Consider the following 53128-nt stretch of genomic DNA (forward strand, 5'->3'; position numbering starts at 1 on the left):
GGTAAAGCTCCTCGCCAACGATGCGTTCCGCGATGGGGCGAGCCGCGGCCTCGATGCGGTGGCCTTTTTCGAGCACGTTCTTCTGGAACCACGCACTGAACTCCTGCTCTGAGCCGGTAGCCTTCATGTGAAGCAGCTCGTTGCGCTTCACGTTCTTCGAGCAGGCCATCATGATCGAGGCCTCGCTGGCAGTGAAATAGCGGGAGCGGTAGGCGCACCACTCGTCGCTGCCCTGAACCAAGTCGATGATCTTCATGCCGCCACCTCCAAGATCTGCTGTTTCTGTTCTTCGCTCAGCTCGGCTTTGCTGCTGACCATGTTGATGATCTGCTCAGGCGTGCGCTTGCCGGCTTCGATGGCGTCTCGCCACTTGGGGAAGTTCGCGTTAAAGGAGTCGGCGGGATAATGCTCAAGCGCTGGTCGTGCCGGCTCGCTGCCTGCTGGATAGATTTCCCGCTCGGTAGGAATGTCCTGAGCCTCCTCGACGGTGATCAGGCCGCCCAGGGCGTCGGCGAACTTGTCTCGCAACGCATAGCCGCGGGCGCGCCACATGAGCATCCGCTTGGGGTAGGTCTGCCAGGGACCGGCTTTACCCCACAGCTTGGCGCGCTCGGCGTCTGCCTGGCTGAAGGTGACCGTGTGCGGCTTGGCGTCACCCTTGCGCCAAACGGTGCAGGTGGCGGCCATGCTGGCATCGTCGAATGACTCCTCGTGCCCACCGAAAGCTGGATGGCTCTGAACCAGAGCGAGCAGTGCGTCCCCGTAGATCGCCGGCTTGCCGTTGATGACTGCGATGTTCTGCAGCGCCTGAATCGGGTTTAGGCCCAACTCCGACCCCATCATCATGGCCACCAAAGTGTCCTGCGGCTTCTGCTGGTAGGGCTGCGGGACCATCTGGCTGCTAGCCAGCATCTGAGCCATCTCCATGGCCTCGCTCATACTGTTTGGCTGCAGGGCAAAGCCGCCGCCCTTGGGTCGTGTAATTGCATTCATGCTGCTACCCTCTCCTCGATACTGTTGGTATCCGCCCCAGTCCGACCGCCATCGGCTGGGGCTTCTCGTCAGTCAACCCCGTGATGGATCGTTCCGGTGGACTGGATCATCGACCGCATGGCGTCGTAGCCGTGGCGATGTCCGAATTCCCGGTCGATCGGCTGGCTGCTACAGCCGGCCAAGGCCAGGGCGGTGATCAAGATCAGTGCTCGCATGCTTTCCTCCTCATGCCGCCCAGGCGCCCCGCTCTCTGCGGTGCTGCTCGAGCAGCCGGTCGTAGTCGTCGTCGGTCAATTTCCGCTCGAGCCATGCCGCCGGAAAACCGCGGCGGTCGAGGATGTCGAACTCGAACTCCTCCGACTCGTCGGGATCGCAATCGCCGTATCCCCAGCCGGTGGTGCGCATCGGCGCCCCAGGGCTGTAGAACGTCACCCGGCACCGGCACGGAATACCGGCAACTGTGGTCATGAACGTCATGCCGCCGCCCTCCTCCGGTAGTGCTGGTCCAGGGCGATCTCGATCGCTCTATTGACCTCCGAGCCGCCCCGATAACCGTTGCTAAGAAACACCTCGGCAACGGCCATGATCAAACCGTCCATCGATAGCTGGTCAGCCATCAGAGCCTCTTTGATCGCGTCATCGACCGGGTACGCTCCAGGCTCTTTGCCAGCTTCCCGCAAGGCTTCGATGTCGCGGCTGTGCTTGCTCCATCCGCTCGTGCACATACCTACCTCCTGCTGCTTATCACAGCGCCGATGAATGCCAGGGAGTAGAGAAGGGCCGCCACCGCGACCCAGCAGTGATCAGGGCTCATACCGCCCTCCAAATCTCGATCGGCGGCGTCACACTCTGGGCCGCCATGGCCTTGCGACGCTGCCAGCGCTCTTTGCGCAACCACCGCTTGCGGTGCTCGCTCGTGATGATCTTGTCGGCCCATTGCTCGCCGATGAGAGGCCGCAGCCCGAGGCGACGGCGTGCTGTGTCTGCGGTCATGCGACCTCCTGGAATTAAAAAGCCCGCACGGTGGCGGGCAAATGCAGGGAACAGATGGTGATGCGGGTGCATCGAGCTGGCGGCTGCCCTTTCAGGGACGGCTGGGCGCTCCCGGCCTTCTCAACCGCCACTTCGATGGCCCCGTACTCTGGCCCGGGGCGGGGCGCTGGGCCTCTCTATCGCGGTGGATCGCGGCATGATGGCCTCATGCGGGGCTGGTTCTCATTCGGTGTAGATCACCCTTACTCCTCTCCTTAGCGCATCTATCTCCTGATCCTTCCTTTCCAGCACTAGGCGCACAAGTTCGGCGGGCGGAGTTCCCAGTGGGCCGTGCTTCTCAATCATGCTGTCAGATAGATCAAGCTCGTTTACGACATCCTCGAGCATGTTTTCCAACTCAGGTTTCGACCAGCAACTCATCACTCCCCCTCGCCCGTAGGCTCCGTTGTCACGCCCTGCGGCGCAGCTCGCTGTAGATGTCCTGCATGAACTCCCGGCCCTGCATTCCAGCCAGCGTCTCGACGCCCGCCTTCCTGTCTTCCTTATGGGCATCCAGCGCTTCGAAGGCCTTGCACGCCATGTGCTCGACGACCCGCTGCGCCTCTTGCGCCACTTCCCGACCCATCCGGGCCATTTCCGCATCGGTCTCCGGCATGCCGTTCTCGCTGATCCAGCGCTCGGCGGCGAGCAGGTGGTGCGGGGTGATCATGTCTTCGGTGATGTGCATCTCGACTCTCCCGTTGTCATCCGTCAGCCCTCTCGGCGAGAAGGCTGGTGGATAACCCTTTAGGGTCGCGGCTCGCCCTCTGTTGGGGCCTCGCCTCGCCAGCTCCGACTTCGCTGGGTCTCCGGGTCGGCTACATCCGGTAGCTCGGGTGGTGGGCTGCTGCCCTGTCCACGCCTCCCAATTTAAGCATGCTGAAATGAATCGTCAAGCAGAATGCTTAAAGAAATTTCAGTTTACTGAAACACAAGGCGCAAAAAAGCCCGCTCAGGGCGGGCAATTTTTCAGTGCTGTTAAAGGTTTATGCGAAGACTTCCCACCAGAAGACCCGGCCAATGATTTTTGGCGCGTCGGGGTCGCTGATGCTGTACGTCTCTTCTGGATACTCGATCTGGTTGTCGCTCACCACGCGCATTCGGTTGAGCGGCGCGCGGTACAGTCGCTTCACTCGCAGCATACCCCCGTGATCCAGGGCGTATATCTGGCCATCAACAATGTGTGTGGTGCCTTTATCGATGCCGATGGGCGAGCCATCCATGATCACCGGTTCCATTGACGTGCCGGTAAGCGTGGCGCAGGCCGCATTATGGGGCTGGACACCGGCTCGAGCCAGGCGCGCCAGACTGAACTTCATGTACTGCCCATGGTTTTCAATGACCTGGGTGCGGCCGTCTCCGGCAGCCATCTCCACCTCCCTGAAGAACGGGATCTCGATCTCGTCGGACGCCAAGGGCGCATCGTCCTCGACGATCTCGGTTTCATGGAACTCCAGCTCATCCTTCGGGCGCCCATGCATCAGCCCCTTCCCCTCGACGAGCCAGGTATAGGACACGCCCGTAGCGCGAGCGAGCTTCAGCAGCTTCTCGGCTTTTGGCGCCTTGGTTTCGCCGCTCAGCCACTGGGTGACGGCGGACGGGCTGACCTGGCATCGCTTGGCAATCGCGCTCTTGGATTGCCCGCTGTGCTCGATGGCCTGACGGATTCGGTCGCTGATGTTCATTTTAGCGAGCTTAAACCCATCGCCTTTCAGTATGCTTGCGGAAAGCACTTCAGCATGCTTAAATTGCTGCATACAGGAGGTCCCCATGACTACCGCAGACGCAATCAAGTATTTCGGCGGCAAGAAGATCGACCTGGCTCGAGCCATCGGAGTTTCCCCCTCAGCGATCACCCAGTGGGGTGAGGACGTTCCTACTCTCCGCCAGTACCAGATTGAGCGGTTGAGCAAGGGGAAGTTGAAGGCCCGGCCCAGTGCCGCTTAACCACACCCATAGATTAACCCCGCCCTGTCACCGCCGACAGGATCGAGAACAGAGCAGAGTTCAACACATGGATAAATTCACAGCATCGATTCAGGAAGTGGCCAAGGAATACGGGCTGGAGCGCCTCGCTGGGGATTTAGGCATGACCTACAACTGCCTGTCCGCACAGCTCAACCCAAACAACGGGCGCCCGCTGTCACTGAGCAAGTACTTCCAGCTGATCCGCTTTGCTCGCGATGCACGCCTGGTGCAGCCGCTTCTCGATCAGATGGGGATGGTGGCGATTCAGAAAGGCGCTCGCGACGACGACGCCACCCTGTTCGATCTGGTGATCAACCATCAGGTCGCAGCCGGCACAGTGGCGCAAACAGTGCGTGACGCGCTGGCAGACAGCCGAATCAGTGCTCAGGAGCGCAAGGAGATCCGCAAGGCGGTGCGCGCTGAGATTGACGCTCTGACCTCGCTTGAGGCGGAGCTGGAGGAAATGGCCGAGCCGAGACTGGCGAAGGCCTGATGCAACGAAGCCCCGCCGGCGACCAACCAGAACGGGGCTTCATCACTGACTCAAGGTGATAGGTGAATCATGACAGATACCGCTCAGATATTCCAGTTCCCAAGCGCGCCCGAGGCGCCCAGGGAAAAGCGAGGTGCGCAGTTGGAAGACGGATATGTCCGCACTGCCAACGCTATCGTCGAGGCGCTTTGCAAGGCGCCATTGACGAGCAGAGAGGCCCGCGTCGTTCGTGCAGTAGAGCGCGCCACCTTCGGGTGGGACCGCTCCTCTACGCGTCTCTCGCAAAGCGTACTGGCCAAGATGACCGGCCTGACGACCAAGCGTTGCAGCGAAACCGTGAACGGCCTGTTGGTCAAGAAGGTTCTTCGTCGCGATGGCGGCTCGCAGGCACCGATCGGTATCAATACCCGCACCAGCGAGTGGGATTTCTCGGCTCAAAAGTCCCGGGTGTCCCCAAAACGGAAGCCTGATCCAACTTGGGGACTCCGACCCCAAAATGGGGACGAAAAACGTCCCCAAGATGGGGACACAAATACAGACACTACAGACACTCTAGAACCTAAAGGTTCTAGAAAGTCCTCGAAGAAATCCTCGCCGAAGAAATGGGGTGACCCCGTTGACCACGAGATGGCCGAGCAAATGTTCGCCGCCATCAGTGCCGACCTGACCAACCCCAAGCGTCCGAACATGAGCTCCTGGGCAAACGAGTTTCGCCTGATGCGAACCCGTGACGAGCGCACCGTCGAACAAATCCGTTTCCTGATCACCTGGACTGCCCAACACCAGTTCTGGTCAGGCGTCATCCTCAGCCCCGCCAAGCTGCGCGCCAAGTGGGACCAGCTCGAAATCCAGGTCAAGAAGCTCAAGGAGTCTCGTCATGAAAACCGCATCTCAGCTGGCAACCGTCGCGCAGAGCAGGATCGTGTCGCAGCGAGCCTCGCAGACCCCTACGACACCTCCTGGGCGGAAGGCCTGTTCGACGAAGGAGAAGCGCAAGGAGGAGATTCAGGCGTTGGTGAATCGGGCGTTTACTCGGCTGGAGGCGATTTTTCCGAGGACCTGGCGGATGTCGTTCTCGACGAACGAGATGCTTCAACTGGCCAAGCGGGAGCTCGGATTTTCAATGGCGAGGTGGTCATCACTGCCGACGATGGAATCGCTCGACATGGCTATTGAAGAAATCAAGCTCGAGGGCGGGAACTGGCCGCCATCCATCGCTGAGCTCTGCCGAATCTTCAAACCGAGCCTGAAAGACTTCGGGCTGCCGGAACCCGAGATCGCCTTCCGCGAGGCTTGCACCTATGCAGGCCGGATTATGGAGCACCACTGGAGCCACCAGGCCGTCATGGACGCCACCACTGCCACCGGCTCGTGGGATCTTCGCCACTGCTCCAGCGAAGGCGAGCGATACCGGCTGCGCAAGGTGTTCTTTGCCGAGTACGAGGCGCTGTGCAATCGACTCCTCGAAGGCGGCGAGCTGGATGACCGGGTAGCCCTTCTCGAAAGCGATGAGATGAAAAGCGATATCCGCAAGGCCCAAGAGGCCAGTGAGCGAAAGGCTCAGCAGGAGGCGGAGGATTTCTGGCGAACCCGTGGCGAAGAGCCGCCGAAGAGCACCGAAGAAACCATCGCTCGAATCAAAGGGATTCTCGCCGAAGGGGGTGATGCATGAGCGGACGCATCTGGACCGAGGCCGAGTTGACCACCCTTCGCCAGCGCCTGGCCGAAGGCGTTACCCACCGAGCCATCGCCGAGGAGCTTGGCCGGACCAAGAGCTCTGTCAACCACAAGGCGTGGGACTTGGGCCTGACTCGCCAGGCCGGCCCCCGCCAACCCTGGACACGCCAGGAGCTGGACAGGCTCGAGCAGATCATTGCCAGCGGTGCCACCTACCAACAGGCAGCCGACAAACTGGGGCGCTCCCGCATTTCGGTGCGGGGCAAGGCCGCCGACATGGGGCTGTGCAACCCAGAGCGGGTCGGGGCCTTTCGCCGGAAAGACGCAGCCCTGGTGGCCGAGATCCACGACATCCTGGGCGACTGCATCGACTTCAAGGGCATGAACTGCTCGGAGTGCACCGCCTACCTCAATGCCATCGGCTACGAGGTCAGCAATTCGTGGGTCCACAAGCAGATCGGCGTGCTGGGCCCTAACTACCGCCGTTGGGCCAGGGAGAACACCAAGCGTCGCCGCTCCCTGATCATGAGCATGCGCAGGAGGGCCGCCGCATGAACGCCGCCATCAAGTGCAACTACCGATCAACCATGACTGACTGCCCAGCGCACGCCGTGCACATGGCTGTGAACCGTGCCGAGATCAGCGGGAGGCGATACGGCGTTTTCTCATGCGGAGAGGGCAAGTTTCGCGTCCGCCGCGTCAAGGGCCGCCCTCAAAGCGCCCTGGAGATCATCACGCCCTCCTGGAGCTACGACAAAGCGTACCGCGAGGAGGTGGTATGAGCAGCAAAGAGCTGACCTACCAGATCGCCACCCTGCGGGACCTGGGCGGCGTCATCCAGATGGCGGCCCGAATGGCTGGCCGGGGCCTGGAAGCAGGCCCTGTCGAGCTGGTGCTTCGCCGGCCCAAAAACCAGCGCAGCCTCGACCAGAACCGCCGTCTGTGGGCCGTGCTGTCCGACGTCAGCCGGCAGGTTGAGTGGTATGGCCGGTACCTTTCCAAGGATGCCTGGAAGGACATCTTCAGCGCTGCCCTGGAGCGCCAGGACGTGGTGCCGGGACTGGAAGGCGGCTTCGTCATGATCGGCGGCCGCACCTCGAAGATGACCAAGCAGCGTTTCGCCGACCTGCTGACCCTGATCGACGCCTTCGGGGCCGATCACGGCGTCCAGTGGAGCGATCCCGCCCTGCGTGTGCTCGATGAATACCGGGAGGCCGCCGCATGACCCCGACATTCGCCCTATTCGCCTTCGCCATCGTGTCCTGCCTCGGCGCCTGCGCAGCCCTGGCTTGGGCGCAGCGTGAGGAGAACCGCCGGGCCCGCGAGGAGATGCGCAGCTTTCTCGAGCAGATCGACAGGAGGGATTCATGAAGCGCTCAGCCCTCCAGCGGAAGACACCGATCCGCAACCGGGCGCCGATGGCCCGCAAGCCCATGCAGAAAGCCCGCAGAAAGCCGCAGAAGGCGTCGAGCGACACCCGGTGGCGTAGTGAGCGTTACCTGGCGTTCGTCCGGTCCCTGCCCTGCTGTGCGTGCGGCGGGGCTGCCACGGACGCCCATCACTGTATCGGGCTGCACTGGGGCCTGTCTGGCATGGGCACCACAGCGCCGGACAGCTTCGCCATGCCCGTCTGCCGGGAGTGCCATCAAGCGATCCATGCCAGCCCCGAGATGCAGGCCCGACAGCCAGGGTGGCTGATCGACACCATAAACCGTGGCCTCGACCACTTCACTGACGAGCCCATCGTCGGCGCCCTGGCCGACGCCCTCGAGTTCATCGCCGCCAAGGAGGATGCCCATGGCTGACCACATCGACAACGCCCTGCTCCGTCATGAGGAATCGGTCTCCGATCGCGTGCGCATCTTCGTGCCGTACCTCGCCAGCAGCACCAATGTGGCTCTGCGCCAGAACCGGTTCGCCCGCAGCCGGGAAGTCAAAGACGCAGCCTGGGCGGCCAAAGCAGCTTGCGCGGGCATAAAGCCGATCAACGGCATGGTCGACCTGGTGTTCCAGCCGCGACTAGGAAAGGGGCAGCGCACGAGGGATACATCCAACTATTCCGCCAACGTGAAGCACGTGGAGGATGCCCTGGTGGCTGCGGGCGTTCTGCCCGACGACCGGGGCGAGTACGTCCGCCGCATCATCATGGAGCCGCCAGAGATCGACCGTAAGAGCGAGACCGGCACCTGGGTAGAGATCATCCCAGTGGAGGCGGTATGAGCGACAAGCAGAGCGAGCGTCCGCCAGATCGGCGCTACCACAACGACCCGAGGCGCCGGTCGTGAAGTGGTCACGGAAAAGCGCCTACTCGATCCAAAGCGGCGAATTCGTGATCTGCAAGACGACTCACAGCGGCGTCGACCGCTACACCCTCTGGCGAGGGTTTCAAAGCATCAGCGAACACAGCACGGCGAACGAAGCCAAGGCACGAGCAAAACGGGAGAGCGCGGCATGATTACGACTGATCCGAAACTGGCATGGGCCATGGCACTCGACACCGGTGTTCGCTCTCAGATGGGCCCCATCCTCGAGGAACTGGAAAGCGGTGGCGGCGTGCAGTTCACCAAGAAGGGCGGTACCGGCGCTGCCCACGGCATTGAGTACGGGCCGGTCTACGCCCGCATCTGCCGTCTGGAGCGTGAGCAGCCCACCCTGGCTGCAATCGGGCATGTGCTGTGCCATCCCTCGACCGAGCAGGCAAACGCCTATCTGGATGACGCTGTAGAAGCCGTCGAGGGCAAGGTGATCGCCAGCATTCCGAACTGGGGCGATGGTCGAGCCTGGCGCCCCGCGAAGAAAGAGCGCGTGCACTACCTGATCCACGTCGCCCTACTGGAGCGGCAGCGCAATCTGTCGAACGAGCAGCCGGCATGGGGCCCTGAGCGCATCGGCGCCACGATGGCCGAGTGGTACGGCGTGGCGATCACCACCAGGAAGTGGCACCAAGACTGGATGCCGGTGTGGTCCGTGATCCAGGCGTCGATCAACCACTGGGAGGGCGAAGCCATGGAGCCAATCAGCGAGACGATCGGCGATATGGTGAGAAATATCAGGAAGGCTGCATAAAGTGCTGGATTTCTTAGCCCCGATGCTGTACGTTATCTGTAAGCTGGACGGCGTACGACCAAACAGCTAGCACATATCAAAGCCTCGCCCTCTCCGGCGGGGTTTTTTCGTATTTCACTAAGCTGCACGATAGCTTAGCTATTCAGGCCGCTCAAACAACGACATACTTCTGCCTCATACCGAAGGCCACGGGAATTGTACTCTTGGCCAATACACCAGCTCGACACTATTCTGCATTCTTCACGAAAATCTAATACGAATGTTAAGAAAGTTGTACAATATAGACAGAAGTCAAAGAGACTGATGCCGGGATGAGCCATGCGGGAATCTGCAAAAAACGAAGATCAGCTCAGCGAGAACGAGATACGCTGCATTTTCCAGAGTCTTGATGCGCTCATTTACGTCAGCGATCTAGATACCCACGAACTTATCTTCGTCAACAAAGCACTCCAAAGTAAATTTGGAGAGCCTTTAGGTAAAAAGTGTTGGCAATATTTACAACAAGACCAAGTCGGTCCGTGCAATTTCTGCACAAATTCTCTGATAGCGCCAGGGAACAAACCCTCGCTAGATCCAGTTGTGTGGGAGTTTAGAAACACTAGAGATAACCGGTGGTATCAATGCCGAGATATTGCAACCGTGTGGCCTGACGGCCGACTGGTTCGCATCGAAATAGCCATCGACATTACTGCGCAGAAGGACCTTGAGGAGAAGCTTCGTGTATCTAAAAAGGCTGCACAAAGGCTCGCATTACAGGATGAGTTGACCCATCTTCCTAATCGCCGATCCTTTCTAGCTGAGTGCGACAACGTACTTACATCCAGTGGTGATAATGCCCCGTTTTCTCTAGTAATGATTGATCTGGATAGCTTCAAGGCTGTTAATGATACCTATGGTCACCTAGCAGGAGACCATGTCTTGCATGCTGCTGCTCAACGCCTAAAAAGTCTAACGCGATCGTCAGACATCATTTGTCGTTTTGGAGGCGAAGAATTTTCCCTTGCGGTGCCTGGGGCGTCTACAGACGAAGCTTTATTATTGGCTGACAGGTTACGAAAAAATCTCAAAAGCTCACCTATTAATTACAAAGATTTTTCCATTACTGTCACTGCAAGCTTTGGAATTTCTGGCACGAATGGACAGGAAGCTTCGAGCCTCTCCCGACTATTAAGAGAAGCTGATATTGCTATGTATCAAGCTAAAAGAAACGGGCGAGATCGCGTGGAGGTCTACTCCTCGAATGAGGTGTGATTCTAAACTCTTCATTCGGCGCAGCAGGCTGTTGCACGACTCAATGATCCCTCGAAGTTAGTAACCGCATACCGTCCTTGATACTCGATCCGTTAGTTCAGGCAGACTTGTTCTTTCCTGCGCCCTGGCCTCCCGCCGGGGCGTAGTTCGTTATGCCGCCCTGCGAGCCTTCCCTCGCCCTGGTCGGGCGGCACCCTTTCCCGTGATGACGCCGCCACCTGGTGTCTTTGCCCGTTCCTGCGGGCTGTTTTATTCCCCGAGGTGCCGCCATGAAGACCAGCCAGCGCGGACTGAACCTGGTCGCCGAGTTCGAGGGCCTCGAGCTTGAGGCGTACCCCGACCCCGGTACCGGCGGCCATCCCTGGACCATCGGCCTGGGCACGACCCGGTACCCCGATGGTTCCCGCGTACAGCCCGGCGACACTATCACCGAGGATGAGGCGTTCGCCCTACTCCGCTATGACGTTGCCCGGTTCGAGGACGACGTCGAGCGCCTGGTGGCCGTGCCGCTCAACCAGAACCAGTTCGACGCTCTGGTCTCGTTCACCTACAACGTCGGCCCCGGTGCCCTGGGGCGCTCTACCCTGCGGCGCAAGCTGAATACCAGCGACTACCGTGGAGCCGCTGACGAGCTGCCGCGCTGGAACAAGGCCGGCGGCCTCATACTGGCTGGCCTCACCCGGCGCCGCAAGGCTGAGCGCGATCTTTTCCTGACGCCTGAAAGCGTCCAGTTTCACTGGCTTGATGAGACCGTAAGAGTCTCGAAGCCGTAAACCCGTATTGTTTACGCAGGCCCACCCAGGAGGCGGGATGTCTGAAACGAGTCCCGATACTGCCTTGAAGGCCAAGCCTATTCTCGAGAGGCACGTGCAAACCGTGCTCTTAGCCCTCGTCGTCGGCCTACTCGCCTGGTCAGGCAACACCACCCTGACCCTGATCGAGACATCAGCTCGCCAGGACGAGCGCATCAGTCAACTGATCGCCCTGACGGAACAGCTTCGTGCTGATCTGCGAGAGGTCGGCAACGACTACATGACGATCAACGACGCGGCCATGTACCGCGATCAGATCAACAGCCGCATCGATGCCCTGGGTGCCCGGGTGTCGCGCCTGGAGAACCGGTGATGAACTGGAGATCTGCCGTTGAAGAAGTCGCCAAGTACGCGCCGGCTGTCGCTACTGCGCTTGGCGGTCCTGCTGTGGGTGGTGCTGCAACTGGTGCCGCCCTTATGGTCACTTCTGCGCTGGGTATCGAGAACGATCCTGCTGCACTGGTGGCAGCGACTCAGGACCCTGCCAAGCGTGCTGAGCTGGTCCGCCTCAACAACGAGCATCGTCAGGCACTGGAGGCTATGCGCCTCGAGGCTGAGAAGGCCGCTGCCGCCGAGCAGACGGCTCGACTGACCGAGACACAGCGCACCATGCGCGCCGAGCTGGAGCACGAGGGCTGGTTCAAGAGCGGTTGGCGCCCTGCCCTGGGCTGGGTGTTCGCTTTCTCCTTGGGCACCCTGTCCGCCGTTATGGCCTACACCATAGTGATCGACCCCGCGGTCGTGGGTGATCCCGAGTTCACTGGCATGCTGATCTGGCTATTCGTGACCATGGGTGCCGCCCTGGGCATCAACGTCCGCCAGCGCACCGTAAACAAGGCGCTCGAGCGTGGGCAGCAGCCCCGCACGTTCATGGATGCAATCAGAACAAAGTGAGCCCGACAGCTATTCAGTCAGCCTCGCTATCGCGGTTGAGTTTTTCGGCTTCTCGTTCAGCTGCTTCGCAGTCGTGGTAAGAAGCAATGACGTCGTCGTTTAAGTGCGTATCGACCACCTGCCAGTAATCGACCTTAGTGCTGTCGGGGTCAGTGAGCACTGAGCGAACCTGAAATCTAGCAGGCATTGTGGAGCTACCTCGCAATCAAAGGGGGGCAGCCACAAGGATAGCCTAGGTGACAGGCTGCAAATCGAACGATAGAGCTGCTGCTTCGGCACGGGCTTCTGCCTCATCCACATGCCGCGAAACAACCTCGCGGGACTCCTCATTGTAGTGTCGAGATAGCTTCACCACCGCCCACCTCACTTGACGGCGCGTAGGGGTTAAGTAGCTCTCGACTAAATACTTGTTCACCGCGACCGCTCCTGATGGTGGACTAAAGCGGCAACAGAGTAGTCGCTGAACGATCCGGTGGCAAGACGCCTATCATCGATCTATCAACGCTTTCTACTTTACGACCGCGGCTAAGAGCAAGTCACTATCGTTCGAGATCGGTGAGGATCCCGCAGGTTCACACGTGATCAAGATGAGGTGATGGATGCAATGCCCTGAATGCCCGAGAGGACGAGACGACTGCATGCCGCTGTCGAACCAGATTTCCGACTGTGGTGGCTCATTCCTCTGCGTGGGCTACAACCGACCGCAGGATCGGGCGGTGCCTGGTGATCGATTCACCCACTGCTGGAAGAACGACGCTGTGGACGAGCGAGGCCACTGGGATCGCCGCGACCTGCTCGACACAGTGATGGTCATGACGCATGCCCTTAGCCAGGACGAGAACATCCGTGTAGCCGAAGGCATGACTGACGAGCAGATGAACGAAGTCGTGTTCACGCCTGACTGAACACCCTGCAGCACCCGGAGGTCGTCCCCACCTACCAAGGGCGGACGCTGTGAAGCACTGCACTCCGTAGCCGCCGACGACTCTCAGGCGGCCTCTATGCGATGGTGACGAAATCGGAGCATCGCTCTTCATCTCGTTCGAAACACAAGGTATGGAACTCCTTCTCGCCCGAAGTAAAAAGAGCCCATCAACTCTTCACCGACCATAGATGCTTTGCTATCTGCCCGTCTCACGACGAAGGAATAAAGCTGTTTAGCCGAATCATCGATGTACCGGTAGTGGATATAGCCAGCTGTAGAACCTTCGTCGTATGTGAAGCCGAGTATCTCAGCAACGGGGAGAGAAAAATTTTGCGGAATATCAGGCGCTTGTTCGTTTGGCAATTTTATTTGCTTAAAAGCTAACTGGGCCATTTTGCCTCCTGCCTAATAAAATTTTGGATATCAATAATGGCCAGACCCACCAAGTACAAAGCGGAGTTCGCCGAGCAGGCCCGCAAGCTGTGCTTGCTGGGCGCCACGGACGCAGAACTCGCTGACTTTTTCGGAGTGGCAGAATCCACTATCAATAAGTGGAAGCTCAATCACAAGGGGTTTTCGGAGTCCATAAAAAGCGGAAAGGTGATGGCAGATGCGGAGGTAGCCACTCGCCTCTATGAGAGAGCTCTCGGATACAGCCACCCCGAGGAGAAAGTGTTCAACAACCAGGGCGAGATCGTCACCCACCAGACGACTAAGCACTACCCGCCTGACACTACCGCCGCCGCCATATGGCTGAACAACCGCAAGCCAGACAGGTGGCGCAACAAACCCGAACCAGACGGACAGGACGACGCGCCTCAACCGGTCAACGTCGTCTTCAAGGTGCAGGATGCCAGCGACCCCGATCGAAACCGAGGCGACGCTTAATCGCCCGCAAGGTCAGTTCCTGGCGATGCAGCAGAAGTTCCGGGCCTATGTTGCCGGCTTTGGCTCTGGAAAGACCTGGGTCGGCTGTAGCGGGATCGGCGCCCATGCTTGGCAGCACCCGCGCATCAACATGGGGTACTTCGCCCCGACCTATCCTCAGATCCGGGACATCTTCTACCCGACCATCGAGGAGGTCGCACACTCGCTTGCCTTGCGCGCGGAGGTGCGAGAGGCAAACCGCGAGGTCCACCTGTATAGCGGCCGGCAGTACCGCTCCACAGTGATATGCCGCTCGATGGATAAGCCGGGCAGCATCGTCGGCTTTAAGATCGGGCATGCCCTGGTTGACGAACTCGACCTGATGGCTACTGCCAAGGCCGAAATGGCCTGGCGTAAGATCATGGCGCGGATGCGCTACAAGGTCGACGGGCTCAAGAACGGCATCGACGTGACGACGACGCCCGAGGGGTTCAAGTTCGTCCACCAGCAGTTCGTCAAAGCGTTGCGTGATAAGCCGTCTATGGCCCAACGCTACGGTCTGGTTCAGGCATCTACCTATGACAACGAGGCGAACCTGCCAGATGACTACATCGACGCTCTGCTGGAGGCCTATCCGCCGCAGCTGATCGATGCCTACCTGCGTGGCCTATTCGTCAACCTGACCACTGGCACGGTCTACCGTCAGTTCGATCGGGCGCTGAATGCTTGCATGGACACCGTGCAGCAGGGCGAACCGCTGTTTATCGGCATGGACTTCAACGTCGGCAAGATGGCGGCGGTGACCCATGTGAAACGTGACGGCGATCCTCGTGCGGTGGACGAAATCATAGGGGGGCACGACACCCCCGACATGATCCGCCGCATCAAAGAGCGCTATTGGCGCTATGACGGCGACGATTACATCAAGACCTGCGAAATCCACGTATACCCCGACGCCTCGGGCGACTCGCGCCGGTCAGTGAATGCGTCGACAACGGACATTGCTCAATTGCGTGACGCCGGCTTTCGGGTGGTGGTGAACGCCAGCAACCCACCGGTCAAGGACCGCGTCAATTCGATGAATGCGGCGTTTTGCAACGCCAAGGGCGAGCGCCGCTACAAGGTAAACCCCTATGCATGCCCAGCTTATACCGACGCGTTAGAGCAGCAGGCATGGAACAAACAAGGCGAACCTGACAAAGAGAACGACAAGGATCACCCCAACGACGCTGCCGGGTACTTCATTGTGAAGGATTACTTGGTCAACAAGCCGAAGGTCGGCATGAAACGCATTCGAGGACTCGCCTGATATGCCTGTCACCACGACACACCCCCAATACGACGACAAGCTCACCGATTGGGAGCTGATGCGCGACAGCATCGAAGGGGAAGGCGCTATCAAGGGTGCTGGCATCGGCTACCTGCCGAAGACCAGCGGTCAGCTGGCCCTCGAGCACCAGGCGAAAACCGACAAAAGCGCGATGCTGTCGCTCGACGAGGCCCGGGAGATCTACCAGTCCTATAAGCGGCGCGCCCAATACCCGCTGTGGGTGAAGGACTCACTGCGCACGATGATGGGGCTTGTGTCTCGCCAGGAACCCGAGATAAACCTACCGACCTCCCTAGCCTCCCTTCAGGACGAGGCCACGGCCGACGGCTTCCCGCTCAAGACACTGTTCCTGCGCGCCGTGCGGGACTTGCTGGCCTACGGCCGGCAGCCGCTGCTCGCAGACTGGGATGGCGGCGGCCGCCCCTACGTAGCCGCCTACGGCGCTCTCGACGCCATCAACTGGCGCGAGGCTGATGTCGACGGACGCCGCGACCTGGTGCTGAGCGTGCTGCGCGAGGCCGTGCATCAGGGTGACGAGTTCAGTCACGACAGTGAGGCCCGCTACCGAGTGCTCGACCTCAACGAGGGTCGATACCGGGTGCGTCTGCTGGATGAGCATGGCGAAGCAGTCGGCGAGGAAGACATGCCGGGCACTAACCAGGCGCCGCTCGACTTCATCCCCCTGGTCTTCTTGGGCAGCACCGACAACAACGCCGACACCGACGAGATTCCTCTGCTGACCATGGCGAAGGCGGCGCTCAAGAGCTACCAACTCTCGGCAGACTACTACACTAGCCTCCACTACACCTCGCATCCCCAACCCTGGATCGCCGCGGACCTGGGCGAGGACGAGCAATTCAGTGTCAGCGGCCCCATGGCCGCCTGGAATGTGGGCAAGGACGGCAAGGTCGGGTATCTGGAATTCCAGGGTGCTGGCATCGAGGCCAACCGCACAGCGATGCAGGACCAGCGAAACACCGCGTTGGAGGCTGGGGCCAGAGTGATTGATGCAGGGGCCGACGAGTCCGGCGAGGCCCGCAAGGCCCGCCAGAGCGATCAACACACCAGCCTGTACAGCGTCGTGGTTACCGCGGCCGAGGGCATTGAGCAGCTGCTTCGCTACTTCGGCCGCTGGCTGAACCTGCCGCAGGCCGACATCGATGCCATCGCGTTCAAGGTCGAGCCCGAATTCACCAAGGCCGAGATCGATGCCGCAATGATGGGCATCGTTCGCGATCTGCGCCTGGCCGACGAGGTGCCGCAGGCGGTGCTGTTCGAGTCGTTGCGCAAGGCCGGGGTCACCAATCTCGCCGACCAGGACCTGTTGGCCCTGCTCGATGGTCAGGTAACCGACGATGAGTGATCGTGAGGACGCACAGCGCCGGATCGTCACCGCTCTGGCGCAGCATGTCTCATACCTGCACCGCACCGGCACAGCGCACGTCAATAAGGCGCTGGCGATCATCGACGAAATGAGCGCCGAGCTTCCCCGGGAGATCGGCGAGCGCCTCGACAACCTGACGCCTGCCGAGCTCCAGGCGTTCGCCCGGGGCCGCTACCACACGACTCGGCTCAAGGGGTTGCGCGACGCAATCGACCGCTGGGTCTCGACGCTTGGCGAGCGCATCAAGTCCATGAGTCTCAAGGAGCTGGCGGCCCTAGCCGATCAGGAGGCGGGATACGTCCGCGACCTCATCGCCCAGGCGGTAGAGGGCGAGATCCCGCCGGCTCCTGCTGTGGCATCGGCCGCTCTCTCCCGACCGGTGATGGGGGAGTTCGTCGAGGACATGCTGGCCGACATCGGGCCAGCCACCCGCAACCGGGTCTACAGCACCATCCGCCAAGGCGTCAGCGAGGGCCAGAGCAACAGCCAAATCATCCGGGCCCTGCGCGGGACACCGGCGCTCAAGTACCGCGACGGCGTGCTGCAGACGACACGCAACAACGTCGACAACGTGGTTCGCACGGCCCGGCAGCACATGAGCAACGAGGCCTACCGGGAGACCTACATCGCCCTAGGCGTCACGCATGTGGTATGGGTGGCTCAGCTTGAGGGCCGGACCTGTCGCCGCTGCGCCCCGCTAGACGGTCGGCGCTGGAAGATCGACGAGCCACACCCGGAACCGCCGCTTCATCACCGATGCCGATGCAGCCTGGCGCCCTCCCTCGACGGCGACATCATGGGCCAGCGGCCCTACGTGCGCGCCCTTAAGGTCAAGGGGCGCGACGACCAGGCCAAGTTCCGCAGCATCGGCAACATGACCAAGAAGCAGCGCGAAGCTGCCGGCCTTGAGGTTGGTCAGGTTAGCGCAGGCACCACATACGCCGACTGGTTCGCGAGCCAGAGCGCCCGGTATCAGCGCGAATGGCTGGGAGACCGGCGCTACCGCCTCTACAAAGAGGGCGGCTACAGCCTGGACCGATTCACCGATCCTCGGCAACGCGAGTACACGCTGGACGAGTTGAGAGCACGCGACCGCGAGACATTCGCCGAGGTGTTTGGCGAGGCGGCATGAGGTAGGCTGACAGCATGACCCCAGCCGATCCCGATTTCATCACCTGGTGGCGACTGTGGCGCCTGCTGCAGTCCGGCAGCGGAACGCTCGCCGACCAACTCCAGGCCCGCCTCTGCTGGAACCTCTCTTTCGAGGTTCGACGCCGCCTAGGCGATTTCGAAGACTGACCAACAATTTTATTCAAAGCCCCGCCATTGAGCGGGGTTTTTTAATGGCTGCTCGCCAGGCGGGCGGCCTCAACGCGCTCAAGGAGCACAACACCATGCCACTGGAAATCGACTTCTCTGAACTCGGCATCGAGCTGGAAGAAGACAAGGCCAAGGCTCTCAAGGAGGCGCTGGACGCCAAACATGAGGAAGCGCTCAACAGCGAGGTCAGCGGCCTCAAGTCAAAGCGCGACCAACTGCTCGAATCACAGAAAACGCTCAAGTCTCAGCTCAAGCAATTCGAGGGGCTGGACCCCGAGCGGGCCCGCAGGCTCGAGCAGCAGCTGGCCGAGAACGAGGAGGCCCAGCTGATCGCCGACGGCAAGCTCGACGAGGTGCTGAACAAGCGCACAGAGCGGATGCGGGAAGGCTATGACCGCCAGCTGAGCGAGGCTCAGCAGACCGCAGAGAGCGCCAAGGCGTTCGCCGACAAGTTCCGCGGCCGGGTCATGAGCGACGAGATCCGAACTGCGGCCGCCGAAGTCGGCATCGTGGACTCGGCTGTTCAAGACGCAGTCTACCGCGCAAGTTCGCTGTTCGAAGTCGATGACGAGGGCAACGTTGTGCCCCGAGAGGAGGCCGGTCTGGATGCAGACGGCAAGCCTCTCACCCCTTCCGCATGGCTTGAGTCCATGCGAGAGAAAGCTCCGCACTGGTTCCCGCAGCCCAAGGGGTCAGGGGCGCCGGGTGGCGGAGGTGGTTCCTCAGCGCCAAGGGCGTGGAAGGACGCGAAGTCTACCGCCGAAAAGGTGGAAATCCTGAAACGCAAGCAAAACCAATGAGGTAGCGCCCTATGGCACTCTCTGATATGAAAGTCTTCAACGACTTCCTGTACTCGGCAGCCACCGAGACCATCCGCCAGCAGATCGAACTGTTCAACGCCGCCACCGGCGGTGCTCTGCAGCTCCAGCAGGCGGGCAACGTGGGCGATTTCGCTCACGAGGCCTCCTACAAGGCCATCGCCAACCTGATGCGTCGTCGCAACGCCTACGGCACCGGCGCCGTCACCCCGACCACTCTGGCCCAGATGGACCATGTGGCGGTGAAGATCGCCGGCGGCACCTCCCCGGTGGAGTTCCAGCCGCAGCAGTTTCAGTGGATCCAGCGTCAGCCCGAAGAGGCCGGTGTGGTGATCGGCGAGCAGGTCGCTCGAGGCGTCATCGCCGATGAGGTGAACACCGCTATTCTGGCCCTGCAGACCGCGATGATCGGCAACTCCGCCGTGGCGCACGACGCCACCGCTGGCACTCTGAATCTGAACGCCCTCAACAAGGGCGCCGGCAAGTTCGGCGATCGCATGATGGACATCATGGTCTGGGTGCTCCACTCCAAGCCGATGACCGACCTGTTCGACGGCGCCCTGACCAACGGCAATCAGCTGTTCGAATTCGGCACCGTGCGCGTCACCCAGGATGGGTTCGGCCGCCGGTTCGTGATGACCGACTCTCCTGCGCTGTACGAGGCCGATGGTGGCGGTGCTGGCACCGACCACTACCACACCCTTGGTCTGGCCGAAGGCGCCGCGGTTGTCGAGGACAACAACGACTACTACGCCACCGTCGAGGAGAAGACCGGCGACGAGAACATCCGCCGGATCTTCCAGGCCGAGTACACCTACAACCTCGGCCTCAAGGGTTACTCCTATGGCGGCACCAAGTCGCCCGACGACGCCACCATCGGCACCGGCGGGAACTGGTCGCAGATCGCCAGCGACGTGAAGGATACCGCAGGCGTCGTAGTAACTAGCCTGTAATGCCTGGCGGGCGGCCTGCGGGTCGCCCGCTGACCTGCTGATAGGAGTCAGCCATGCACCTGATCTACACCACGCGCCGCCGCGGCTTCGAGCCCGGGCGGCAGTACCGCAATCCCCGCTTCTTCGCCGGCGCCGACAAGGCCGCCACCAGCGTCACCGTCGAGGGCCATCACCCCGACGTGGTCGCCGCCTACGAGGCCGCCGGCATCGAGGTCGAGGTGATCGGCGCCGAAGAACCGCGTCCGGACGATGCCGAGTCCGACGAGCGGGCCCGCCGCGCCGAACTGATGGACGCCATCGAGCACGCCACTGGCAAGCGCCCCGGCGCCAACACCAAGACCGAGACCCTGGAGCAGCGGATGGCCGAGATCGAGTCCGGCAGCCAGGACGAAGACGGGCAGGAGTAACCCATGGCCACCTACGTCACCGTTGACGATGTCGACACCAAACTGGGCGCCGGCTGGGAAGGCTCGGGCGACAAGACGCGCGCCGTGCTGGAGGCCAACACCTGGCTCACCGCCAAGCGGGCCCGGCTCGCCGATCCTGTCGACGATGACGTGGTCATGGCCGGCGCCCTGCTGGCCCAGGAGGCGGCGAATGGCCGGCTCTACGCCGACATCGACGGCGCCCTGAAGCGCGAGCGGGTCAGGGCCGACACCGTCGAGGTGGAGACCGAGTACCAGGACGGCGCCCAGGCGCAGACCGGCGCGCTGTCGATGATCTCCGACCTGCTGGCCCCGTACCTTCCGAAGACCAACGGGGTCACCATCCTCAAGAGGTTGTGATGGGCTACATCCAGGATAAGATCAACGCCAAGGTGCCCAAGGCGTTCGACGGCAAGCTGAGTGACGCCGTGCGGCCCTTCACTGGCTCCCGCACTGTCGTTTCGGGCGAGTTCGACCCTATCGAGGGAACCTATCCCGAGACGAGCGTGACCTACACCGGGCGCGGCGTGTTCGGCGACTACTCCACCGCCGAGATCGACAATCAGCACATTCTGCGCACTGACGTAGAGCTATCTGGCGTGCTCCAGAATGAGCTGATCATGGACGCTGACCATGCCCCGGCCACACCCAAGATCAATGACACCATCAACGGCATGCTGGTGGTCAACGTTGGGCAGGACCCCGCCAAGGCCACCTGGACGATTCAACTCAGGAGACCGTAAACTGAATTGGAACAATCAGCTACAATAGCTGCACCACCTCTACCTGGCGGTTACAGAATGAGCGATGACAACGAGTTGCTGGATCAATTTGCCGTTGAGGCGATGAAGTCTCTGGTCACGGCCGAGGGCGTAGAGCTTCTCAGCTCCGACACCCGGCATCGGGCAGCGATTGCAAGAACCGCGTACAGCATCGCGGCGGAGATGTTGAAAGAGCGGGAGTTGGCTCACAAAGAGCAGGAATGGTCCGCTATCAACGTTCACGATCTCGTCAAGCGCGCAAAGACCAAGTCTTTCCTCCGTCACTTTGGCATATCCACCGTTGCTCAAGCCGTGAAGCTATCCCACCAGGAGCTACGCAGAACGGAGGGAGTTGGCGTGGCCCTCATTGAGGACTTACAGCAAGCTTTGGAACCTTACGGTGGCTTACGATCACGCTAGGGCCTGCCGCTACTTGCCCAGCCGACGTGCTGGGTTTTTTACGCCTGGAGAAAAAATGACGACGCGCAAGGGATGGTCCAAATCACTTTCCGGTTTCGCTCGGCAGGTAGAGCGCGACCTGACCGACATGCAGAAGCGCGTGGCTACCGAAGCCTTGCAGATGGTAATCCTTGGCTCTCCCGTTGACTCTGGCGCTTTTCGAGGCAATCACCGGGTCTCTGTGGGCAGCCCTGACACCAGCTTCGACGAATCTGCGGGCGCCTCGCAGCCGCCCAAAGGCGGCATGGATAACGAGACCTTCAATCGCGAGGCCGCGAAGATCGCGCCCATGCACGTCCCGTTCACGGTGATCTATATCCAGAACAACCTCCCATATGCCGAGCGCATCGAAGTCGGCAGTTCTGACCAGGCCGGCGAAGGTGTCTATGCCGTGGCGGCCAACACTCTGCGCGAAAAGTATGGGGGCTGATCATGGGATTCGACGAGATCCGCATCGCTATCGAGTCGCGCATGGTGGCGTGGGATGGCGTGCCCGTGGCCTATGACGGCGCCCCCAGCGGACCGAACGTAGATGCGGCCATCGCCAACCAGGAGCCCTGGGTGCGGCTGACCATCCAGCACGGCGACAGCTTCGTCGCTGGTCTCGGCTCCGAACCCTGCGTTCGCCGCCCCGGGCTGATCATGTGCCAGGTGTTCACCAAGGACAATCAGGGCAGCCGGCAGGCGTACCAGATCGCCGACGCCCTGGCTGCGCACCTGCAGTTCTGGCGTACCGGGCACCTTGAGACGCTCGCCTCGTCAGTGCAGCGCGCGGGCCCCTCTGACGGCTGGTATCAACTGAACGTATCGACGCCCTTCCGCGTCGGCTAAACCGCCCCACCGCCCACCTCCGAGCCGCCTTGAGCGGCTTTTTTCATGCCTGGAGAAAATCATGAGCTCAGGTTCTCAGATCGCAACCTACCTCGCTCCCGAGTCCACGCCCGGGGAAACGCCCGATCCGGCGACCTGGGACACTCTGCGCCTCGCCGGCAATACCCTGACGCCCAACGTCTCCACCGAGGTCTCTGCCGAGAAACGTGAGACGCGCATGCAGGGCGGCAGCATCATCACCAGCCTCGACTACTCCGGCGACCTGGCTGGCGAGATGAGCGCGGGCACGTTCGACAAGCTGCTCGAGGCAGCCTTCTACGGCACCTGGGCCACTGATGTGCTGGAGATTGGTGCTGACCGCCACACCTTCACCATCGTGAAGGCGTTCAAAGACATCGGCGTCTACTCAACCTTCAAGGGCGTGCACATCGGTGCCATGCAGCTCGACATCCCCGAAGAAGGCAAGGTGACCTGCAGCTTCACCGGCATGGGCCTCGGCTATGAGGACGGCGAGACCGACCCGACCGCTGCTGGCACCGTGAATCCTCAGACAACCACCGTGGCGATGGGCTCCGCCACCAGTGTTGGCGACATTCTGGTCGACGGCTCCACCTTGGCCGGCGAGGCCTGTATCAGCGCCCTGTCCATGTCCATCGACAACACGTTGCAAACCCAACGCTGCCTCGGCAAGGCCGGTCCCGGCGCCCTGATTGCCACATCGGCCAACGTCTCCGGCTCGCTCACCATGGCCTGGAGCAAGGCGGCCTGGAAGCAATGGAAGAAGATGCTGACCCGCGAGGCTATCGGCGTGTACTTCCCTCTGACCGATGCCGCCGGCAACAGCTACACCTTCGACTTGCCAGAAATCGAGATCGACGGCGAGCTGCCGGACGGTGGCAATGAGGACATCGTCCAGGTGTCGCTCAACTACACCGCCAAGAACACTCCCATCAAAGTCACCCGCGTGCTGGTATAAGGAATCCCCGATGGCTTTCAATGCAAAACGATACTCACCTGACGCCTTCACTCAAGGCGTTTGGCTAGCAATCATGGGCGGCCAGTTCAAGGTCGCCCGAGCTGGCAACCCCATCTACGAGCAGGCGCTGGAGGAGTCCGGTTATCGGAAGAAGATCGAGCCAGCTGAGAAAGAGCGCGCCCTGTACACGGCCATCGCCACCGGCGTTCTGCGAGACTGGAGCGGCGTCGAAGACGATAGCGGCGAACCGATCCCTTACAGCATCGAAAATGCCGTTGAGGTGATGCTGGACAACCCTGATCTGGTGGCGCGCATTCTCAGTCAGGCCAACGACCTGTCCAACTTTCGTCGTGAGGACATTGAGGACCAAGGAAAAAAGCCGCGGCAGCGCTCAAGTACCGCCTGACAACAGCCGGGCGAGAAACCAAGCTCGCCACGATCGCAAAGGCGCTCAATCTCTCAAAGCAGGTTGAGCCGCCAGAGATCGACGAGCGCTGTGCCTTCTGGCTGCACCTGTTCGACCTCCTCTCCCCATCAAGACCTGCCGGCTTCGGCGCCATTCAGCCCATACCTTTGTCTGAGATGGCTGCTTTGCGCCAGATGATGGTGCTACCCTGCTCAGCAGATGAGTACATTAACGTTATGCGTGAGATGGACTGGGTATACATGGAAAGCAGAACCTAGCCTCGCCCTGCCCTATTCGCTACGCTGGGGAAAACACGCACGGAGGCATCATGAAAAAGAAGCATGCGCCCTACTACCGCGACTACAGCGAAGCTCACCGAACTTTCCATGACGTTACCTCGGAAACCGCCGGATTGCGGATCAAAGACAAGCTGAATGGTTTCGTGCCCGAAGACCTTGTTGAGAAACTAGAGGAGGAGCGCAAACTGCTCGCTGAGATAAAGAGCCTAACGCCCAGTGACGGTGAGGCCTTGATCGAGAAGATCATCTCTGCGGCTGAGGAAAATGGTGCAGTTGTCGAAAAGAAGATAGAGAACGAAATCCCCCGCGACGGTCAGCCAGCGCGCCGCTACATCATTGCAAAGTTTTTTGACTCAAGCACGTTGATGGCCCGCATGTCTCTATGGCTCGGAGATCAGTACGCACGTATATACTTCGAGGCAGTGCGAAAAAATACCCGTGCTGGCGAGGATGGCGAGGGCTGGTCATGAAAGGGTGTATTGTCGCCGCAGTAGTCGCGATGGCTCTAACAGGTTGTGGTGGGGACTCGATTAGCGAGGAAGAGGCCGCATCTATTGCGGCTTTGTCACAAGACGCAGAGAAGTACAAAGATGCTTTTACCGAAGCAATCGTCGAACTAAGCGGAAGAGATGACTGTGATGCTGAGGTGATGCGGAATAATGGCGGATTCTCCCGAGTAGCCGGGGAGCCATATTACTTCATGTTCTGTGGCGAACCTCAGAACATTGCGCGCAGATGGTATCTTGACCCGTCGTCAGGCGAGTTAACCCGGTTTAAGGCGGAACTCTAGCCATCCTCCCGAAAAACCATAAGGCCCGCTCATAGCGGGCTTTTTTTATGCTTGGAGATTGTGATGCCTTATTCCAGCCGCCTTGAGCTGGTGATCGATAGCCGTAGCGGTGAGCGGTCGTTAAAGCGCGTGGAGCGTGGGCTCGTCGATGTCGATCGGGCTGGAGATCGAGCTGCCGGGAGCCTCGGCGGAGTGGCGGCGGAGACGTCCCGGCTTCGCGGCGTTGCACTTGCGGCATCCGGGGCGCTGGCCGGTCTCGTTGGCGCTGCCAGTGCCGGCGAGGTGATCCGATATGCCGATGCTTGGTCCAACACCACAAATCAGATTCGCCAGGTGACCAGCTCTAGCGACGAGCTTGCCAAGACACAGCGCGAGCTACTCCAGATCGCTAACGACTCGCGCTCTACCTACGAGTCAACCGTCGATCTGTATACCCGCCTAGAGAAATCAACCCAAGAGCTGGGCATTTCCAGCGAGCGCCTGCTCGGAATTACCGACTCCATCAACAAGTCGTTCGCGCTGTCCGGCGCTACTGCGGACGAGTCTGCCGGCGCTATCACTCAGCTTGCTCAGGGCCTGGCTGCTGGGGCGCTTCGCGGTGATGAATTTAACTCAGTGGCTGAGCAAGCGCCGGAGATCATGAGGGCCATCTCTAACTCTCTCGACATGACCACTGGTGAGCTGAAAGACTTTGCCGCTGAGGGCGGCATCACTGCCCAGGTCATCATCGACGCCATGGAGGGCGCAGCGGTCAGTATCGACCAGGCGTTTGGCCAGTCGATTGCAACGTTTGGCCAGAAAATGGCTGTGTCACGAAACAAAATTCTCGAATGGGTGGGAGCGAGCGAAGGGCTGAACGACGCTGTCGGGCTCGCAGGTGATGCCATTGTTGGCCTATCGGACAACATAGACACGCTGGTGGATGGTGCGCAGTTTTTGGCCGTGCTGATGGCGGGCCGCTTGTCCGGGGCATTGGCAACTGCTACCGCCGCCAAGCTGGCCGCCCTGGGACAGACCCTCGCCTACCAGGCTGCTCTCGCCCGCCTGGCAGGAGTCAGTGGTACAGCGGCTACTGCACAGCTTGCGATGGGCGCTGCGGTAAGGACCGCATCAGGTGCGATGGCACTGCTTGGCGGCCCCGTAGGCGCAGCTGTTGTGGCGGCCGGAGGCATCTACTACTTCCGAGAAGAACTGGGCCTAGTGCAGCCTAAAATTGAGTCAGTTACCTCCACTGTTGACGCGCTGACAGACTCAATCAACATGAACAGCGAGGCAGCGCTCAAGAACGGCATATCCAAGCTCTCGGCTGATATCGCGGACCTACAGCGAGCTGCGCAGACCGCGCGAGCGGAGCGAGATGCCATCCAGATGCAAGGCCCTGGGCCGGGCTATGTCGGCATCGGCCCAGGCGCTGGCTCGGGGCGAAATCAGGCAGTGGAAGCCGTGCGGCAAATCGAAACAGAGATTGCCAGCTACGACGAGGCTGTTGTCCAGCTTGAGAATCGCCTGGAATCGCTGGGCGAAAGCAGCATAAAGCCCACCAACAGCTTAAGAACCCTGGCAGAGAGCACGAGTGAAGCAGACAAAGCCACAAAAGAGCTCGCTGAATCCCAGCAGCGCCTGATCGATCGCTTATTCCCCCTTGAAGCTGCCCACCGGCAGTTTCGGGAGGAAATGAATCTTCTCGACCTCAAAGCTGCCGCTGACAAAACATTTCGCCTTGCTGAAGCCCAGGAGCGACTGCGCACACAGTATTCGGCAGAGCTGACCGGCGGCTTTATGGAGCAGATCGCCACTGGCGGGCTAGCTGAGAAGGTCAAGGAGACTGACGACCTCACTCGGGATCTGGGGCTGACCTTTTCTAGTGCTTTCGAGGACGCCATCGTGGGCGGCGAGGGCTTCCGTGACGTCCTGGCCGGCATTGCCGAGGACATTCAGCGATTGCTGATCCGAAAGTCCATCACTGAGCCTGCGGTAAAAGCTATTGGCGGCTTCGACTGGGCCGGCCTCATTGGTGGCGCACTGGGCGGCGCCTCGACAGGGCCTGCACTCGAGGGCGGCTTTACTCAACAGATGTTTGCAGATGGCGGCTACACCGGGCCGGGCGGCAAGAACGACCCGGCGGGCATAGTGCATGCCGGCGAGTACGTGGTGAAAAAGTCAGTGGTCGATCAGCCAGGCGTCCTTCCGATGCTCGAGCGCCTCAACAACATGCCCGGCTACGCCAATGGCGGCCTGGTGGGCGGTAGCGCATCGTCCTCGATGGCCCCGCAGATCACCTACGCTCCGCAGATCACAGTTGAAGCCCAGCCAGGCGCCACACAGCAAGATGCAGAACGCCAGGCTGATGCCTTCAAGCGCGCCAATAAGGCCCAGTTCGCTCAGTTCATCATCGAGCAGCAGCGCCCCGGCGGGCTGCTCGCCAAGAGGTAATCCATGGAGATCGACTTCCTCCCCGATATTGGCCGGGAGCCTGACTATGGGCTGACTGGCGGTGGCTCGTTTGCTGTCGATGCGGTGAGCTTTGGTGACGGGTATGAGCAGCGTCGCCCCACCGGAATCAACTCGTCCAGGCGAGAGTGGACCGTGACGTGGAGCCACATCACCAAAGAACAGATGGAACGCTTGCGGGACTTCCTGCTGGAGCGCCGGGGCGTTTACGCCTTCCTATGGCAGGTATCCGGAGAGCCCGAGGCATGGCGCGTGGCCTGCAAAGAGCACCCAAAGGTCTCCGAGGACAGCTTCAAGCGGCACACCCTGACAGCCACTTTCATCGAGGACTTCGGGCTATGAGCCAGGTCATCGCTTCCGACGCCCAGCGGCTTGAGCAGGACGCGATCGTTACCATGTTCGAGCTTGATGCTCGCAACTATGGCGACGGCATTCTGCGCTTCGCGCCCTGTCCAGTCGACGGCGGTCCAGTTCGGTTCAATGGCTACGAGTACCAGCCGGTGCCGATCAAGGCCGAGGGCTTCGAGTGGAACGGCCAGGGCACCCTGCCCCGGCCGACGCTTACGGTCACCGCAATGGAGCTCGCGTTTCTGTCGCTGGTGATCAGTGCCGACGACCTGGTCGGCGCCCCGGTCAAGCGCCTGCGCACCTACCGTCGGCACCTGGATGACGGCACAGCGCCCGACCCCGAGGCCTTATTCCCGATCGACTACTACGTGATCGAGCGCAAGGCCTCGCAGAACCGCCGGCAGATTCAGTTCGAGCTGTCGGTACAGATGGATCAGGAAGGCCGGATGATTCCCCACCGGCAGATCCTGCGGGACTCGTGCACGCATCGTTACCGCTGGTTTGATGGCACCCAGTACCGCTACGAGGGCGTGACCTGCCCTTATTCTGGCTCCGGCGAGTGGGAGGCTGATGGGTCAGATGCCCTGCCCAGCATGGGGCGCGATGTGTGCGGCAAGCGCTTGAGCGACTGCCGGTTGAGGTTCGGACAAGCCGGCGTCCTTCCGACACGTGCATTCCCGGGCGTAGGCCGGGTGAGATGATTCAAAAGTTGCCAGGCTTGGCCCCTGCATCAGAGAGAAGACGCTCTCGCTCTAACTCCACGAAATCAATCAGTTCGGAAATGCTCATCTCAGCGCCATCCTCTGGAAAAGACATGGTGAACGCCCAGTGGACACCAGCATCATTGAGGTAATTAGCCTCGACGATGCCCCCTCTACCAGGCTCAACAATGCAAACCTTCTTTAACTCCCACTTGCTCATGCCGAATCCTTCATTTGGTTGTGAGTGTTCCCTATCTTTAGCATCGGGTGATGACGCAACCAATGCCATTAGTCGACTGTCTGAGTTCGAATCATAATGAGGCGCTAATACGCGCCGAAGCCCTGGCCGCCTATCCCGATGAGGCTGTGTGGTTGATCACCGACCACGGCTGCCGGCAGGTAGCCAATGTGGCAGACGCCCCCCGGTCCACCTTCGCCATCGCCAAGCGCGACATGGCAGCGGCCGCCGCCCAGGGCCTGCGGGCCATTGTTCACTCACACCCGGACTACCCGGACTGCCCCAGCGAGGCCGACATGCGCGGCCAGATTGCCTCGGGCGTTCCGTGGGGGATCGTGGCCACCGATGGCAACACCACGACACCCATTCGCTGGTGGGGCGACGGCGACCGGCCCGAGCTGGTCGGCAGGGGCTTCGTCCACGGCGTGACCGACTGCTATGCCCTGATCCGCGACTACTACGCGATAGAACTGGGCGTCGACCTCCCTGAGTTTCCTCGCTCATGGGAATGGTGGCTCAAGGGCCAAGACCTCTACCGCCAGGGTTTCGAGCAGGCGGGGTTCCGCGTCATCGAGGCAGACGAGGCCATGCCCGGAGATATGTGGTTCGCTCAACTTCGCAGCGACGTGCCCAACCATGGCGGTGTCCTGGTGGAGAACGGGCTATGCCTCCACCACCCGTCTGGCCGGCAGCCTGTCGACCCCACCCGGCTCTCGCGCCGAGACCCTGCCGCCCGCTGGCTCCCCTACATCACCCACTGGCTCCGTCACACGTCGAGGGACTGATGAAAACGCTCTATCTGCATGGCTTTCTTGGGGCTCGCTTCGGCGAGTCCTTTTCGTTGGACGTCCGTGATCCTGCCGAGGCCATCCGTGCGCTGCTGATCCAGATTCCCGGCTTCGAGGCTGTCATCCGTGATGGCGACTGGCATGTCGTGCGCGGCCCCCTCGATGGCGGCGTGTCGCTCGACGAAGAAGGGCTGATGGTCGGCATGGATGATGCCACCGAGATTCACCTACTCCCGGCGGTCGCCGGGGCTGGGGGCGATGGTATCTGGCAGACCATTGCGGGCGCCGTCCTGATGGTTGCCAGCTTCTGGGCTGGCCCCGTTTTCGGGCCCGGGATGTTCAATGCCGGCCTGGCTCTTGCCTTGGGTGGAGTCGCACAGATGCTGTCGCCCACCCCGCAGACAGGCGACTACGGCGAGCGAGAGCGACCCGACGAGCGCCCTTCTTTCCTGTTCGATGGACCCACCAACACCAGCACCCAGGGCCTGCCGGTGCCGGTGATCTACGGCCGCGTGAAGGTCGGCAGCGTTGTGGCATCTGCCGGCATGACTGCTGAGGAGCTGGACGAATGACCGATCTGGTTGTCTATGGCGCGAAAGGCGGCAAGGGCGGCGGCGATGAAGCCCGCACTCCCCGCGAGGCGCCCAACACCCTTCGCTCCACCTCCAAGGCCAGGATCATCGACGTGCTGGGCGAGGGGCCGATTGTCGGCCTGACCAATGGCCTCAAGAGCATCTATCTGGATGAGACGCCGCTGCAGGATGAGGGCGGCGACTTCAACTTCCAAGGCGTGACCGTTCACACCCGCACTGGTGAGCCTGATCAGTCGCACATCGCCGGCTTTCCAGCGGTAGAGACCGCCAACGATGTATCCACCGAGGTGACAAAGGCAACACCGGTCGTTCGCACCGTCACCAACCCGGAGGCCGATGCCGCTCGCGTTACCGTCCAGGTGCAGGCGCTCAGCTATCAGAACGTCGAGAATGGCGACCTGCTGCCCACCGAGGTGGCGGTGGCCGTCGATGTTCGCCCCAATGGAGGCAGCTGGTCCGAGAAGCGCTACGACATCATCAAGGGCAAGACCACCAGCCATTACCAGCGGTCCTATCGTGTGCCGCTCACCGGCGATGGCCCCTGGGATATCCGCATGCGCCGAGTGACGCCCGACAACGGCAGCGCCACCCTGCGCAACGCGACGTACTGGGCCACTTACACCGAGATCATCGACGCCAAGCTGCAGTATCCCGATACCGCATTGGTCGGGCTCGAGGTCGATGCCCAGGATTTTGGCAGCCAGATCCCCTCGCGGAGCTACGACGTCAAGGGCCTGATCGTCCGGGTGCCGACCAACTACAACCCCGAGACTCGCGAATACACCGGCCTGTGGAACGGCTCGTTCAAGCTGGCGTGGACCGACAACCCCGCGTGGTGCTTTCTCGATCTGGCCACCAGCGAGCGGTACGGCGCCGGGCTGGAGAACGTCGACAAGTGGGGTCTCTACCAGATCGCCCAATACTGCGATGAGCTGATCCCTGATGGCTTCGGCGGCCAAGAGCCTCGCTTCACCTTCAACACCGTGCTGTCGAGCCGAGAGGAAGCCATCAAGGCGCTCGACACCCTGGCGACTGCGTTCCGCGGCATGACCTACTGGGGCGCCAATACCGTCATGGCGACAGCCGACATGCCGGCCGATCCGGTCAAGCTGGTGTCACCGGCCAATGTCGTCGACGGTGAATTCGAGTACAGCGGCACCGCGCTCAAGGCCAGGCACTCGGTCGCTCTGGTGAGCTGGAACGACCCTGGCGACAACTATCGCCTCCAGGTCGAGGTCGTTGAGGATGCCGATGCCGTCCAGCAATTCGGCTGGAAGCAGATCGACGTCACCGCCGTAGGCTGCACCAGTCGCGGCCAGGCACACCGCCTTGGCAAATGGATGCTCTACAGCGAGCGCGCTGAAACCGAGACAATCACCTACCAGGCCAGCGTCGACCATGCCGACCTGCGCCCGGGCGACATTATCGCAGTCAACGACCCGACCACGGCCGGCGCCCGGCTCTCTGGCCGGATCGTTCGCCCTGGGCTGTCTGCCCTGGTGCTTGACCAAGTGCCCGAGCAGGTCAGCGGCAGCGACTGGTATCTGGACGTGCTGCTGCCCACCGGGGGGATTGAGCGCCGACAGGTCGACCGGTTCGCCGGTGATCATGTCGAGCTGGTCAGCCCGCTCTCAGCTGAGCCGATCCGTGGCGCCATCTGGATGCTGTCGAGCCAAGACGTGGAGCCACGCAAGTTCCGGGTGCTGTCCGTTGCTGAGCAGGAGACGGCGATCTACCAGATCACCGCCGTTGAGCATGACCCGACGAAGTACGATCGCGTCGAGCAGGGCCTCAACCTGCCGGACGAGGATTACACGCTGATCCCGACCGGCCCGGTGGCGGCGCCCTACTCCATTACCGTCGAGGCATCCAAGTACCTGGCCGGCGGCACCGAGCACCAGAAGATCACCGTCAGTTGGACGCCCAGCGATGACGCTCGAGTCGTCCGTTACATTGCCGAGGTACAGGGGCCGAATGACGTGTCATGGGGTGAGGCCTTCACCGGCCCGGGCACGTCGTTCGACATCCTCGATGCAGAGCCGGGTGAATGGCAGATCCGTGTCCGCGGCATCACCGGTACCGGCTCCGCGTCGCCCTGGGCGTACCGGACCACCAACGTGGCCGGCCTGCTGCAGCCGACGCCGCCGGATAGCGTGGACATCCGTACGGGAACCTTCGAGATCACCCTGATCCCGAATGGTCTCTACCCTGGGCAGATGTGGGAATTCTGGCGCTCTAACGTCGCACTCGACACAGGACTGATCGAGTCGAATGCAGTGCGCGTCGGTGTGGCGCCTACCCTGACCGACACCGACCTCGAGCCCGACACCACCTACTACTACTACGTGCGCGGCACCAACGCCTACGGCGTCTCGAGTTGGTACCCGGTGCAGGCCACCACCGAGAACGACCCCGACAAGATCATGTCGGTGATCAGCGGGCAGATAAAAACAGACGGATCTGTTCACGGACCTGAGCCAGAACATCGACGGGCTCAACTCCAGCTATGTGCTGAACGTGACTGGCGGCGGTCGAGTGGCGGGCTTTGGCACGGCCTACGACGAAGATCAGGACGTCTTCGACTTCGGTGTGCTGGCGGACCGGTTCTACATCGCCCAGCCAGGTGACGGCGACGCCGAGGTGATCCCGTTCATCTTCACCGATGGCACGCTGTACCTGAAAGAAGCGCTGATCCAGTACCTGACGTTCACCAAGCTCAAGGCGTCCGATGGCTCGTTCATTGTGGAGAACGGCAAGGTCAAGGCCAGCTACATCCAGGCCGATGAGCTCCATGTGGATTACGGCAAGCTGTTCAACATCGACGTCCAGAACGCCCATATTCGCAACGGCGCAATCACCAACGCCAAGATCGGCAATGCAGCGATCACCAGCGCCAAGATTGGTAATGCACAGGTCGACACGCTGCAGATTGCCGGGCAAGCGGTGACTATCCCTGTCGGTACGTCACGAACCTCTGGAAGAAGCAGCAACGGGAGCTGGGTCAGCTGGCTATCGGTGTACCTCAATGCCGAGGGCGGCCGAGTCTTCGCCAACTTCGCAGCAACGAATGCGACAGGCGGCGGCGGCCGGCCCTACTTCCGATGGAAGGTCGATGGGAGTGTCTGGTTCGAAATTCCCACGGGTACCGGCGAGCTCAACCACGCCTGCACCCTCGATGTAGGCAACCGCCATGGCGTCACTATTGCCATTGAGTGTCGCGGTGCCAGCACCGTCAATTCCACCCAATCCACCCTGACAGCAGAGGGCAAAAAGCGATGATCGTCGCAATCTACTGCGAACTGACCGGTGCCATCCTGCGCGTCACAGACTGCCCCGAAGACCATGTCGAGATGCAGTGTGGTGAGCACGAAGACTATGTCGAGGTCGAGGCAGGCTTTGACGATGCCGCCCACTACGTGGACCTGGCGGACGGCCAGATCAAGCCAAAGCAGCACCGGGATGCTCAGGTTGCCGTCGAGGGCTTAACAGCCACCATCACTGGGCTGGAGCCTGGCACCCTGCTGGCGATGGACGGCCAACAGATGGTCACCACCAGCGACAGCGCCCAGCTCGATGCCGACGTGCCGGGCACCTATCAGATCCAACTTGTCGGCCCCGCCTGGCGCCTCGATGAAACCCTGGAGGTGGCGATCGATGGATAGGCTGAGCATTCGCCGGTTCTCCTCCCGGGCAGAGGCTGAGCGGCACTATCTGGCATTGGTGGACAACGAGGCCGAGGCGGCCCGCTATGTGTCACCCGCCCAAGAAGCCGTCTACCAGCTCAAGCTGACCGAGGCGGTCCAAGGCTCGGGGCCCATGGTCGAAGCCGAGGCCAACGCCACGAACGTTGATGCGACCACCGTCTGCCAGCGCATCAAGCGCGCTCGCACCCGATGGGAAAAGCGCGCCGGCACCATCGAGGAGGCGCGTATCACCGCCAAAGCCGATATTCGAAGATCCGACACACCCGCCGACATGCATCGGGCCCTGACCCGCTTTCGCAACGCACTCTAACAGCCCGCCAAGCGCGGGCTTTTTTGTGGGAGACACACCATGGCAGTGACGCTTACCGGCGTACTGAAAGACCCCTACGGCCATCCGCTGCCCGGGGCGACCATTCGCTTTGACGCCGTCAGGACGTCCGCCACCGTCCTGAACCACATCCGTGCCGAGGCGATCACCGACGCCCAGGGCGACTACTCCATCTCCGTCGAGGTGGGTCGCTACGACGTGCGCGTGATGCAAGGCCGGTCATTCCTTGAGCTCGCCAAGAATCTGGAGGTGCGCGCTGACTCCACCGCCACCGACCTCAACGAGCTGGTGGTCGAGTGGCAAGGCGAACAGGACCTGACGCCTGGCATCGTGATCGAGTTCCGGGCATTGGTGGACGAAGCCCGCGGGTACCGGGATGAGGCTGCAAGCTCCGCTGATTCAGCATCAGGCGATGCCGAAGCCACGGCAGCAGACAGAATCCAGACAGGTCAGGACGCCCAGGCCACCGCTGCAGACAGGCAGCAGACAGGGCTGGACGCCCAAGGTACGGCCGCCGATCGACAACAAACAGGCCTCGATCGCCAAGCAACATCCGACGACAGACAGTACATCGACGGGCGCGTCACCTATGTGAACGATCAGGTCGATCACATCGATAGCCAGCGTCAGGCTGTTGATACTGCGGCTGGCAACGCTGCGAACAGCGCCAGTGCCGCCGATGGGCACGCAACCGATGCCGGCGACTCCGCCCTAGAGGCCCAACACTGGGCCCAATACCCGAACGATACACCGGTGCCAGAGGGTGACGGCTCTCAGTTCTCCGCCGCTCACTGGGCGGAAGTTTCCCGACAGCGTGCCGTTAACGCCATGGTTGCCCAAGGCGCCTGGGATGCGAGCACCGGCTCCCTGCCGCCCGAGCCGACCGGGGCCAGCTACTGGCTGGTCACTGGCGCGGCGAATGGCGAGACCGTTGGCGGTGTCGAGTACCGCAACAAGGACATGCTGCTCTGGACGCCCAACGAGAGCGGTGGCGGTGGCACCTGGTCGAAGATCGACAACACCGACAGCGTAGCCAGCGTTGCCGGCAAAACTGGCGCCGTCACGCTCGTACCGGGCGACGTTGGCGCAGACCCCGCTGGAACAGCCTCATCTGCAGTCGCCGCGCACGAGGCAAAAAGTTCTGCTCATACCCCCGCGCAGGTCGGCGCCGACCCTGCGGGCTCAGCAGCCAGTGCTGAGTCAGCAGCCAAGAACCACGCTGACACCAAGGCCAGCGAGGCTCAGGCCTACGCAGCACAGCGCGCCAACCACACCGGCACGCAGCCACTGAGTACGATCTCGGATGCAGGGACGGCGGCTGCAGCCAATGTGGGCACAGGTGCGGATGACGTTCCCAATACGTCGCAGGCTGATGTGCGATATGCGAGTCTGGTCGGACATAACGATTTTGACACGATGCCCACTGTGAGCGGCGATCCGATTGTTGAAAGCGATAGCAATGATGACGGAGAGTGGACCCGCCTAGCCAGTGGTGCAATCTTCATGACTCTATGGGCTACTTTGGAAAAAGAAACAGACGCATACACGACTCTTGCGACGTGTCCGTATCCGCAACCTGTAATAGATGAACCGCAGGTTGTTGTCGGGGGCGGAGGAGTAGGGCCAGACGCCGTTTACTGTATTTCCTACATACCTGCCGGCCTCACCCAAGTAGATGTGAGGGGCTATGTTGGGGTCGGAGCAAGCCTTAATGCGGGGGCCGAAGGCAGGCTGCCGGTGTGGGTTTCTGGACGCTACAAATAACCAGGAGGAATTATGCGACTGTCTTTTAAGGCGGTTAGTGCCGCCCCAGATTATTATGAGATAAGTGGCGACACCGTTACTGCTTATATAGACGATCAAGCAGAGCAATACGATTTGTCACCTCTCCCAGAAGGGGCAAGGCTGACCGGGGTTAGTCCAGTAGGCGGGGCTACCCCTATCAGCACCGCCACGCGAATCGATGGCGAGCTACACGTCACGTTGCTACAGCGTGTCATTGCCGGACAGTATCCAGGAAGAAAGGCCCGCTGGCGAGGACAGGCGACGATAGATGCACGGGACTATAGCCCCGATACCTGCTACGTCGTCCCCACCGGTATGGCAGGTGTAGACGACTACGAGATCGTGCGGGGCGTGGATGTCGCCGGCAACACCGGCTGGACGGTTCGCAAGAAGGAGACGGCTGATGGGTAACGTGTACTGGATTCCGCCCAAGACCGAGGCCGAAAAGCTAGCGGAGGCTCAACAGGCTGCGATGCGACGCATTAACACGGCCTACGAGGCCGAGTTGGCCAGCATCCGCAGCGAGTATCCCGAGTCAGAACAGATGACTTGGGACAAGCAGGAGCGCGAGGCGCGGGCATTCCTGGCTGACTCAAGCACTGCCACGCCCCTACTGGATGCCATGGCCACTGGTCGCGGCATGGACAAGACCGAGCTGGCTACGCGGATCATCGCCAAAGCCGATGCCTGGATGCAAGCAAGCGGCCTGGCGACAGGGAAGCGCCAGGCTCTTGAGGATCACGTAAAGGCCGCCGAGACGGTGGAAGCGGTTGAGGCGATTGGCTGGGAGTGAGGTGAGAGCCAAGGATGGCGGCGCCAATTACTCCACCTTCACCTCTCTCCTGATGCTCTCATAAAATCTATCAAGGACATCCACAATGTCCGTTTTGCAGCCGTCAAACAGGCCGGCGCTTCGACAAGAAGAATACAAAAAATAGAATCGGGCAGCCGAATGGGTCAAATATATGAGATCCTCGTGAGCGATCTCGCTAGACCGAAGGGATTTCCCGATTTCACAAAATTGCCACACGATTATTGCCAGTTCAGAAGAAAATGTGTCGTAGTAATTCTTATACATCAAAGATGTGGTGACTGTCACATGCCTATCATTTATAATCTTACTAGCTGACAAAGCACTATCTATTGGAGCCACTAACGAATTAACGTAAGACGCGAAATTTCTTCTTTTGTAATCAGCCAGAAGAATTTCGTACTGCAACCTCATGTTGTCGGACGCACTTTCTTGAGCTTCTCTAGTCCTTTTAAGCTCATCTCGAGTTGCTGCAAGCTCGTCACGCTGTATTTTCAATGTTTCAGCCAGCATCCACACAGTCGCTAAGCCAAAAGTCACACCGATGGAGCCTGCAAGGAAACTCCCATAGCTCCCCCACAAAGCCATATCCGTCGACAATCTTTGGCCGTTCTCAACGGTGAACCACCAGAACGAAAACCCTATTATCCCAATCAGAACGACACAGCAACTACCGAGAACCAGCTTCCTCATTACTCCCCCGATCTCTTATTCTTGAGCACCCAGGCCCTTCTCACCTGCCCCACCTCTGCCTGCTGATCCTTCGCCAGCCGCCACACGCCATCGCTGATGCCGTGCTTGCGGGATAGCAGGTACTGCGGTGTGCCTGGCTCCCACCAGTCGTCCTTGATCTCCTTGCCCAGCACGCAGCGCCCGCTGATCAGCCAGCCCTGCCAGACAACGTGATACTCGACCAGCTTGTCGATCGGCGGCGATGACCGGCTCAGGCCGAGCCAGCCCTTACGCTCGAGGCGTTTGCGCCACTGGGTGATCTCGTACTCGCTCATTGGCACCACTGGGTCTTGCTGGCCCCTGGCCGGTATGGCCGTGCCAGCCCTGCCTCGATGAGCTGGTCGCCCAGGTCGCGCCCGTCGACCGTCACTCTCGCCAGAATGCGGAAGAAGCTCCCCCGCTCGATCTCGTGCAGCTGGATGTGCTCTGCATCGCGCAACGCCGCCACGGTGAACTGCTTGGCCTCCCTGGCCAGCGCCCTCTCCCGCTCTTGCAACTCGGGCGCCGGGCACTGGCTGCGCATCTCTGGCGTATTGATGCCCTCAATACGCACCGGGATCCGCTCGCCAATCACCGCCGGCCAGCCCTCGATGTCGGCCCGGAACGTATCGCCATCGACGATGCTGGTCACCCTGGCGACGGTGGCGCTGCCGTAGTCGGCGTGAGAGCTGAAAGGCAACCACATCAGCACAGCCATAGTGAGAGCTGTTGTCCTCAGCACCTTGGCGACGACGTCCTAGCCACGTGCTTGTTTTCACAAACCGTGCACTTCGTGTGAATCTCTTGGCAACCGTGATACTCATGCCACACATGAAAGAGACTGAACCCTTCGTGCGATTCAGGTTGCCACTCTCTGTTCTCGCATTTTGGACAGTACAGCTCAATGCCTCCGTCCACGAACCTTGAGACCACTGGATCAATCTGCATTAGCCCACCCTCATCAACACGACCTGCCATAGGGTAGCCCATGGCGTGCTACCATTTCCTCTAGAACAGCCTCCCACCCAAGCCTAGCCGACGGCACCATGTATGGCCTGGTGTATGGTAGAGCACATTTCTTCCCGACAGCCCAGTAACCACGGGCATGTATCAGTCCTGCAGAGGGCTTCATCAATCCGGCTGCAGTGTATTTCGGAGAGCCTCGTGGCCACATGAACGGCATTTTATGATGTAGCACCTCCCATGCGGGGCACCCGGCCGGATCTCGAACTGGCTCCACGGTGAGCGATCAGTGACGTTGAACTCGGCAGAGTGGCATTTCAGGCAGTACATTTCCCAGCCGCCTTCCACGGTCGCAAAATTGATCATCGGCATGTCCAACATGACTATCCTACGTCTAGCCTCCTAGTGCTTAGCGTAGAACATAATGTCAGCTTCTGTGCCAAAGCGGTACTAGCCGAGTAAGTCTTTGCAGGCTCAGCCGTCGGCCTGCCGACTACCAAAGACACCAGGCTCACGAGCACCGGGGCTCCTTGAGATGGCGTCACAGCATGATGTCGTAGCTGACTGCCCACCTCAGCCATACCAGTCAGGCTGCAAAGAGGCGCGCAGGTTCTTGTGGCCACAGGCCCTGCACGTAATGATGAAGCATCTGCCCCAAGGACCGTCTGGCACCACTTCGAAAAGCCTCCAGCCTTGCCGCCCTGTCTCCTGAAATTCGACGGTCTGACACACCAGGCAACGCATTTCCAGCCCGCTCTCCACAACCTGGTAACTGATCATCTGCGTGAGCATCCCTGTCTCCTGAAAACAAAGTGCTTGGCTCAGCGTAGATCAGAGCGGTACGAGGTGCGATCCACAATCTACGATCTGCTATAACCTTTCCGCCAGCGCCACTACCTTGCTCGCAACCCGAATCTAAGATGGTCGAAGACTATCCGGATGCAGCGATTTTCGTCGCGATACATGGCGGCATACGCGGCACCTGACGGTGTAGCGTCCCCCATTTTTTGTTTCAGGCTGAATTTCGAATTGGAGCCACGGAGAATCTGAGTAGTGGTTAAACTCTAGCGTGTAACAGTTTCTACAGAACAGCTCCCATCCACCATCTACAGCTGTAAAGCTTATTATTTCTTCTCTCATGAGCCCTACCCCTGCGAGCCAAAATTCACTGACCTGTGCTCGAACGCGCCGCAACCAGGCCTTAAAACTATCTTTTTTCACTTCTCTATGCTGGTCCGAGCGTGAGCATCCCAATGTCTCAAAATACTGTTACACTCAGGAACATAGAAGACTTGGAGAGACGCTATGAATGTCACAACATCCATCAAGGTAGAAGCGCATTACAGCGAGATTGGGTCAGAAATCGAGTGGGACATTGTGGAGTACAAGCCGGGTGCCCAACGACATGTACTTGATACACTCGAAAGTGAGGTTGATGCTCGCTGCAAAGCAGCCTGCATTGCCTTTGAAACTTATATGAAATCAGTGGGAATTTCTACGCAAAAATAGGCAATACATTATCTTTAACCATCTCCATTCCCTGCATCATCATTGTTGATGACCATCACGCCGCCTCTGTGACGTGAAGTCTTCTATAACATCGATGAGAAGCATGCCAGTATGAGACAATCGCCCAATTCTCACCCTGTTTCTATCATCTAGCCAATCGGTAGACTTAGATATAATTTCTATAGAAGACAGTATCTCCCTGAGCAGCTCTAACTTTTCCTTAAGCTCATCTTGCTCGCAACCATCAGTTTCTTCTAACAAAAGCGTTCCTGTTTCAGCAATTCATATAGTATATGCTGACATAGCAAAGCTCGTAGGACCACAACGTTGCTCACACCTGCACAATCCTGGAAAATCACTCCGTAAAAGTAACAAAAAACAACTAGACAACTCATAAAAGAAGCTAAGCAATGACTAGATCTCTAGTACATTGCTTGTGAAAATACCAGTCAGATGCTTTGCTAGACGCCTTTGTCCCGTTCCTAAGTAAAAGTCGTTGTCACCAAGAAATCTCACAGTACCTTAATATGGTCGCAATTTGGTCGCACAGTCGATGCCTGAGAGGCAGCTATGTCCAGCATTACGCAACTTTAAGTGACTGATTTTCATAAAAACCGCATTGCAAGCGCGGCCGCCAATTAGATCAGATCGAACTTAAAATCCCTCGGTGGCAACACCGTGCCGGTTCGAGCCCGGCTCCGGGCACCAACCCTATCGATGTCTTACGTGACTCACTCCCTCGATGACCTACCTTGTGGTGGTGTTCTGGTCGCGTTCTGGTCGCGCAGCCCACTTTAGCCATCTTGCCGTTGGCGTTGCACGCCAGACGCTTTCCCTGCCCCGCCCCGTCTTTCATCATCCTCTGATCGCCCTCTCGTCGCTTTGTCATCGCCTTCTCATCGTTCCCCACACCCTTGCTCATCGTTTGCGCCGAAATATCAATAATGGCGAATAAAGAAATACCTCCTATAGTGAATTGTGCCAGTTCAGTTCACGGACGGCAGAGCGCCATATCGCCTCGATGGAGTGAGCGCGGGCCTTCACAGGGTTCAGGGACGACTTCCAGGAGATGCCACATGAAACGCACGCTAGTCGGATCGACCATGATCGCCGCATTTGTGATGGCGGGCAGCACCTTCGCCATGGATTCGGAAGCCCTGCAGGAGCACATGCAGGAAATCGAGGAGAAAGCCCAGCAGAACAGCGAAGAGGACCGGGTGGAAGCCCTCGAGCAACAGGTCGAGGACCTCAAGGAGCTCATTCACAAGATGATGGAAGAGGACGCTGCCGCCTGAGCCTTTGGCGCTGAGCCTTGCCGAGTCATGACGTGCGGCCATGACGTGTGACCATGACCCACCACGATGACTCACCATGATGAAAGGGGCCCCAGGGACGGGGCCCCTTTCCGTTGTCAGCCACCTGGACACCGTCCCTCGAGACATCATTTGGCTCGGGACGGCACGCGAGCCTGCGTGGTAAACTTCACCCCCATTTTCATCAGCACTGCACGGTCTTCAGCATCTTGAGCGACAATGCTTCTCTACCCCGAGATCCCCTGCCCGACGATCTCGGACAGCGTATGACGGCGCCTTCCACCGCCCACCCTCAACCGGCACGAGAGCCGGCCCCAGGCCGACAGAGAGGCTGAACCATGCTGCTCGGACGCCTGCGCGACCCCTTCATCAATCACCGCCATCGCCGCCTCTTCCACGTACTCCGGGTCAGTCTGGCACTGATCGTGACCTTTGCCATCGTCCAGACGTTCCCCTTCCAGCACAGTGGCTGGGCGCTGGTGAGCACGGTCATGGTGATGGGCAACCTTCCCCATATCGGGGGCGTACTGGACAAGGGGCGCCAGCGCCTGGCCGGCACCCTGATCGGCGCCGCCCTCGGCCTGGCGCTGATCATCCTCCCGCTGCCAGGCTGGGGGGTACAACTCGGCGCGCTGATCGGCATCGCCATCGCCACCTGGGTGGTCTTCGGCGGTCGCCAGGCCTACAGCGGACTGATGTTCGCCATCAGCCTGCTGCTGGTGATCGGCGACGGCTCGCAACAGCTCAGCGTGGCACTCTGGCGAAGCGCAGACGTACTGCTCGGCACCCTGGTCGGCATCGGCGCCACCCTGGTCTTCCTGCCACACAAGGCCACCGACATGCTGCGCTTCCTGCTGGCCGACTGTCTGGATCGCATGGCGCGGCTGTATCACACCCACACCAGTGCCACATCGGCACCGGGCATCGATACCCAGGCACTGTTCAAGGCCGCCAGCCAATTGCTGGTCAAGCAGCGCGGACTGACCGACGCGGTCCACCGCGAAGGGCGCCTGACCCGCGGCGAAGTCGACGAGCTGATCTCCTACCAGCGACGCATGCTGTCCACCCTGGAGCTATTGCTCGAGACCCACTGGACCACGCGCGCCGGTCACGAACAGATCGATGCCATGGCAGGACTGCGCGATCAGCAGCACGCCCTGGCGCGGGATCTCGGCACCCTCGCCTTCGAGGTGCGCACCGGACGCCCGGTCACGCTCGAGGTCACGCCCTTCGCGCTGGACGATTTCGCCGACCTCGCCTCCACGGCACGCGCCGAGGATGGCAGAATGCTGTTCAGCCCCAGCGGCTATCTCTGGCTGAACCGGGAGCTGGCCCGCCTGACCGAAGCAACCGCCCGCCGCCTGGGCGGACTCGAGCGGCTACCCAGCAGGCGCCTGCGCCGCCGCGCCCCCCGACACGGGCTCCACCGAGCCCCCTCTTTCGACCGCAAGGAAGGAACCACGCATGGCAAACGCCCCTCTTGACGTCCTCATCATCGGTGGCGGCGTCGCCGGTCTGGCGATGGCCCTGGAGATCGCCGATCGCCGGCCGGTCACCCTGCTGCGCCCCGGTGTCGAGGCGCAAGGTGCCAGTCGCTGGGCCCAGGGTGGTATTGCCGCGGTGCTGTCGCCTCAGGACGACATCGAGGCCCACATCCAGGATACCCTGATTGCCGGGGACGGGCTGTGCGATGAAGCGGCGGTGCGCTTCACCGTGGAAAACGGCCCCGACGCCATCGCCTGGCTGTTGAGTCTTGGCGTGCCCTTCACACCGGATCCCGAGGCGGCCAGTGGCTACCCCTACCACCTCACGCGGGAGGGCGGCCACAACGCTCGCCGAATCATCCACGCCGACGACGCCACCGGCCGGGCCGTGACCGACACCCTGCTGGCCCGAGTGCGCGCCCATCCGCAGATCACGCTGCGCGACGACCTGATCGCGGTCGAACTGCTCACTGATGACCTGGGTGCCTGCTGCGGTGCCCGCTGCCTGGACGCCCACCAGCGTCCTCACGACCTTGTCGCCCAGGACACCGTCCTGGCTACCGGCGGCGCCAGTGGGCTCTACCTGCATACCACCAGCCCCGCCCCGGCCAGTGGCGAGGGCATGGTCATGGCCTGGGAGATCGGCGCCGAACTGATGAACCTGGAGTTCCAGCAGTTCCACCCCACCTGCCTGTTCGATCCACAGGGACCGCCCTTTCTGGTCAGCGAGGCGGTAAGAGGCGAAGGCGGCCTGCTGCTGAACGTGCGTGGCGAGCGGTTCATGCCCGCCATCGATGAGCGCGCTGAACTGGCCCCGCGAGACGTGGTCGCCCGCGCCATCGATGCCGAGATGCAGCGCACCTCGAGCGACCATGTGCTGCTGGACATCCGTCACCTCGGCGACGCCGCCATACGTCACCACTTCCCCACCATCCACGCTCACTGCCTCGCGCGCGGCCTGGATATCACCACCCAGGCCATCCCGGTGGTGCCGGCGGCCCACTATAGCTGCGGCGGCGTCGCCACCGACCATCGGGGAGCCACGCGCGTGGCTGGGCTCTACGCCATCGGCGAAGTCGCCTGTACCGGACTGCACGGCGCCAATCGCATGGCCAGCAACTCCTTGCTCGAGTGCCTGGTCTACGCCAGATCCGCCGCTCGCCACCTGAGTGAGCCGGCGCCGGGACGCACCTTGACACCACGGCCGAGCGCAACAACTGGAGATCGACAGGTTTCCAGCGAGAGACTCGCCTCGTTGCGCCAGCGCGTCCGCCAGATCATGAGCGCGAGGGTCGCCATCGTGCGCCAGGACGAAGGGCTGGCCGAGGCACGCACGACCCTCGAGCAACTGGAATCGGAGTTTCATGACCTGACTCGGGGCGGCGCCGCGAGTGTCGAGCTGCACGCCTGTCGCCAGGCGCTCACTCTGGCCAGTCTGACGGTCGCCAGCGCCTGCACAAGGCGAGAATCCCGGGGGCTGCACTACAATCCGGACTGCGCCCGCCACGCGGACCCGACACCGCAACCGTCACGCCAGATCAAACCCGCCTGAGGCAAGGTCGCGGCCCTGCTCAGCTCACGGGCCCCGGCCGCCGCGACCATCGTCGTCCAGGTAACGGCTGTCGTTGAAGGTGGCGACCCAGTGTGGGTGGTAGAACATCAGAATGCTCAGCAGCATGCCGCTGATAAAGGCCTCCGACGGCATCAGCAGCGGCAGGAAACGCGCGTACTCACTGGCCTGGAATAACGCTGACGGGTCACTGGCGCCGAGCCGCGTCAACCCCAGCACCGCGAGCCCCGAAGCCAGTGCCGACAACGCCGCGCACCAGAACCCGCCGATAAACAGGAAAACCATGGGATGAGATGGCAGCCGTCGATCGACCAGGCGCCAGATCAGCACCGTCACCAGCATCGGCACCAGGCCGGTGACCACCAGATTGACGCCCAGCAGTGGCCAGGCGACGCGCCCGGTCAGCACCAGTGACAGATTGACCAGCAGACAGCTCAAGAGCGCCAGGGGGCCTCGAAAGACCAGCGTCATCAGAGTGGTGAACAGCAGATGCAGACTGAGCCAATCGACCGCCTGGGCCCTTAGTTGCCACAGCATCGCCACCATCAGCGTTGCCGCCAGCCAGCGATGCTGCAGGCCAGAATCTTGAAAGAGGGCGCGCCAGGGACGCTGGAAAAGGGCAAGCACCAGGGCCGACAGCGCCACCCCCGCGCAAACCCAGATCAGCCAGGGGGCAAGGATCACCTGAGCAAAGGACATGACCCCCTCCTCTTCCTGCTGCCTACCTGTACGGGCGATTCCGGCTCGGTTGGCATGCCTGGGTGAGTGACCGGACCAGGCTTTCGAGACTCTCGCGCTCACCCATTCCCGCCCAGGCGCCGGGCGTCGAAAGAACGGCCGGCGCCCTTGATGCCGGCTCAGGCAAAGACGACGGTCTTGTTGTCGTGGATCAGCACCCGATCCTCGAGGTGCCAACGCAGCCCCCGTGCCAGCACGGTCTTTTCTACATCGCGCCCGAAACGCACCAGATCATCCGGCGTATGACAGTGACTGACCCTGTGAATATCCTGCTCGATGATCGGCCCGGCGTCGAGTTCCTCGGTGACGTAGTGGCAGGTCGCACCAATCAGCTTGACGCCGCGCTGGTAAGCCTGGTGATACGGCTTGGCCCCGGCAAAGGATGGCAGGAAGCTATGGTGAATGTTGATGACTCGCCCACTGTAGCGCTCGCACAGATCAGGCGGAAGAATCTGCATATAGCGCGCCAGCACGATACTGTCGGCCTCGGACGCCTCGACCAGACGCTCGACCTCGGCGAAGGCGGCACTCTTGTCGTCTGCCGAAACCGGCACATGATGGTAGGGAATACCGTGCCACTCGACCATCTTGCGCATGTCGTCATGGTTCGAAATCACCGCCGCGATCTCGCAATCGAGCTCACCAGCGGTCCATCGATACAACAGATCCACCAGGCAATGAGATTCCCTGGAAACCATCAGCACGACGCGCCGCTTCTGACGAGTGTCGCGCAGCGCCCAGTCCATCTCGAATTCACGCGCTACCGGCGCAAAGGCCTCGCACAGGGCTTCCTTCGACATGCCGATGGAGTCGGCCAGGATTTCGTAACGCATGAAGAAGCGACCAGAGGCCAGGTCCGAGTGCTGATTGGCCTCGGTGATGGAACCACCGTGGCCAGCAATGAAGTTCGACACCCTGGCGACAATACCCAGTCGATCGGGACACGACACGACCAGACGATAGAAATGGGACATAACACCTGTATCCTTGGACCAACGCTCGGTGACCAACCTTGCACCACCATGGGGAGGGGCGATGAGCACGCCCGTTCGGGGCGTGCATTGTAGCGAAAAGTGAGATGGCGAACGACCGCTGCACGGGTCCTTTGACCTCTCGCGTTGAGTCGTGCGCGGTCGATCCCGTATAGTGAAATGAACACCGTCCACGATGCCGAGCATGATGCCGATTCCGCGAGCCCAGATTCGACCACGACGCCGCCCACCGGTGCATTTTCTGCCCCTGGGAGGCTGTGGCGAGATCGGCATGAATCTAAGCCTGTACGGCTATAAGGACGCCTGGATTGCCGTCGACTGTGGCATGCTTATTCGCCAGGACCTTCCAGGTGAGCCGCTCCAGGTGCCGGACACCTCGATACTGGATACCCGCGGCATCCGTCCGCAGGCGCTGCTCATTACCCATGGCCACGAAGATCATATCGGTGCCGCCGCCTGGCTATGGCCACGCTGGGCCTGCCCTATTCTGGCGACCCCTCTAGTCGCCGCCATGTTGCGCGTCAAGTTCAGCGAACGGGGACTTCCCACCGACGCGATAGACGTCATCGAACCCGGGGACGCCAGGGACATCGCAGGGTTTTCCCTTCGTTTCCTGCCGCTGACCCATTCCATCCCGGAAAGCTGCGCCCTGCTCATTCAGGCAGGCAACTCGCGCATCCTGCATACCGGCGACTGGAAACTGGACCCAGAGCCGCTGATCGGCCAACCGGTGAACGAAGATCTGTTTCGCGCCCTCGCGCCGGTCGATCTGGTGGTGGGTGATTCCACCAATGCCAACGTGGCCGGCCATTCACGAAGTGAAGGCGAGGTCGCAAGGGCCATGGTGTCTACCATCTCCCGCTGCCAGGGCCGCGTTGTCGTTTCCTGCTTCGCCAGCAATCTGGCACGGGTCCTGGCCATCGGCCGCGCCGCTGCTCGTTGCGGACGCCGGGTCAGCCTGCTCGGGCGCTCCATGGAGCGCATGGTGGGCCATGCCAGGCAACTGGGCTATCTCGACGACTTTCCTGCGCTGGTGCCCGTCAGCGACCTGGGCTATCTACCACCCGAGGAAGTGCTGGTCATTGCCACGGGGAGCCAGGGCGAACCCCGCGCCGCGCTGTCGCGCCTTGCCCAGGGAAGGCATCCTCACTTCGAGCTGACCACTGGCGACACCGTCATCTTCTCGGCCAAGGCCATTCCCGGCAACGAGCACCTTATCGAGCGGCTCAAGCGCGGCCTGGCGCGCTTTCAGGTCACCATCATCGATGATGCCAGCCACCCCGAACTACATGCCTCCGGGCACCCCGCACAGCAGGAACTGGAACGCTTCTATCGCTGGCTCCAGCCGACCAGACTGCTGCCGGTCCATGGCGAGGAAAACCATCAGTCAGCGCATCAGGAACTGGCCTGTCGCCTGGGCATCGAGGCTCCGCTGGCACCTCGCAACGGCGATCTGATCCGCTTCGACCAGGGCGGCCTGACCCGCGAGGAAAGCTTCCCTCTGTCTCAGTGCATCATCGAACGCGGGGGCATCGACCGGCGTCAATCTCCGGCACATGCGCGCAATCGCCACGGCGTACTCTTCCTCGCCATCAGCCTGGTGGCGACCGACACCGGCTGGGCCAGAATTGGCCGGCTGATGATCGACTCAAGCCAGACCAGCCCCCTGGACGAGGACAATTTCATCGATTGGCTCGACGAACAACTCGACGACCTGGCCGTCGATACCCTGTCGGCGCTCCGTCGTGGCCTCTACCCTCGTATTCAGGCCTGGCTGGGCGAACACTTGCAGCGTCTGCCCCAGGTCGAGCTCCAGTTGATGGCGAGCGATATCGAAGGCCTCGCCGGTGACGTCTGAGCCCCCACCCCTATAAACAAAACAACCGGCCCTGGACGTTTCCAGGGCCGGTCGCGGCTCGACGTTCGCCGTACTTGTGGCCGTGCCGTCACCATTCACGCGCTTTGCGTCATGCACGCGCCTTGGTGACACAGCGGCCAAGCTGCACTGGCGACGCGACACGTCCGTGCAAGGTCAGGTCAACCGAACTCGCGTGACCACACCTGCGCCAGCAGAATCACTTGGCGTTCTTGGGCGGACGTCCACGCTTGCGCTTGGGCTGCTCCGATACGAGATCATCCAGCGACAGGCCGGCTTCGGTGATCTGCTCACGGATCTCCGCCAGCTTCTGGGCCTTCTGCATCTCTTCTTCCTGGCGCTGGCGCTCCTCGTCTCGCTTCTGATCGATGACCTCCTCGACCACTTCCGCCAGTTTTTGCAGCTGTTCCATGCTCAGTTGACGAGCTGCTGCCCGTGCCACGTTCTTGTTTCTCGCAATGCGTTCCAATGATTCGCTGGACATAGCTCACTCCATAGCTTTGACACCAAGCGGCGCACGCCGCAATTCACTTGAAGAAAAGTATATGCAACCGGCCACTCTTGGCAAGAAATGCTGGAGATTTTTCCTTGTCAATTACCGAAATATTGGCGGTCTTTATACGTCAACAGCGAGCTCATTGGACGAGCCCAGTCACCCCTTGACCGGTCAATATTGGTTGAAACGCTGACACCTCGAGGAAAAAAGACAGCGGCCAGGATACAAAGAGCGGGCGCCCAAGGCGCCCGCGCAGGTAAGGAAACAAACGGTCACTTGGCGAAAGCGCTGTCAGCCACCGGTCATGTTCATGAAGCGAACCACCTGAACATCCCCATCGGTGGTGAAATGGTGCCGCTCAGGCTTTAGCGGCATCGCCTCCACGATGGCGGCCTTGAGCTTCTCCATGTCACCGGGGTAGCGCCTCAATACCGCCCTGAGATCCACCGAATGCTCGTTGCCAAGGCACAGCAGCAGACGCCCTTCCACCGTGACCCGAACACGATTGCAGGAAGAACAGAAGTTATGGCTATGGGGCGAGATGAATCCGACCCGCGTCTCGCTATCCTCCATACGGTAGTAGCGAGAAGGCCCTGCGGTGGCTTCCGTCGTGGCCATCAGGGGGTAGCGCTGCTCGATCCTTTCGCGCACCTCGTCACTTGAACAATAGGTCTCGGCACGGGAATGGTCGGACACATCGCCCAGCGGCATCTCCTCGATAAAGCTGATATCCAGCCCCTCTGCCCTGGAGAACTCGACAAGATCCAGCACTTCGTCTTCGTTGCGCCCCTTGAGCACCACCGCATTGAGCTTGATCCGCTCAAAGCCGGCCTGCCGAGCGGCGCTGATGCCGTCCAGCACCTTGTCGAGGTCACCGGTACGCGTCAGCCGTCGAAAGCGCTCGGGATCCAGCGAATCCAGACTGATGTTGAGACGCTTCATGCCGCCCTGGCGCAGCGCCTCGGCATGCCGCCTCAGGCCCGCCCCGTTGGTGGTCATGGCAAAGTCCCGAAGCCCCGGCAAGGCCCCTATACTGGACACCAGTTGCTCGATATTGCGACGGACCAGCGGCTCCCCCCCGGTCAAACGAATCTTTTCCACGCCGAGCTCGGTGAAGGCTTGCGCCACCTGAGCGATTTCCTCCAGCGTCAGCACCTGGGCACGTGGCAGGAAGGTCATCTCCTCGCTCATGCAGTAGACGCAGCGAAAGTCGCAGCGGTCGGTGACAGACAATCGGACGTAGGTCACCCGGCGACCGAAACTATCGATCAACTGTTGTGTCATTGCGAAGCGACCTCCCAACGCTTGGCGTCATCATGATCCTGACGACGTTCAGATACCCAGTAATCGCCGCTTTCGGTGTGCTCCTTCTTCCAGAATGGCGCCCGGGTCTTCAGATGGTCCATCAAGAATTCGCAGGCTTCGAAGGCGGCACGCCGATGGGCGCTGGCCACCACCACCAGTACGATGGGATCACCGGGCTCCAGACGACCGATCCGGTGGATCAGGGTTACCTCATCGAGCGGCCAGCGCTGTCGCGCCTCAGCCTCGATCTCGGCCAGCGACGCTTCGGTCATGCCGGGATAATGCTCAAGCGTCAGCGCCGTGACGTCCGGACGTTCATTGAAGTCCCTGACCAGTCCAGTGAAGCTGACCACCGCTCCGATGTCGGTGCGATGTTCGAGCATCCGGCGCTGTTCATGACCTGCATCGAAGGTCTCATGCTGCACGCGTATCATCGATCAGCCTCCTGTCACTGGCGGGAAGAAGGCCACCTCGTCCTCACAGGTCAGACGGGTACCGTCACTCGCCATCACCTGATTGACGGCGCACAGCACACGCCCTTCATCCAGCCCCTTGAAGCGATCATCCAGGGTCTTCAGTGCCTGCTTGAGACCGGCAACATCGGCACTGGGCAACCTGTCCAGGGGCACCGATGCTTCACCGACGCCAAGCCTTTCGCGCAGTTCAGCCAGGCACTTCACCCTGACACACTGCTCCGCGGCGGACGCAAGCCCCAGGGTCAACGCCGGGCTGTTCTCGGGGCTGGTCACGATCGGCGTTGCCGTCGCAGCGGTCGCGGTCGCGCTCCGACGCAGATAGTCACCGGACTTGCCGCCCTGCTTGGCATCCACGTGGATTTCGCCGATCTCCATCTCCTTGTCCACCGCCTTGCACATGTCGTAAAGGGTGAGACAGGCCACCGATACGGCCGTCAGGGCTTCCATCTCGACCCCGGTCCGTCCGGTCAGACGGCAGGTAGCGGACACCCTGACACAGCTGGATTCGGCGTCGATCTCGAAGTCGACGCTGACCTTGGACAACGCCAGCTGGTGGCAAAGCGGGATCAGCTCGTGGGTGCGTTTCGCGGCCTGAATACCGGCAATCCTGGCGGTCGCCAGCACGTCGCCCTTGGGCAACTTGCCATCGCTCAACAGCGCCAGAGTCTCCGGTGCCATGGAGATGCTTCCGGTCGCCGTCGCCTCCCGTCGGGTCGCTGCCTTGTCGCCGACATCGACCATGTTGGCTTCGCCGCGTGCGTTGAGATGGGAAAGCGTCATGTTCAAGCCTCAGGAAAATCGAAAGAGAGGGAGTACCATCACGATATCATCGATGGACGCCGAGTCCGTATCCTCGGGAATCTCGACCAGGCAATTGGCCGAGACCATGGACGACAGAATACCGGAACCCTGATTGCCTGTATTGACCACCCGCAAGGTCCCGTCCGCATCACAGTGAAAGACACCGCGACTGTAGTCCGTACGTCCGACCCTGCTGCGAAAGGCGCTTCCGGCCACGGCCTTCCAGCGTGGCTGAGTGGGTGAGCGCCCTTCCAGAGCCGCCAGCATCGGCACCACAAACACCAGACAGGTCACCATGCAGGCCACCGGGTTACCCGGCAGTCCCAGCAAGGGTGTCTCGTCGGGGCCAATCAACCCACATGCCATGGGCCGGCCTGGCCGCATGGCGATCCGCCACAGGGTCAACCTGCCAAGACGCTCCACCGCTTCCCGGGTGTGGTCGGCCTGCCCCACCGACACTCCGCCACTGGAGACCACCAGATCCGCGGTCCGGGCGGCGTCAGCGAGCTGTTCGACCAGGGCGTCGGTGTCATCGGCGACGATGCCGAGATCGATTACCTCGGCGCCATGCTCCTGCAACAACCCCATCAGAGAATAGCGGTTGGCATCATAGATCGCCGCCTGGGCGCGTGCCTCACCGGGTGCTGTGACCTCATCGCCGGTGGAGAACACGGCTACCCGAGGACGTCGCCGCACCCGGACCTCGGCCTGCCCGAGAGACGCCAACAGGCCAAGCGCGGCGGCTTCGAGGCGCCTGCCTGCTGCAATGGCCACCTGGCCGGCACGCAGATCCTCGCCCGCCTGGCGCACGTTCTGCCCCTGCTTGACGCGGTCGGCGCGTGTCACCCTCACACGATCGCCATCTCGCTCGAGCTGTTCGAGCATGACCACGGTGTCGGCCCCTGGCGGCAAGGGCGCCCCCGTGGTGATGGCAATACACTCACCGTCGCCCAGGCGCCCCTCAAAAGGCTGCCCCGCCAGGGCTTCTCCCACCTGGAGAAAGACCTCGCCGGGGTCCTCGGTCGACCAGTTGAGCGCCACCCCATCCATCGCGGAGTTGGTATGCCCGGGCACATCGAAAGGCGCTTCTACCGCCTCGGCCAGCACTCGGCCGTGGGCCCTGGCCAGGGGCACCTTTTCCGCCGCCAGGCGACCAGCTACCAGCGTCAACAGGGCATCGCGCGCCTCCACGACGCCGAGCATGCGCTCACCAAGATCGAAACAGGAGAGCGTTGTCATGACGGTTCTCCTCCCTGGTGCGCGACAATCCACTCGGGCCATCCCCTCACCCAGGCCTGGACCCAGGCGGCGATGGCGTCATGATCATTGAGATCGAGCGCATCGCCCCTGGTCGCCAGCGGGGCGTCACTGGCGACGGCCTGAATCCATGGATCGTCTTCCGCCATCAGCGGCTTTTCCAGCGCCGGCCGATGGAGCTCCAGCTTGGGTAAAGGCCAGTCCTTGAAGCCCTCGACCAGCACCAGCTGCGGTTCCAGCGGCGCGACCATGGCCAGCAGGGTTGCCAGATCGGCCTCTTCGCCGCCCGGCGTCTCCATCATCAATGCCAGCCGGGCGCGGGAGGCGATCAGGATAGGTTCGGCCCCCGCCATACGCAGGCGATGACTGTCCTTGCCAGGCTGGTCTACCTCGAAGCGGTGGTGGGCGTGCTTGATCACCGCCACCTTGAGCCCGGCGCCCTTCAACATCGGTACCAGACGTTCCAGCAGGGTGGTCTTGCCGGTCCCGCTCCAGGCGGCGATGCCCAACAGCGGCTGATCGGGGCGCAAGCTCAGCGCCTGCGTCATGAGTCACGCTCCTGGCGACACGCCTCCAGCCGTCGCCTTTCCTCTTCGGTGTTGAGATTGGCGAAGGCGGCAGCGCAGTCGCTAACGTCGACCCGATCCCAGCGGTGGCGATCGTACCAGCGGTCGATCTTGCGCTCGCCCTGCTCCAGTACCGCCGCCAGATCCTCATGCAGGTGACGGGACAGCAACGCCACCACGGGGTGCAGCCGCTCGCCGTCATGGGCGACGACAATATCCAGCCCATCGCGCCAGCCAGCCACCAGCCGGGGCACCAGATCGGCGGGCAGCGCCGGGCTGTCACAGGGCACCACCACCACCCAGGGCGTAGAGGACGCGACCAGACCACTGTAGATGCCCATCAAGGGTCCGTGGTAGCCCGCCTGGTGATCCTCGACCACTCGATCGGCGAGAGCCGAGTACTCGTCCAGATGGCGATTGGCATTGATCATCACGCTAGCCACATGGGGCTTCAGACAGGCAACGGCGTGCGCCGCCAGCGGCTTGCCGTCGAACGGCACCAGCCCCTTGTCGACTCCCCCCATGCGTCGCCCCTGGCCTCCCGCCAGAACCACGCCGCTTATCTCCTTCGCGTCCAGCCTCGCCACCATTGCA

General features: G+C 61.2%; 71 protein-coding genes (1 of these 71 only partly in view). 49 read left to right on the forward strand and 22 right to left on the reverse strand.

Features of this window, described 5'->3' with window-relative positions; genetic code table 11:
* From NFG57_RS11110 to NFG57_RS11145, 8 genes are all read right to left on the reverse strand, one after another.
* Window positions 1-256: the start of a YqaJ viral recombinase family protein gene (locus NFG57_RS11110; protein ID WP_348814321.1), read on the reverse strand. The gene continues 1364 nt to the left of window position 1, outside the view; only the first 256 of its 1620 coding nucleotides appear in the window; the start codon lies at window positions 254-256; the stop codon falls past the left edge of the window.
* Window positions 253-993: a recombinase RecT gene (locus tag NFG57_RS11115; RefSeq protein ID WP_348814322.1), complete on the reverse strand. Its 741-nt coding sequence runs from the start codon at window positions 991-993 to the stop codon at window positions 253-255. The genes NFG57_RS11110 and NFG57_RS11115 overlap by 4 nt, the downstream gene beginning before the upstream one ends.
* Window positions 994-1061: 68 nt before the next feature.
* Entirely contained in the window at window positions 1062-1208 is a 147-nt protein-coding gene (locus NFG57_RS11120; protein WP_289105172.1) for a hypothetical protein, read from the reverse strand.
* 10 nt (window positions 1209-1218) lie between these two features.
* On the reverse strand, window positions 1219-1470 hold the full coding sequence (locus NFG57_RS11125; RefSeq protein ID WP_348814323.1) for a hypothetical protein: 252 nt from the start codon (window positions 1468-1470) through the stop codon (window positions 1219-1221).
* Complete coding sequence (locus NFG57_RS11130; protein WP_348814324.1) at window positions 1467-1718, reverse strand: hypothetical protein; 252 nt, start codon at window positions 1716-1718, stop codon at window positions 1467-1469. The genes NFG57_RS11125 and NFG57_RS11130 overlap by 4 nt, the downstream gene beginning before the upstream one ends.
* Before the next feature lie 85 nt (window positions 1719-1803).
* Window positions 1804-1986, reverse strand: a complete 183-nt coding sequence (locus NFG57_RS11135) for a hypothetical protein (RefSeq protein ID WP_348814325.1) — start codon at window positions 1984-1986, stop codon at window positions 1804-1806.
* Between the two features lie 448 nt (window positions 1987-2434).
* The gene (locus NFG57_RS11140; protein WP_348814326.1) at window positions 2435-2713 is read right to left on the reverse strand and encodes a hypothetical protein; all 279 of its coding nucleotides are present in this window, start codon (window positions 2711-2713) and stop codon (window positions 2435-2437) included.
* Between the two features lie 298 nt (window positions 2714-3011).
* Complete coding sequence (locus NFG57_RS11145) at window positions 3012-3782, reverse strand: helix-turn-helix transcriptional regulator (protein ID WP_181248704.1); 771 nt, start codon at window positions 3780-3782, stop codon at window positions 3012-3014.
* 13 nt (window positions 3783-3795) lie between these two features.
* Between NFG57_RS11145 and NFG57_RS11150 the strand changes: the two genes are divergently transcribed.
* The 15 genes from NFG57_RS11150 (at window position 3796) to NFG57_RS11220 (ending at window position 12186) form a co-directional block, all read left to right on the forward strand.
* Window positions 3796-3972, forward strand: coding sequence for a Cro/CI family transcriptional regulator (locus tag NFG57_RS11150; RefSeq protein WP_108133153.1), 177 nt, complete (start codon window positions 3796-3798; stop codon window positions 3970-3972).
* A gap of 67 nt (window positions 3973-4039) precedes the next feature.
* On the forward strand, window positions 4040-4486 hold the full coding sequence (locus tag NFG57_RS11155; RefSeq protein ID WP_348814327.1) for a phage regulatory CII family protein: 447 nt from the start codon (window positions 4040-4042) through the stop codon (window positions 4484-4486).
* Window positions 4487-4555: 69 nt separating this feature from the next.
* Window positions 4556-5662 carry a replication protein gene (locus NFG57_RS11160; protein WP_348814328.1) on the forward strand — a complete coding sequence of 369 codons (1107 nt, stop codon included), beginning with the start codon at window positions 4556-4558 and terminating at the stop codon, window positions 5660-5662.
* A complete protein-coding gene (locus NFG57_RS11165) occupies window positions 5553-6158 on the forward strand; it encodes a hypothetical protein (RefSeq protein ID WP_348814329.1) in 606 nt (201 codons plus the stop codon). Before NFG57_RS11160 ends, NFG57_RS11165 begins: the two co-directional genes overlap by 110 nt.
* The gene (locus tag NFG57_RS11170; protein WP_348814330.1) at window positions 6155-6718 is read left to right on the forward strand and encodes a hypothetical protein; all 564 of its coding nucleotides are present in this window, start codon (window positions 6155-6157) and stop codon (window positions 6716-6718) included. Before NFG57_RS11165 ends, NFG57_RS11170 begins: the two co-directional genes overlap by 4 nt.
* On the forward strand, window positions 6715-6945 hold the full coding sequence (locus tag NFG57_RS11175) for a hypothetical protein (protein WP_108133147.1): 231 nt from the start codon (window positions 6715-6717) through the stop codon (window positions 6943-6945). Before NFG57_RS11170 ends, NFG57_RS11175 begins: the two co-directional genes overlap by 4 nt.
* Window positions 6942-7388 (forward strand): recombination protein NinB, encoded by a 447-nt coding sequence (locus NFG57_RS11180; protein ID WP_289105072.1) that lies wholly within the window; start codon window positions 6942-6944, stop codon window positions 7386-7388. Before NFG57_RS11175 ends, NFG57_RS11180 begins: the two co-directional genes overlap by 4 nt.
* Window positions 7385-7534 carry a hypothetical protein gene (locus tag NFG57_RS11185; protein ID WP_348814331.1) on the forward strand — a complete coding sequence of 50 codons (150 nt, stop codon included), beginning with the start codon at window positions 7385-7387 and terminating at the stop codon, window positions 7532-7534. The genes NFG57_RS11180 and NFG57_RS11185 overlap by 4 nt, the downstream gene beginning before the upstream one ends.
* Window positions 7531-7968, forward strand: coding sequence for a DUF968 domain-containing protein (locus tag NFG57_RS11190; protein WP_348814332.1), 438 nt, complete (start codon window positions 7531-7533; stop codon window positions 7966-7968). Before NFG57_RS11185 ends, NFG57_RS11190 begins: the two co-directional genes overlap by 4 nt.
* The gene (locus NFG57_RS11195; protein WP_348814333.1) at window positions 7961-8383 is read left to right on the forward strand and encodes a hypothetical protein; all 423 of its coding nucleotides are present in this window, start codon (window positions 7961-7963) and stop codon (window positions 8381-8383) included. Before NFG57_RS11190 ends, NFG57_RS11195 begins: the two co-directional genes overlap by 8 nt.
* Window positions 8384-8614: 231 nt before the next feature.
* Window positions 8615-9229 carry a hypothetical protein gene (locus tag NFG57_RS11200; protein ID WP_289105743.1) on the forward strand — a complete coding sequence of 205 codons (615 nt, stop codon included), beginning with the start codon at window positions 8615-8617 and terminating at the stop codon, window positions 9227-9229.
* 318 nt (window positions 9230-9547) lie between these two features.
* On the forward strand, window positions 9548-10480 hold the full coding sequence (locus NFG57_RS11205) for a sensor domain-containing diguanylate cyclase (protein WP_289105741.1): 933 nt from the start codon (window positions 9548-9550) through the stop codon (window positions 10478-10480).
* A 269-nt stretch (window positions 10481-10749) separates the two neighbouring features.
* Complete coding sequence (locus tag NFG57_RS11210; RefSeq protein WP_348814334.1) at window positions 10750-11253, forward strand: lysozyme; 504 nt, start codon at window positions 10750-10752, stop codon at window positions 11251-11253.
* A 103-nt stretch (window positions 11254-11356) separates the two neighbouring features.
* Window positions 11357-11605: a hypothetical protein gene (locus tag NFG57_RS11215; protein WP_306168818.1), complete on the forward strand. Its 249-nt coding sequence runs from the start codon at window positions 11357-11359 to the stop codon at window positions 11603-11605.
* Window positions 11605-12186 carry a 3TM-type holin gene (locus tag NFG57_RS11220; protein WP_348816177.1) on the forward strand — a complete coding sequence of 194 codons (582 nt, stop codon included), beginning with the start codon at window positions 11605-11607 and terminating at the stop codon, window positions 12184-12186. Before NFG57_RS11215 ends, NFG57_RS11220 begins: the two co-directional genes overlap by 1 nt.
* Window positions 12187-12199: 13 nt before the next feature.
* On the opposite strand, the gene NFG57_RS11225 is transcribed toward NFG57_RS11220, so the two are convergent.
* On the reverse strand, window positions 12200-12346 hold the full coding sequence (locus NFG57_RS11225) for a hypothetical protein (RefSeq protein ID WP_222568922.1): 147 nt from the start codon (window positions 12344-12346) through the stop codon (window positions 12200-12202).
* Between the two features lie 478 nt (window positions 12347-12824).
* Between NFG57_RS11225 and NFG57_RS11230 the strand changes: the two genes are divergently transcribed.
* On the forward strand, window positions 12825-13091 hold the full coding sequence (locus tag NFG57_RS11230) for a hypothetical protein (protein ID WP_348814335.1): 267 nt from the start codon (window positions 12825-12827) through the stop codon (window positions 13089-13091).
* Between the two features lie 128 nt (window positions 13092-13219).
* Here NFG57_RS11230 and NFG57_RS11235 read toward each other — a convergent pair whose 3' ends face one another.
* A complete protein-coding gene (locus tag NFG57_RS11235; RefSeq protein ID WP_348814336.1) occupies window positions 13220-13504 on the reverse strand; it encodes a hypothetical protein in 285 nt (94 codons plus the stop codon).
* Window positions 13505-13540: 36 nt separating this feature from the next.
* On the opposite strand from NFG57_RS11235, the gene NFG57_RS11240 reads away from it, so the two are divergent.
* From NFG57_RS11240 to NFG57_RS11330, 19 genes are all read left to right on the forward strand, one after another.
* Window positions 13541-13999 (forward strand): hypothetical protein, encoded by a 459-nt coding sequence (locus NFG57_RS11240; protein ID WP_222516476.1) that lies wholly within the window; start codon window positions 13541-13543, stop codon window positions 13997-13999.
* On the forward strand, window positions 13962-15287 hold the full coding sequence (locus NFG57_RS11245) for a terminase family protein (protein WP_348814337.1): 1326 nt from the start codon (window positions 13962-13964) through the stop codon (window positions 15285-15287). The genes NFG57_RS11240 and NFG57_RS11245 overlap by 38 nt, the downstream gene beginning before the upstream one ends.
* A gap of 1 nt (window position 15288) precedes the next feature.
* Window positions 15289-16671, forward strand: coding sequence for a DUF4055 domain-containing protein (locus NFG57_RS11250; RefSeq protein ID WP_348814338.1), 1383 nt, complete (start codon window positions 15289-15291; stop codon window positions 16669-16671).
* Entirely contained in the window at window positions 16664-17824 is a 1161-nt protein-coding gene (locus NFG57_RS11255) for a phage minor head protein (protein WP_348814339.1), read from the forward strand. Before NFG57_RS11250 ends, NFG57_RS11255 begins: the two co-directional genes overlap by 8 nt.
* 14 nt (window positions 17825-17838) lie before the next feature.
* Window positions 17839-17991 carry a hypothetical protein gene (locus NFG57_RS11260; protein WP_157033133.1) on the forward strand — a complete coding sequence of 51 codons (153 nt, stop codon included), beginning with the start codon at window positions 17839-17841 and terminating at the stop codon, window positions 17989-17991.
* Window positions 17992-18086: 95 nt separating this feature from the next.
* Window positions 18087-18812 carry a hypothetical protein gene (locus NFG57_RS11265; protein WP_045994880.1) on the forward strand — a complete coding sequence of 242 codons (726 nt, stop codon included), beginning with the start codon at window positions 18087-18089 and terminating at the stop codon, window positions 18810-18812.
* Between the two features lie 11 nt (window positions 18813-18823).
* Window positions 18824-19783, forward strand: coding sequence for a major capsid protein (locus NFG57_RS11270; RefSeq protein WP_348814340.1), 960 nt, complete (start codon window positions 18824-18826; stop codon window positions 19781-19783).
* Between the two features lie 53 nt (window positions 19784-19836).
* Window positions 19837-20190 carry a hypothetical protein gene (locus NFG57_RS11275; protein WP_045994875.1) on the forward strand — a complete coding sequence of 118 codons (354 nt, stop codon included), beginning with the start codon at window positions 19837-19839 and terminating at the stop codon, window positions 20188-20190.
* 3 nt (window positions 20191-20193) lie between these two features.
* Window positions 20194-20568, forward strand: coding sequence for a DnaT-like ssDNA-binding protein (locus tag NFG57_RS11280; RefSeq protein ID WP_348814341.1), 375 nt, complete (start codon window positions 20194-20196; stop codon window positions 20566-20568).
* Window positions 20568-20951, forward strand: a complete 384-nt coding sequence (locus NFG57_RS11285; RefSeq protein ID WP_222568915.1) for a hypothetical protein — start codon at window positions 20568-20570, stop codon at window positions 20949-20951. Before NFG57_RS11280 ends, NFG57_RS11285 begins: the two co-directional genes overlap by 1 nt.
* Window positions 20952-21008: 57 nt before the next feature.
* Window positions 21009-21389, forward strand: a complete 381-nt coding sequence (locus NFG57_RS11290; RefSeq protein ID WP_108448752.1) for a hypothetical protein — start codon at window positions 21009-21011, stop codon at window positions 21387-21389.
* A gap of 55 nt (window positions 21390-21444) precedes the next feature.
* The gene (locus NFG57_RS11295) at window positions 21445-21858 is read left to right on the forward strand and encodes a hypothetical protein (RefSeq protein ID WP_222568914.1); all 414 of its coding nucleotides are present in this window, start codon (window positions 21445-21447) and stop codon (window positions 21856-21858) included.
* A 2-nt stretch (window positions 21859-21860) separates the two neighbouring features.
* Window positions 21861-22259 carry a phage tail terminator-like protein gene (locus tag NFG57_RS11300; protein ID WP_222568913.1) on the forward strand — a complete coding sequence of 133 codons (399 nt, stop codon included), beginning with the start codon at window positions 21861-21863 and terminating at the stop codon, window positions 22257-22259.
* A 61-nt stretch (window positions 22260-22320) separates the two neighbouring features.
* Window positions 22321-23235 carry a phage tail tube protein gene (locus NFG57_RS11305; RefSeq protein WP_348814342.1) on the forward strand — a complete coding sequence of 305 codons (915 nt, stop codon included), beginning with the start codon at window positions 22321-22323 and terminating at the stop codon, window positions 23233-23235.
* A 10-nt stretch (window positions 23236-23245) separates the two neighbouring features.
* Complete coding sequence (locus NFG57_RS11310; protein WP_222561347.1) at window positions 23246-23641, forward strand: hypothetical protein; 396 nt, start codon at window positions 23246-23248, stop codon at window positions 23639-23641.
* 328 nt (window positions 23642-23969) lie between these two features.
* Entirely contained in the window at window positions 23970-24410 is a 441-nt protein-coding gene (locus NFG57_RS11315) for a hypothetical protein (protein WP_253551724.1), read from the forward strand.
* Window positions 24411-24793: 383 nt separating this feature from the next.
* The gene (locus NFG57_RS11320) at window positions 24794-27163 is read left to right on the forward strand and encodes a tape measure protein (RefSeq protein ID WP_348814343.1); all 2370 of its coding nucleotides are present in this window, start codon (window positions 24794-24796) and stop codon (window positions 27161-27163) included.
* A gap of 3 nt (window positions 27164-27166) precedes the next feature.
* On the forward strand, window positions 27167-27523 hold the full coding sequence (locus NFG57_RS11325) for a phage tail protein (protein WP_348814344.1): 357 nt from the start codon (window positions 27167-27169) through the stop codon (window positions 27521-27523).
* A complete protein-coding gene (locus tag NFG57_RS11330) occupies window positions 27520-28230 on the forward strand; it encodes a phage minor tail protein L (RefSeq protein ID WP_348814345.1) in 711 nt (236 codons plus the stop codon). The genes NFG57_RS11325 and NFG57_RS11330 overlap by 4 nt, the downstream gene beginning before the upstream one ends.
* Window position 28231: 1 nt before the next feature.
* On the opposite strand, the gene NFG57_RS11335 is transcribed toward NFG57_RS11330, so the two are convergent.
* Complete coding sequence (locus NFG57_RS11335; RefSeq protein WP_213227024.1) at window positions 28232-28450, reverse strand: hypothetical protein; 219 nt, start codon at window positions 28448-28450, stop codon at window positions 28232-28234.
* 62 nt (window positions 28451-28512) lie between these two features.
* On the opposite strand from NFG57_RS11335, the gene NFG57_RS11340 reads away from it, so the two are divergent.
* From NFG57_RS11340 to NFG57_RS11380, 9 genes are read left to right on the forward strand one after another with little or no spacing between them, the layout of a single operon-like run.
* Complete coding sequence (locus NFG57_RS11340) at window positions 28513-29253, forward strand: NlpC/P60 family protein (RefSeq protein ID WP_348814346.1); 741 nt, start codon at window positions 28513-28515, stop codon at window positions 29251-29253.
* Window positions 29253-29828, forward strand: coding sequence for a hypothetical protein (locus NFG57_RS11345; RefSeq protein WP_348814347.1), 576 nt, complete (start codon window positions 29253-29255; stop codon window positions 29826-29828). The genes NFG57_RS11340 and NFG57_RS11345 overlap by 1 nt, the downstream gene beginning before the upstream one ends.
* Window positions 29825-32476, forward strand: coding sequence for a phage tail protein (locus NFG57_RS11350; RefSeq protein WP_348814348.1), 2652 nt, complete (start codon window positions 29825-29827; stop codon window positions 32474-32476). Before NFG57_RS11345 ends, NFG57_RS11350 begins: the two co-directional genes overlap by 4 nt.
* Window positions 32385-33128 (forward strand): hypothetical protein, encoded by a 744-nt coding sequence (locus tag NFG57_RS11355; RefSeq protein ID WP_348814349.1) that lies wholly within the window; start codon window positions 32385-32387, stop codon window positions 33126-33128. The genes NFG57_RS11350 and NFG57_RS11355 overlap by 92 nt, the downstream gene beginning before the upstream one ends.
* The gene (locus tag NFG57_RS11360) at window positions 33125-33511 is read left to right on the forward strand and encodes a hypothetical protein (RefSeq protein WP_348814350.1); all 387 of its coding nucleotides are present in this window, start codon (window positions 33125-33127) and stop codon (window positions 33509-33511) included. The genes NFG57_RS11355 and NFG57_RS11360 overlap by 4 nt, the downstream gene beginning before the upstream one ends.
* Entirely contained in the window at window positions 33504-33863 is a 360-nt protein-coding gene (locus NFG57_RS11365) for a hypothetical protein (protein WP_348814351.1), read from the forward strand. The genes NFG57_RS11360 and NFG57_RS11365 overlap by 8 nt, the downstream gene beginning before the upstream one ends.
* Window positions 33864-33902: 39 nt before the next feature.
* Complete coding sequence (locus NFG57_RS11370) at window positions 33903-35645, forward strand: prophage tail fiber N-terminal domain-containing protein (protein WP_348814352.1); 1743 nt, start codon at window positions 33903-33905, stop codon at window positions 35643-35645.
* Between the two features lie 12 nt (window positions 35646-35657).
* Window positions 35658-36077: a hypothetical protein gene (locus NFG57_RS11375; protein WP_348814353.1), complete on the forward strand. Its 420-nt coding sequence runs from the start codon at window positions 35658-35660 to the stop codon at window positions 36075-36077.
* A complete protein-coding gene (locus tag NFG57_RS11380) occupies window positions 36070-36459 on the forward strand; it encodes a hypothetical protein (protein ID WP_348814354.1) in 390 nt (129 codons plus the stop codon). Before NFG57_RS11375 ends, NFG57_RS11380 begins: the two co-directional genes overlap by 8 nt.
* A gap of 710 nt (window positions 36460-37169) precedes the next feature.
* Here the strand turns inward: NFG57_RS11380 and NFG57_RS11385 are convergent.
* Window positions 37170-37484 carry a hypothetical protein gene (locus NFG57_RS11385; RefSeq protein WP_348814355.1) on the reverse strand — a complete coding sequence of 105 codons (315 nt, stop codon included), beginning with the start codon at window positions 37482-37484 and terminating at the stop codon, window positions 37170-37172.
* On the reverse strand, window positions 37481-37906 hold the full coding sequence (locus tag NFG57_RS11390) for a thermonuclease family protein (RefSeq protein WP_348814356.1): 426 nt from the start codon (window positions 37904-37906) through the stop codon (window positions 37481-37483). The genes NFG57_RS11385 and NFG57_RS11390 overlap by 4 nt, the downstream gene beginning before the upstream one ends.
* A 1550-nt stretch (window positions 37907-39456) precedes the next feature.
* Here NFG57_RS11390 and NFG57_RS11395 point away from each other — a divergent pair.
* The 4 genes from NFG57_RS11395 to nadB all read left to right on the forward strand — a co-directional run bounded on the left by NFG57_RS11395 (window position 39457) and on the right by nadB (window position 44009).
* Entirely contained in the window at window positions 39457-39660 is a 204-nt protein-coding gene (locus NFG57_RS11395) for a hypothetical protein (protein ID WP_213227044.1), read from the forward strand.
* A gap of 1076 nt (window positions 39661-40736) precedes the next feature.
* On the forward strand, window positions 40737-40955 hold the full coding sequence (locus tag NFG57_RS11400) for a hypothetical protein (RefSeq protein WP_045994191.1): 219 nt from the start codon (window positions 40737-40739) through the stop codon (window positions 40953-40955).
* A 356-nt stretch (window positions 40956-41311) separates the two neighbouring features.
* The gene (locus tag NFG57_RS11405; protein ID WP_045994192.1) at window positions 41312-42457 is read left to right on the forward strand and encodes an FUSC family protein; all 1146 of its coding nucleotides are present in this window, start codon (window positions 41312-41314) and stop codon (window positions 42455-42457) included.
* Complete coding sequence (nadB, locus tag NFG57_RS11410) at window positions 42438-44009, forward strand: L-aspartate oxidase (RefSeq protein ID WP_045994193.1); 1572 nt, start codon at window positions 42438-42440, stop codon at window positions 44007-44009. The genes NFG57_RS11405 and nadB overlap by 20 nt, the downstream gene beginning before the upstream one ends.
* Before the next feature lie 24 nt (window positions 44010-44033).
* Here nadB and NFG57_RS11415 read toward each other — a convergent pair whose 3' ends face one another.
* Both NFG57_RS11415 and purU read right to left on the reverse strand, forming a co-directional pair.
* Window positions 44034-44726: an energy-coupling factor ABC transporter permease gene (locus NFG57_RS11415; protein WP_348814357.1), complete on the reverse strand. Its 693-nt coding sequence runs from the start codon at window positions 44724-44726 to the stop codon at window positions 44034-44036.
* A 158-nt stretch (window positions 44727-44884) separates the two neighbouring features.
* Window positions 44885-45739 (reverse strand): formyltetrahydrofolate deformylase, encoded by an 855-nt coding sequence (purU, locus tag NFG57_RS11420; RefSeq protein WP_045994195.1) that lies wholly within the window; start codon window positions 45737-45739, stop codon window positions 44885-44887.
* Between the two features lie 289 nt (window positions 45740-46028).
* Here purU and NFG57_RS11425 point away from each other — a divergent pair, with 289 nt between their 5' ends.
* Entirely contained in the window at window positions 46029-47615 is a 1587-nt protein-coding gene (locus NFG57_RS11425) for a ribonuclease J (RefSeq protein WP_348814358.1), read from the forward strand.
* A 217-nt stretch (window positions 47616-47832) separates the two neighbouring features.
* On the opposite strand, the gene NFG57_RS11430 is transcribed toward NFG57_RS11425, so the two are convergent.
* From NFG57_RS11430 to mobA, 7 genes are all read right to left on the reverse strand, one after another.
* Entirely contained in the window at window positions 47833-48117 is a 285-nt protein-coding gene (locus NFG57_RS11430) for a hypothetical protein (protein WP_045994196.1), read from the reverse strand.
* A 303-nt stretch (window positions 48118-48420) separates the two neighbouring features.
* On the reverse strand, window positions 48421-49413 hold the full coding sequence (gene moaA, locus NFG57_RS11435; protein ID WP_108133108.1) for a GTP 3',8-cyclase MoaA: 993 nt from the start codon (window positions 49411-49413) through the stop codon (window positions 48421-48423).
* On the reverse strand, window positions 49410-49868 hold the full coding sequence (moaE, locus tag NFG57_RS11440) for a molybdopterin synthase catalytic subunit MoaE (RefSeq protein ID WP_108133107.1): 459 nt from the start codon (window positions 49866-49868) through the stop codon (window positions 49410-49412). Before moaE ends, moaA begins: the two co-directional genes overlap by 4 nt.
* Window positions 49869-49871: 3 nt before the next feature.
* Window positions 49872-50690 carry a cyclic pyranopterin monophosphate synthase MoaC gene (moaC, locus tag NFG57_RS11445; RefSeq protein ID WP_108448783.1) on the reverse strand — a complete coding sequence of 273 codons (819 nt, stop codon included), beginning with the start codon at window positions 50688-50690 and terminating at the stop codon, window positions 49872-49874.
* A 9-nt stretch (window positions 50691-50699) separates the two neighbouring features.
* On the reverse strand, window positions 50700-51950 hold the full coding sequence (gene glp / locus NFG57_RS11450; RefSeq protein ID WP_348814359.1) for a gephyrin-like molybdotransferase Glp: 1251 nt from the start codon (window positions 51948-51950) through the stop codon (window positions 50700-50702).
* Window positions 51947-52516, reverse strand: a complete 570-nt coding sequence (gene mobB / locus NFG57_RS11455) for a molybdopterin-guanine dinucleotide biosynthesis protein B (RefSeq protein ID WP_348814360.1) — start codon at window positions 52514-52516, stop codon at window positions 51947-51949. The genes glp and mobB overlap by 4 nt, the downstream gene beginning before the upstream one ends.
* The gene (gene mobA, locus NFG57_RS11460; protein WP_348814361.1) at window positions 52513-53124 is read right to left on the reverse strand and encodes a molybdenum cofactor guanylyltransferase MobA; all 612 of its coding nucleotides are present in this window, start codon (window positions 53122-53124) and stop codon (window positions 52513-52515) included. Before mobA ends, mobB begins: the two co-directional genes overlap by 4 nt.
* Window positions 53125-53128: the final 4 nt, after the last annotated feature.

The sequence above is a fragment of the Halomonas sp. H10-59 genome, from assembly GCF_040070555.1.
Lineage (GTDB): Bacteria > Pseudomonadota > Gammaproteobacteria > Pseudomonadales > Halomonadaceae > Halomonas > Halomonas litopenaei.

Excerpts from the sequence above, each read along its gene's own strand:
- NFG57_RS11175 (WP_108133147.1), top strand. The coding sequence starts at position 6,715 with ATGAACGCCGCCATCAAGTGCAACTACCGATCAACCATGACTGACTGC.
- NFG57_RS11405 (WP_045994192.1), top strand. The coding sequence starts at position 41,312 with ATGCTGCTCGGACGCCTGCGCGACCCCTTCATCAATCACCGCCATCGC.
- NFG57_RS11330 (WP_348814345.1), top strand. The coding sequence starts at position 27,520 with ATGAGCCAGGTCATCGCTTCCGACGCCCAGCGGCTTGAGCAGGACGCG.
- NFG57_RS11370 (WP_348814352.1), top strand. The coding sequence starts at position 33,903 with ATGGCAGTGACGCTTACCGGCGTACTGAAAGACCCCTACGGCCATCCG.
- moaA (WP_108133108.1), bottom strand. The coding sequence starts at position 49,413 with ATGACACAACAGTTGATCGATAGTTTCGGTCGCCGGGTGACCTACGTC.
- NFG57_RS11145 (WP_181248704.1), bottom strand. The coding sequence starts at position 3,782 with ATGCAGCAATTTAAGCATGCTGAAGTGCTTTCCGCAAGCATACTGAAA.
- NFG57_RS11125 (WP_348814323.1), bottom strand. The coding sequence starts at position 1,470 with ATGACGTTCATGACCACAGTTGCCGGTATTCCGTGCCGGTGCCGGGTG.
- NFG57_RS11425 (WP_348814358.1), top strand. The coding sequence starts at position 46,029 with ATGAATCTAAGCCTGTACGGCTATAAGGACGCCTGGATTGCCGTCGAC.
- mobB (WP_348814360.1), bottom strand. The coding sequence starts at position 52,516 with ATGACGCAGGCGCTGAGCTTGCGCCCCGATCAGCCGCTGTTGGGCATC.
- NFG57_RS11350 (WP_348814348.1), top strand. The coding sequence starts at position 29,825 with ATGACCGATCTGGTTGTCTATGGCGCGAAAGGCGGCAAGGGCGGCGGC.
- NFG57_RS11390 (WP_348814356.1), bottom strand. The coding sequence starts at position 37,906 with ATGGCTGTGCTGATGTGGTTGCCTTTCAGCTCTCACGCCGACTACGGC.
- NFG57_RS11160 (WP_348814328.1), top strand. The coding sequence starts at position 4,556 with ATGACAGATACCGCTCAGATATTCCAGTTCCCAAGCGCGCCCGAGGCG.
- NFG57_RS11320 (WP_348814343.1), top strand. The coding sequence starts at position 24,794 with ATGCCTTATTCCAGCCGCCTTGAGCTGGTGATCGATAGCCGTAGCGGT.
- NFG57_RS11250 (WP_348814338.1), top strand. The coding sequence starts at position 15,289 with ATGCCTGTCACCACGACACACCCCCAATACGACGACAAGCTCACCGAT.
- NFG57_RS11430 (WP_045994196.1), bottom strand. The coding sequence starts at position 48,117 with ATGTCCAGCGAATCATTGGAACGCATTGCGAGAAACAAGAACGTGGCA.
- purU (WP_045994195.1), bottom strand. The coding sequence starts at position 45,739 with ATGTCCCATTTCTATCGTCTGGTCGTGTCGTGTCCCGATCGACTGGGT.
- NFG57_RS11200 (WP_289105743.1), top strand. The coding sequence starts at position 8,615 with ATGATTACGACTGATCCGAAACTGGCATGGGCCATGGCACTCGACACC.
- NFG57_RS11295 (WP_222568914.1), top strand. The coding sequence starts at position 21,445 with ATGACGACGCGCAAGGGATGGTCCAAATCACTTTCCGGTTTCGCTCGG.
- NFG57_RS11195 (WP_348814333.1), top strand. The coding sequence starts at position 7,961 with ATGGCTGACCACATCGACAACGCCCTGCTCCGTCATGAGGAATCGGTC.
- NFG57_RS11170 (WP_348814330.1), top strand. The coding sequence starts at position 6,155 with ATGAGCGGACGCATCTGGACCGAGGCCGAGTTGACCACCCTTCGCCAG.
- NFG57_RS11270 (WP_348814340.1), top strand. The coding sequence starts at position 18,824 with ATGGCACTCTCTGATATGAAAGTCTTCAACGACTTCCTGTACTCGGCA.
- NFG57_RS11380 (WP_348814354.1), top strand. The coding sequence starts at position 36,070 with ATGGGTAACGTGTACTGGATTCCGCCCAAGACCGAGGCCGAAAAGCTA.
- NFG57_RS11340 (WP_348814346.1), top strand. The coding sequence starts at position 28,513 with ATGCCATTAGTCGACTGTCTGAGTTCGAATCATAATGAGGCGCTAATA.
- NFG57_RS11395 (WP_213227044.1), top strand. The coding sequence starts at position 39,457 with ATGAATGTCACAACATCCATCAAGGTAGAAGCGCATTACAGCGAGATT.
- NFG57_RS11300 (WP_222568913.1), top strand. The coding sequence starts at position 21,861 with ATGGGATTCGACGAGATCCGCATCGCTATCGAGTCGCGCATGGTGGCG.
- moaE (WP_108133107.1), bottom strand. The coding sequence starts at position 49,868 with ATGATACGCGTGCAGCATGAGACCTTCGATGCAGGTCATGAACAGCGC.
- NFG57_RS11275 (WP_045994875.1), top strand. The coding sequence starts at position 19,837 with ATGCACCTGATCTACACCACGCGCCGCCGCGGCTTCGAGCCCGGGCGG.
- NFG57_RS11385 (WP_348814355.1), bottom strand. The coding sequence starts at position 37,484 with ATGAGCGAGTACGAGATCACCCAGTGGCGCAAACGCCTCGAGCGTAAG.
- NFG57_RS11400 (WP_045994191.1), top strand. The coding sequence starts at position 40,737 with ATGAAACGCACGCTAGTCGGATCGACCATGATCGCCGCATTTGTGATG.
- NFG57_RS11375 (WP_348814353.1), top strand. The coding sequence starts at position 35,658 with ATGCGACTGTCTTTTAAGGCGGTTAGTGCCGCCCCAGATTATTATGAG.
- NFG57_RS11415 (WP_348814357.1), bottom strand. The coding sequence starts at position 44,726 with ATGTCCTTTGCTCAGGTGATCCTTGCCCCCTGGCTGATCTGGGTTTGC.
- NFG57_RS11120 (WP_289105172.1), bottom strand. The coding sequence starts at position 1,208 with ATGCGAGCACTGATCTTGATCACCGCCCTGGCCTTGGCCGGCTGTAGC.
- NFG57_RS11140 (WP_348814326.1), bottom strand. The coding sequence starts at position 2,713 with ATGCACATCACCGAAGACATGATCACCCCGCACCACCTGCTCGCCGCC.
- NFG57_RS11290 (WP_108448752.1), top strand. The coding sequence starts at position 21,009 with ATGAGCGATGACAACGAGTTGCTGGATCAATTTGCCGTTGAGGCGATG.
- NFG57_RS11240 (WP_222516476.1), top strand. The coding sequence starts at position 13,541 with ATGGCCAGACCCACCAAGTACAAAGCGGAGTTCGCCGAGCAGGCCCGC.
- NFG57_RS11180 (WP_289105072.1), top strand. The coding sequence starts at position 6,942 with ATGAGCAGCAAAGAGCTGACCTACCAGATCGCCACCCTGCGGGACCTG.
- NFG57_RS11190 (WP_348814332.1), top strand. The coding sequence starts at position 7,531 with ATGAAGCGCTCAGCCCTCCAGCGGAAGACACCGATCCGCAACCGGGCG.
- NFG57_RS11150 (WP_108133153.1), top strand. The coding sequence starts at position 3,796 with ATGACTACCGCAGACGCAATCAAGTATTTCGGCGGCAAGAAGATCGAC.
- NFG57_RS11135 (WP_348814325.1), bottom strand. The coding sequence starts at position 1,986 with ATGACCGCAGACACAGCACGCCGTCGCCTCGGGCTGCGGCCTCTCATC.
- moaC (WP_108448783.1), bottom strand. The coding sequence starts at position 50,690 with ATGACGCTTTCCCATCTCAACGCACGCGGCGAAGCCAACATGGTCGAT.
- NFG57_RS11285 (WP_222568915.1), top strand. The coding sequence starts at position 20,568 with ATGGGCTACATCCAGGATAAGATCAACGCCAAGGTGCCCAAGGCGTTC.
- NFG57_RS11310 (WP_222561347.1), top strand. The coding sequence starts at position 23,246 with ATGGCTTTCAATGCAAAACGATACTCACCTGACGCCTTCACTCAAGGC.
- nadB (WP_045994193.1), top strand. The coding sequence starts at position 42,438 with ATGGCAAACGCCCCTCTTGACGTCCTCATCATCGGTGGCGGCGTCGCC.
- NFG57_RS11230 (WP_348814335.1), top strand. The coding sequence starts at position 12,825 with ATGCCGCTGTCGAACCAGATTTCCGACTGTGGTGGCTCATTCCTCTGC.
- NFG57_RS11220 (WP_348816177.1), top strand. The coding sequence starts at position 11,605 with ATGAACTGGAGATCTGCCGTTGAAGAAGTCGCCAAGTACGCGCCGGCT.
- NFG57_RS11360 (WP_348814350.1), top strand. The coding sequence starts at position 33,125 with ATGATCGTCGCAATCTACTGCGAACTGACCGGTGCCATCCTGCGCGTC.
- NFG57_RS11265 (WP_045994880.1), top strand. The coding sequence starts at position 18,087 with ATGCCACTGGAAATCGACTTCTCTGAACTCGGCATCGAGCTGGAAGAA.
- NFG57_RS11315 (WP_253551724.1), top strand. The coding sequence starts at position 23,970 with ATGAAAAAGAAGCATGCGCCCTACTACCGCGACTACAGCGAAGCTCAC.
- NFG57_RS11165 (WP_348814329.1), top strand. The coding sequence starts at position 5,553 with ATGTCGTTCTCGACGAACGAGATGCTTCAACTGGCCAAGCGGGAGCTC.
- NFG57_RS11260 (WP_157033133.1), top strand. The coding sequence starts at position 17,839 with ATGACCCCAGCCGATCCCGATTTCATCACCTGGTGGCGACTGTGGCGC.
- NFG57_RS11280 (WP_348814341.1), top strand. The coding sequence starts at position 20,194 with ATGGCCACCTACGTCACCGTTGACGATGTCGACACCAAACTGGGCGCC.
- glp (WP_348814359.1), bottom strand. The coding sequence starts at position 51,950 with ATGACAACGCTCTCCTGTTTCGATCTTGGTGAGCGCATGCTCGGCGTC.
- NFG57_RS11305 (WP_348814342.1), top strand. The coding sequence starts at position 22,321 with ATGAGCTCAGGTTCTCAGATCGCAACCTACCTCGCTCCCGAGTCCACG.
- NFG57_RS11130 (WP_348814324.1), bottom strand. The coding sequence starts at position 1,718 with ATGTGCACGAGCGGATGGAGCAAGCACAGCCGCGACATCGAAGCCTTG.
- NFG57_RS11185 (WP_348814331.1), top strand. The coding sequence starts at position 7,385 with ATGACCCCGACATTCGCCCTATTCGCCTTCGCCATCGTGTCCTGCCTC.
- NFG57_RS11235 (WP_348814336.1), bottom strand. The coding sequence starts at position 13,504 with ATGGCCCAGTTAGCTTTTAAGCAAATAAAATTGCCAAACGAACAAGCG.
- NFG57_RS11115 (WP_348814322.1), bottom strand. The coding sequence starts at position 993 with ATGAATGCAATTACACGACCCAAGGGCGGCGGCTTTGCCCTGCAGCCA.
- mobA (WP_348814361.1), bottom strand. The coding sequence starts at position 53,124 with ATGGTGGCGAGGCTGGACGCGAAGGAGATAAGCGGCGTGGTTCTGGCG.
- NFG57_RS11210 (WP_348814334.1), top strand. The coding sequence starts at position 10,750 with ATGAAGACCAGCCAGCGCGGACTGAACCTGGTCGCCGAGTTCGAGGGC.
- NFG57_RS11205 (WP_289105741.1), top strand. The coding sequence starts at position 9,548 with ATGCGGGAATCTGCAAAAAACGAAGATCAGCTCAGCGAGAACGAGATA.
- NFG57_RS11345 (WP_348814347.1), top strand. The coding sequence starts at position 29,253 with ATGAAAACGCTCTATCTGCATGGCTTTCTTGGGGCTCGCTTCGGCGAG.
- NFG57_RS11155 (WP_348814327.1), top strand. The coding sequence starts at position 4,040 with ATGGATAAATTCACAGCATCGATTCAGGAAGTGGCCAAGGAATACGGG.
- NFG57_RS11335 (WP_213227024.1), bottom strand. The coding sequence starts at position 28,450 with ATGAGCAAGTGGGAGTTAAAGAAGGTTTGCATTGTTGAGCCTGGTAGA.
- NFG57_RS11325 (WP_348814344.1), top strand. The coding sequence starts at position 27,167 with ATGGAGATCGACTTCCTCCCCGATATTGGCCGGGAGCCTGACTATGGG.
- NFG57_RS11365 (WP_348814351.1), top strand. The coding sequence starts at position 33,504 with ATGGATAGGCTGAGCATTCGCCGGTTCTCCTCCCGGGCAGAGGCTGAG.
- NFG57_RS11255 (WP_348814339.1), top strand. The coding sequence starts at position 16,664 with ATGAGTGATCGTGAGGACGCACAGCGCCGGATCGTCACCGCTCTGGCG.
- NFG57_RS11245 (WP_348814337.1), top strand. The coding sequence starts at position 13,962 with ATGCCAGCGACCCCGATCGAAACCGAGGCGACGCTTAATCGCCCGCAA.